Origin of the sequence: Anaerococcus sp. Marseille-P3915 (genome assembly GCF_900258475.1) — a bacterium.
GTDB classification, from domain to species: domain Bacteria; phylum Bacillota; class Clostridia; order Tissierellales; family Peptoniphilaceae; genus Anaerococcus; species Anaerococcus kampingae.
The window spans coordinates 327,844-382,088 of record NZ_LT984887.1; the positions used below are offsets into that span (position 1 = coordinate 327,844).

The 54,245-nt window shown below is 33.5% G+C and carries 77 protein-coding genes, 2 tRNA genes, 1 other RNA gene and 1 riboswitch (2 of these 81 only partly in view); of the genes, 73 read left to right on the forward strand and 7 right to left on the reverse strand.

The window, feature by feature from the left end:
* From C8269_RS01540 to C8269_RS01640, 21 genes are all read left to right on the forward strand, one after another.
* Positions 1-61 carry the final stretch of a catalase gene (locus tag C8269_RS01540; protein ID WP_106460097.1) on the forward strand. The gene continues 2,069 nt to the left of window position 1, outside the view, so 61 of the gene's 2,130 nt are visible here — the last part of the coding sequence; its start codon lies off the left edge, out of view; its stop codon occupies positions 59-61.
* Between the two features lie 90 nt (positions 62-151).
* Entirely contained in the window at positions 152-793 is a 642-nt protein-coding gene (locus C8269_RS01545; protein ID WP_106460098.1) for a hypothetical protein, read from the forward strand.
* 27 nt (positions 794-820) lie between these two features.
* On the forward strand, positions 821-1,669 hold the full coding sequence (locus tag C8269_RS01550; protein ID WP_106460099.1) for a hypothetical protein: 849 nt from the start codon (positions 821-823) through the stop codon (positions 1,667-1,669).
* 32 nt (positions 1,670-1,701) lie between these two features.
* A riboswitch (Fluoride riboswitch) is annotated at positions 1,702-1,781 on the forward strand.
* Between the two features lie 43 nt (positions 1,782-1,824).
* On the forward strand, positions 1,825-3,021 hold the full coding sequence (locus C8269_RS01555; RefSeq protein ID WP_106460100.1) for a cation:proton antiporter: 1,197 nt from the start codon (positions 1,825-1,827) through the stop codon (positions 3,019-3,021).
* 56 nt (positions 3,022-3,077) lie between these two features.
* Positions 3,078-3,851 (forward strand): FAD-dependent thymidylate synthase, encoded by a 774-nt coding sequence (gene thyX / locus C8269_RS01560; RefSeq protein WP_106460101.1) that lies wholly within the window; start codon positions 3,078-3,080, stop codon positions 3,849-3,851.
* A 74-nt stretch (positions 3,852-3,925) separates the two neighbouring features.
* A complete protein-coding gene (locus tag C8269_RS01565; protein ID WP_106460102.1) occupies positions 3,926-4,627 on the forward strand; it encodes an ABC transporter ATP-binding protein in 702 nt (233 codons plus the stop codon).
* 1 nt (position 4,628) lies between these two features.
* On the forward strand, positions 4,629-7,925 hold the full coding sequence (locus C8269_RS01570) for an FtsX-like permease family protein (protein ID WP_106460103.1): 3,297 nt from the start codon (positions 4,629-4,631) through the stop codon (positions 7,923-7,925).
* Positions 7,926-8,001: 76 nt separating this feature from the next.
* Positions 8,002-8,571: a histidine phosphatase family protein gene (locus C8269_RS01575; RefSeq protein WP_106460104.1), complete on the forward strand. Its 570-nt coding sequence runs from the start codon at positions 8,002-8,004 to the stop codon at positions 8,569-8,571.
* Positions 8,568-9,578, forward strand: a complete 1,011-nt coding sequence (locus C8269_RS01580) for a metallophosphoesterase family protein (RefSeq protein WP_106460105.1) — start codon at positions 8,568-8,570, stop codon at positions 9,576-9,578. Before C8269_RS01575 ends, C8269_RS01580 begins: the two co-directional genes overlap by 4 nt.
* Positions 9,571-11,427, forward strand: a complete 1,857-nt coding sequence (locus C8269_RS01585; RefSeq protein ID WP_106460106.1) for an ATP-binding protein — start codon at positions 9,571-9,573, stop codon at positions 11,425-11,427. Before C8269_RS01580 ends, C8269_RS01585 begins: the two co-directional genes overlap by 8 nt.
* A complete protein-coding gene (locus tag C8269_RS01590) occupies positions 11,424-12,104 on the forward strand; it encodes a metallophosphoesterase (protein ID WP_106460107.1) in 681 nt (226 codons plus the stop codon). The genes C8269_RS01585 and C8269_RS01590 overlap by 4 nt, the downstream gene beginning before the upstream one ends.
* A complete protein-coding gene (locus C8269_RS01595) occupies positions 12,104-12,631 on the forward strand; it encodes a class IV adenylate cyclase (RefSeq protein WP_106460108.1) in 528 nt (175 codons plus the stop codon). The genes C8269_RS01590 and C8269_RS01595 overlap by 1 nt, the downstream gene beginning before the upstream one ends.
* Before the next feature lie 54 nt (positions 12,632-12,685).
* The gene (pyrB, locus tag C8269_RS01600; protein WP_106460109.1) at positions 12,686-13,612 is read left to right on the forward strand and encodes an aspartate carbamoyltransferase; all 927 of its coding nucleotides are present in this window, start codon (positions 12,686-12,688) and stop codon (positions 13,610-13,612) included.
* Positions 13,605-14,033 (forward strand): aspartate carbamoyltransferase regulatory subunit, encoded by a 429-nt coding sequence (locus tag C8269_RS01605; protein ID WP_106460110.1) that lies wholly within the window; start codon positions 13,605-13,607, stop codon positions 14,031-14,033. The genes pyrB and C8269_RS01605 overlap by 8 nt, the downstream gene beginning before the upstream one ends.
* A gap of 1 nt (position 14,034) precedes the next feature.
* On the forward strand, positions 14,035-15,225 hold the full coding sequence (locus C8269_RS01610; RefSeq protein WP_106460111.1) for a dihydroorotase: 1,191 nt from the start codon (positions 14,035-14,037) through the stop codon (positions 15,223-15,225).
* A complete protein-coding gene (pyrF, locus tag C8269_RS01615) occupies positions 15,212-16,075 on the forward strand; it encodes an orotidine-5'-phosphate decarboxylase (RefSeq protein ID WP_106460112.1) in 864 nt (287 codons plus the stop codon). The genes C8269_RS01610 and pyrF overlap by 14 nt, the downstream gene beginning before the upstream one ends.
* Positions 16,062-16,781, forward strand: coding sequence for a dihydroorotate dehydrogenase electron transfer subunit (locus C8269_RS01620; protein WP_106460113.1), 720 nt, complete (start codon positions 16,062-16,064; stop codon positions 16,779-16,781). The genes pyrF and C8269_RS01620 overlap by 14 nt, the downstream gene beginning before the upstream one ends.
* The gene (locus C8269_RS01625; protein WP_106460114.1) at positions 16,778-17,677 is read left to right on the forward strand and encodes a dihydroorotate dehydrogenase; all 900 of its coding nucleotides are present in this window, start codon (positions 16,778-16,780) and stop codon (positions 17,675-17,677) included. Before C8269_RS01620 ends, C8269_RS01625 begins: the two co-directional genes overlap by 4 nt.
* Positions 17,678-17,686: 9 nt before the next feature.
* Positions 17,687-18,259: an orotate phosphoribosyltransferase gene (pyrE, locus tag C8269_RS01630; protein ID WP_106460115.1), complete on the forward strand. Its 573-nt coding sequence runs from the start codon at positions 17,687-17,689 to the stop codon at positions 18,257-18,259.
* Between the two features lie 60 nt (positions 18,260-18,319).
* The gene (locus C8269_RS01635; RefSeq protein WP_106460116.1) at positions 18,320-19,030 is read left to right on the forward strand and encodes a glucosaminidase domain-containing protein; all 711 of its coding nucleotides are present in this window, start codon (positions 18,320-18,322) and stop codon (positions 19,028-19,030) included.
* A 20-nt stretch (positions 19,031-19,050) separates the two neighbouring features.
* Positions 19,051-20,712, forward strand: coding sequence for a GlgB N-terminal domain-containing protein (locus C8269_RS01640; RefSeq protein WP_106460117.1), 1,662 nt, complete (start codon positions 19,051-19,053; stop codon positions 20,710-20,712).
* 51 nt (positions 20,713-20,763) lie between these two features.
* On the opposite strand, the gene cbpB is transcribed toward C8269_RS01640, so the two are convergent.
* From cbpB to C8269_RS01655, 3 genes are all read right to left on the reverse strand, one after another.
* Positions 20,764-21,234, reverse strand: coding sequence for a cyclic-di-AMP-binding protein CbpB (gene cbpB / locus C8269_RS01645; RefSeq protein ID WP_106460118.1), 471 nt, complete (start codon positions 21,232-21,234; stop codon positions 20,764-20,766).
* A 97-nt stretch (positions 21,235-21,331) separates the two neighbouring features.
* Positions 21,332-21,598: signal recognition particle sRNA large type (gene ffs / locus C8269_RS01650), an RNA gene on the reverse strand.
* Positions 21,598-21,688 (reverse strand) — tRNA-Ser (locus tag C8269_RS01655). The genes ffs and C8269_RS01655 overlap by 1 nt, the downstream gene beginning before the upstream one ends.
* Before the next feature lie 106 nt (positions 21,689-21,794).
* On the opposite strand from C8269_RS01655, the gene dnaX reads away from it, so the two are divergent.
* The 4 genes from dnaX to C8269_RS01675 are packed head-to-tail and all read left to right on the forward strand — an operon-like array spanning position 21,795 to position 25,362.
* Positions 21,795-23,432 carry a DNA polymerase III subunit gamma/tau gene (dnaX, locus tag C8269_RS01660; protein ID WP_106461111.1) on the forward strand — a complete coding sequence of 546 codons (1,638 nt, stop codon included), beginning with the start codon at positions 21,795-21,797 and terminating at the stop codon, positions 23,430-23,432.
* A 10-nt stretch (positions 23,433-23,442) separates the two neighbouring features.
* Positions 23,443-23,778, forward strand: a complete 336-nt coding sequence (locus C8269_RS01665; protein ID WP_106460119.1) for a YbaB/EbfC family nucleoid-associated protein — start codon at positions 23,443-23,445, stop codon at positions 23,776-23,778.
* Complete coding sequence (recR, locus tag C8269_RS01670) at positions 23,778-24,383, forward strand: recombination mediator RecR (RefSeq protein WP_106460120.1); 606 nt, start codon at positions 23,778-23,780, stop codon at positions 24,381-24,383. The genes C8269_RS01665 and recR overlap by 1 nt, the downstream gene beginning before the upstream one ends.
* Positions 24,376-25,362 carry a hypothetical protein gene (locus tag C8269_RS01675; RefSeq protein WP_106460121.1) on the forward strand — a complete coding sequence of 329 codons (987 nt, stop codon included), beginning with the start codon at positions 24,376-24,378 and terminating at the stop codon, positions 25,360-25,362. Before recR ends, C8269_RS01675 begins: the two co-directional genes overlap by 8 nt.
* Positions 25,363-25,564: 202 nt before the next feature.
* Here the strand turns inward: C8269_RS01675 and C8269_RS01680 are convergent, their stop codons facing one another.
* The 3 genes from C8269_RS01680 to C8269_RS01690 form a co-directional block, all read right to left on the reverse strand.
* On the reverse strand, positions 25,565-26,653 hold the full coding sequence (locus C8269_RS01680; protein WP_106460122.1) for a tyrosine-type recombinase/integrase: 1,089 nt from the start codon (positions 26,651-26,653) through the stop codon (positions 25,565-25,567).
* 95 nt (positions 26,654-26,748) lie between these two features.
* Positions 26,749-27,369, reverse strand: a complete 621-nt coding sequence (locus C8269_RS01685; protein WP_106460123.1) for a hypothetical protein — start codon at positions 27,367-27,369, stop codon at positions 26,749-26,751.
* A gap of 42 nt (positions 27,370-27,411) precedes the next feature.
* Entirely contained in the window at positions 27,412-28,014 is a 603-nt protein-coding gene (locus tag C8269_RS01690; RefSeq protein WP_234025817.1) for a LexA family protein, read from the reverse strand.
* A gap of 167 nt (positions 28,015-28,181) precedes the next feature.
* Between C8269_RS01690 and C8269_RS11055 the strand changes: the two genes are divergently transcribed.
* The gene (locus C8269_RS11055) at positions 28,182-28,307 is read left to right on the forward strand and encodes a hypothetical protein (protein WP_267895191.1); all 126 of its coding nucleotides are present in this window, start codon (positions 28,182-28,184) and stop codon (positions 28,305-28,307) included.
* 194 nt (positions 28,308-28,501) lie between these two features.
* Here the strand turns inward: C8269_RS11055 and C8269_RS01695 are convergent, their stop codons facing one another.
* Positions 28,502-28,987, reverse strand: coding sequence for a hypothetical protein (locus C8269_RS01695; protein WP_106460124.1), 486 nt, complete (start codon positions 28,985-28,987; stop codon positions 28,502-28,504).
* Between the two features lie 32 nt (positions 28,988-29,019).
* Between C8269_RS01695 and C8269_RS01700 the strand changes: the two genes are divergently transcribed.
* The 47 genes from C8269_RS01700 to C8269_RS01900 form a co-directional block, all read left to right on the forward strand.
* Entirely contained in the window at positions 29,020-29,280 is a 261-nt protein-coding gene (locus C8269_RS01700; RefSeq protein ID WP_106460125.1) for a helix-turn-helix transcriptional regulator, read from the forward strand.
* Positions 29,281-29,315: 35 nt separating this feature from the next.
* Entirely contained in the window at positions 29,316-30,188 is an 873-nt protein-coding gene (locus C8269_RS01705) for a DUF3102 domain-containing protein (RefSeq protein WP_106460126.1), read from the forward strand.
* A gap of 12 nt (positions 30,189-30,200) precedes the next feature.
* Positions 30,201-30,431: a hypothetical protein gene (locus C8269_RS01710; protein ID WP_106460127.1), complete on the forward strand. Its 231-nt coding sequence runs from the start codon at positions 30,201-30,203 to the stop codon at positions 30,429-30,431.
* Positions 30,424-30,939, forward strand: coding sequence for a hypothetical protein (locus tag C8269_RS01715; protein WP_106460128.1), 516 nt, complete (start codon positions 30,424-30,426; stop codon positions 30,937-30,939). The genes C8269_RS01710 and C8269_RS01715 overlap by 8 nt, the downstream gene beginning before the upstream one ends.
* The gene (locus C8269_RS10750; protein WP_158698366.1) at positions 30,939-31,100 is read left to right on the forward strand and encodes a hypothetical protein; all 162 of its coding nucleotides are present in this window, start codon (positions 30,939-30,941) and stop codon (positions 31,098-31,100) included. Before C8269_RS01715 ends, C8269_RS10750 begins: the two co-directional genes overlap by 1 nt.
* Before the next feature lie 9 nt (positions 31,101-31,109).
* A complete protein-coding gene (locus tag C8269_RS01720) occupies positions 31,110-31,307 on the forward strand; it encodes a helix-turn-helix domain-containing protein (RefSeq protein WP_106460129.1) in 198 nt (65 codons plus the stop codon).
* An 8-nt stretch (positions 31,308-31,315) separates the two neighbouring features.
* Entirely contained in the window at positions 31,316-31,573 is a 258-nt protein-coding gene (locus C8269_RS01725; RefSeq protein ID WP_106460130.1) for a hypothetical protein, read from the forward strand.
* Between the two features lie 88 nt (positions 31,574-31,661).
* A complete protein-coding gene (locus C8269_RS01730) occupies positions 31,662-31,847 on the forward strand; it encodes a hypothetical protein (protein WP_106460131.1) in 186 nt (61 codons plus the stop codon).
* Positions 31,844-32,083, forward strand: coding sequence for a hypothetical protein (locus tag C8269_RS01735; protein WP_106460132.1), 240 nt, complete (start codon positions 31,844-31,846; stop codon positions 32,081-32,083). The genes C8269_RS01730 and C8269_RS01735 overlap by 4 nt, the downstream gene beginning before the upstream one ends.
* Entirely contained in the window at positions 32,080-34,032 is a 1,953-nt protein-coding gene (locus C8269_RS01740) for an AAA family ATPase (protein WP_106460133.1), read from the forward strand. The genes C8269_RS01735 and C8269_RS01740 overlap by 4 nt, the downstream gene beginning before the upstream one ends.
* A gap of 9 nt (positions 34,033-34,041) precedes the next feature.
* Positions 34,042-34,995, forward strand: coding sequence for a RecT family recombinase (locus tag C8269_RS01745; RefSeq protein ID WP_106460134.1), 954 nt, complete (start codon positions 34,042-34,044; stop codon positions 34,993-34,995).
* 9 nt (positions 34,996-35,004) lie between these two features.
* Positions 35,005-35,730 (forward strand): MBL fold metallo-hydrolase, encoded by a 726-nt coding sequence (locus C8269_RS01750; protein WP_106460135.1) that lies wholly within the window; start codon positions 35,005-35,007, stop codon positions 35,728-35,730.
* A complete protein-coding gene (locus C8269_RS01755) occupies positions 35,731-36,549 on the forward strand; it encodes a phage replisome organizer N-terminal domain-containing protein (protein WP_106460136.1) in 819 nt (272 codons plus the stop codon).
* A complete protein-coding gene (locus tag C8269_RS01760; protein ID WP_106460137.1) occupies positions 36,539-36,760 on the forward strand; it encodes a hypothetical protein in 222 nt (73 codons plus the stop codon). The genes C8269_RS01755 and C8269_RS01760 overlap by 11 nt, the downstream gene beginning before the upstream one ends.
* Positions 36,753-37,211, forward strand: coding sequence for a single-stranded DNA-binding protein (locus C8269_RS01765; protein WP_106460138.1), 459 nt, complete (start codon positions 36,753-36,755; stop codon positions 37,209-37,211). Before C8269_RS01760 ends, C8269_RS01765 begins: the two co-directional genes overlap by 8 nt.
* A gap of 12 nt (positions 37,212-37,223) precedes the next feature.
* Positions 37,224-37,421, forward strand: coding sequence for a hypothetical protein (locus tag C8269_RS01770; RefSeq protein ID WP_106460139.1), 198 nt, complete (start codon positions 37,224-37,226; stop codon positions 37,419-37,421).
* Complete coding sequence (locus tag C8269_RS10755) at positions 37,418-37,579, forward strand: hypothetical protein (protein WP_158698367.1); 162 nt, start codon at positions 37,418-37,420, stop codon at positions 37,577-37,579. Before C8269_RS01770 ends, C8269_RS10755 begins: the two co-directional genes overlap by 4 nt.
* A complete protein-coding gene (locus C8269_RS01775) occupies positions 37,579-37,920 on the forward strand; it encodes a DUF1064 domain-containing protein (protein ID WP_199792142.1) in 342 nt (113 codons plus the stop codon). Before C8269_RS10755 ends, C8269_RS01775 begins: the two co-directional genes overlap by 1 nt.
* Positions 37,921-37,956: 36 nt before the next feature.
* Entirely contained in the window at positions 37,957-38,358 is a 402-nt protein-coding gene (locus C8269_RS01780) for a YopX family protein (RefSeq protein WP_106460141.1), read from the forward strand.
* A gap of 16 nt (positions 38,359-38,374) precedes the next feature.
* Positions 38,375-38,758, forward strand: coding sequence for a hypothetical protein (locus C8269_RS01785; RefSeq protein WP_106460142.1), 384 nt, complete (start codon positions 38,375-38,377; stop codon positions 38,756-38,758).
* A gap of 120 nt (positions 38,759-38,878) precedes the next feature.
* Positions 38,879-39,091, forward strand: a complete 213-nt coding sequence (locus C8269_RS01790) for a hypothetical protein (RefSeq protein ID WP_106460143.1) — start codon at positions 38,879-38,881, stop codon at positions 39,089-39,091.
* Positions 39,091-39,264 carry a hypothetical protein gene (locus tag C8269_RS10760; RefSeq protein WP_158698368.1) on the forward strand — a complete coding sequence of 58 codons (174 nt, stop codon included), beginning with the start codon at positions 39,091-39,093 and terminating at the stop codon, positions 39,262-39,264. Before C8269_RS01790 ends, C8269_RS10760 begins: the two co-directional genes overlap by 1 nt.
* The gene (locus C8269_RS10765; RefSeq protein WP_158698369.1) at positions 39,261-39,410 is read left to right on the forward strand and encodes a hypothetical protein; all 150 of its coding nucleotides are present in this window, start codon (positions 39,261-39,263) and stop codon (positions 39,408-39,410) included. Before C8269_RS10760 ends, C8269_RS10765 begins: the two co-directional genes overlap by 4 nt.
* Entirely contained in the window at positions 39,403-39,573 is a 171-nt protein-coding gene (locus tag C8269_RS10770; RefSeq protein WP_158698370.1) for a hypothetical protein, read from the forward strand. The genes C8269_RS10765 and C8269_RS10770 overlap by 8 nt, the downstream gene beginning before the upstream one ends.
* Positions 39,563-39,766 (forward strand): hypothetical protein, encoded by a 204-nt coding sequence (locus C8269_RS01795; protein WP_106460144.1) that lies wholly within the window; start codon positions 39,563-39,565, stop codon positions 39,764-39,766. Before C8269_RS10770 ends, C8269_RS01795 begins: the two co-directional genes overlap by 11 nt.
* A 3-nt stretch (positions 39,767-39,769) precedes the next feature.
* On the forward strand, positions 39,770-40,144 hold the full coding sequence (locus C8269_RS01800; RefSeq protein ID WP_106460145.1) for a MazG-like family protein: 375 nt from the start codon (positions 39,770-39,772) through the stop codon (positions 40,142-40,144).
* On the forward strand, positions 40,141-40,515 hold the full coding sequence (locus C8269_RS01805) for a hypothetical protein (RefSeq protein ID WP_106460146.1): 375 nt from the start codon (positions 40,141-40,143) through the stop codon (positions 40,513-40,515). Before C8269_RS01800 ends, C8269_RS01805 begins: the two co-directional genes overlap by 4 nt.
* Before the next feature lie 9 nt (positions 40,516-40,524).
* Positions 40,525-41,016, forward strand: a complete 492-nt coding sequence (locus C8269_RS01810) for a hypothetical protein (RefSeq protein ID WP_106460147.1) — start codon at positions 40,525-40,527, stop codon at positions 41,014-41,016.
* An 815-nt stretch (positions 41,017-41,831) separates the two neighbouring features.
* Positions 41,832-42,329, forward strand: coding sequence for a terminase small subunit (locus C8269_RS01815; protein WP_106460148.1), 498 nt, complete (start codon positions 41,832-41,834; stop codon positions 42,327-42,329).
* A complete protein-coding gene (locus tag C8269_RS01820; RefSeq protein WP_106460149.1) occupies positions 42,316-43,635 on the forward strand; it encodes a PBSX family phage terminase large subunit in 1,320 nt (439 codons plus the stop codon). The genes C8269_RS01815 and C8269_RS01820 overlap by 14 nt, the downstream gene beginning before the upstream one ends.
* A gap of 8 nt (positions 43,636-43,643) precedes the next feature.
* Complete coding sequence (locus tag C8269_RS01825) at positions 43,644-44,999, forward strand: phage portal protein (RefSeq protein WP_106460150.1); 1,356 nt, start codon at positions 43,644-43,646, stop codon at positions 44,997-44,999.
* Positions 44,999-46,522, forward strand: a complete 1,524-nt coding sequence (locus C8269_RS01830; RefSeq protein WP_106460151.1) for a phage minor capsid protein — start codon at positions 44,999-45,001, stop codon at positions 46,520-46,522. The genes C8269_RS01825 and C8269_RS01830 overlap by 1 nt, the downstream gene beginning before the upstream one ends.
* Positions 46,506-46,760: a CPCC family cysteine-rich protein gene (locus C8269_RS01835; RefSeq protein ID WP_106460152.1), complete on the forward strand. Its 255-nt coding sequence runs from the start codon at positions 46,506-46,508 to the stop codon at positions 46,758-46,760. The genes C8269_RS01830 and C8269_RS01835 overlap by 17 nt, the downstream gene beginning before the upstream one ends.
* Positions 46,753-47,079 carry a YjcQ family protein gene (locus C8269_RS01840; protein WP_106460153.1) on the forward strand — a complete coding sequence of 109 codons (327 nt, stop codon included), beginning with the start codon at positions 46,753-46,755 and terminating at the stop codon, positions 47,077-47,079. The genes C8269_RS01835 and C8269_RS01840 overlap by 8 nt, the downstream gene beginning before the upstream one ends.
* 126 nt (positions 47,080-47,205) lie before the next feature.
* Entirely contained in the window at positions 47,206-47,340 is a 135-nt protein-coding gene (locus tag C8269_RS10775) for a toxin-antitoxin system HicB family antitoxin (protein WP_154539297.1), read from the forward strand.
* 132 nt (positions 47,341-47,472) lie between these two features.
* The gene (locus tag C8269_RS01845; RefSeq protein ID WP_106460154.1) at positions 47,473-48,363 is read left to right on the forward strand and encodes a Rha family transcriptional regulator; all 891 of its coding nucleotides are present in this window, start codon (positions 47,473-47,475) and stop codon (positions 48,361-48,363) included.
* Positions 48,364-48,404: 41 nt separating this feature from the next.
* Positions 48,405-48,488, forward strand: a tRNA-Tyr gene (locus tag C8269_RS01850).
* Positions 48,489-48,572: 84 nt separating this feature from the next.
* Positions 48,573-49,139, forward strand: coding sequence for a phage scaffolding protein (locus C8269_RS01855; RefSeq protein WP_106460155.1), 567 nt, complete (start codon positions 48,573-48,575; stop codon positions 49,137-49,139).
* A 10-nt stretch (positions 49,140-49,149) separates the two neighbouring features.
* The gene (locus tag C8269_RS01860; RefSeq protein WP_106460156.1) at positions 49,150-50,199 is read left to right on the forward strand and encodes a phage coat protein; all 1,050 of its coding nucleotides are present in this window, start codon (positions 49,150-49,152) and stop codon (positions 50,197-50,199) included.
* A 19-nt stretch (positions 50,200-50,218) separates the two neighbouring features.
* Entirely contained in the window at positions 50,219-50,614 is a 396-nt protein-coding gene (locus C8269_RS01865; RefSeq protein WP_106460157.1) for a hypothetical protein, read from the forward strand.
* Entirely contained in the window at positions 50,611-50,967 is a 357-nt protein-coding gene (locus C8269_RS01870) for a DUF6751 family protein (protein ID WP_106460158.1), read from the forward strand. The genes C8269_RS01865 and C8269_RS01870 overlap by 4 nt, the downstream gene beginning before the upstream one ends.
* Complete coding sequence (locus C8269_RS01875; RefSeq protein WP_106460159.1) at positions 50,967-51,317, forward strand: minor capsid protein; 351 nt, start codon at positions 50,967-50,969, stop codon at positions 51,315-51,317. Before C8269_RS01870 ends, C8269_RS01875 begins: the two co-directional genes overlap by 1 nt.
* On the forward strand, positions 51,314-51,745 hold the full coding sequence (locus C8269_RS01880) for a hypothetical protein (RefSeq protein WP_106460160.1): 432 nt from the start codon (positions 51,314-51,316) through the stop codon (positions 51,743-51,745). Before C8269_RS01875 ends, C8269_RS01880 begins: the two co-directional genes overlap by 4 nt.
* Positions 51,738-52,298, forward strand: coding sequence for a hypothetical protein (locus C8269_RS01885; protein WP_106460161.1), 561 nt, complete (start codon positions 51,738-51,740; stop codon positions 52,296-52,298). Before C8269_RS01880 ends, C8269_RS01885 begins: the two co-directional genes overlap by 8 nt.
* Before the next feature lie 65 nt (positions 52,299-52,363).
* Positions 52,364-52,768 carry a hypothetical protein gene (locus C8269_RS01890; protein ID WP_106460162.1) on the forward strand — a complete coding sequence of 135 codons (405 nt, stop codon included), beginning with the start codon at positions 52,364-52,366 and terminating at the stop codon, positions 52,766-52,768.
* The gene (locus C8269_RS01895) at positions 52,765-53,382 is read left to right on the forward strand and encodes a Gp15 family bacteriophage protein (protein WP_106460163.1); all 618 of its coding nucleotides are present in this window, start codon (positions 52,765-52,767) and stop codon (positions 53,380-53,382) included. Before C8269_RS01890 ends, C8269_RS01895 begins: the two co-directional genes overlap by 4 nt.
* A gap of 17 nt (positions 53,383-53,399) precedes the next feature.
* Positions 53,400-54,245 carry the start of a phage tail tape measure protein gene (locus C8269_RS01900; protein ID WP_106460164.1) on the forward strand. It continues 3,804 nt past the right edge of the window, so the window shows 846 of its 4,650 coding nt (coding positions 1-846); it begins with the start codon at positions 53,400-53,402; the stop codon falls past the right edge of the window.

Here is a 54,245-nt window from a genome sequence, read left to right on the forward strand (position 1 = left end):
TGATAAGTTTATAGAAAACTTAACTAAGCAAAGATTCTGGGATAGGGATGGTTCAATATAGGTTATAGGGCTTGGGATTTCCCAAGCTCTTCTACATATTTTAAAAAGTATTAATTATATTAGGTTAATCTGTAGAATTCGAAAGGGTAATATGGTTTTTAAAAACACAGTTAGGAAATTTTTTATAGAAGATGGTAGTCATGACCTTTTTTGGTTTATATTTGGCTTGGTATTTTTATTTATTTTTACATTTTTAATGATGCCTAAATGGATATTCTGTCTGGGAATTGGAGTTCTCACAAGTTCAATTTTTAGATATATTACAACAGATGGTCTTTTTTATAAAGAATTTAAAAATTTAGACAATAGAAATAAAAGATTTGATTACATACTTAGTAAAAATATTTTTACCCTTTTATTTCTTGCGGTTTTTATTTTGATATTATATTTTTTAGTGGTTGTAGGAGATAAATTTGCCTTGACAAGTTATAGTGATTTTAACTTTAAATTAGTTTTTAAATTTATCATATATATACTAGCTAGCGAAAATATAATTTTAATTTTTAGTCATAACATGATTCCCAATTATAAATCAGGAAATATAAGAAATATTAATAAAGATATAGAAGTTGGAATGAAAAATTTAAAAACTATGATACCTTCTTTGCTTGTAAATATAATCTTACTTATTTTGATTTTTATATACAGAATGAACTTAAATATTGTTGCAGGAATCTTATATTTATTTGTTTCTACAGTTTTATTCAGCATCAATAAAAGATTGAGTTTTTAGTAAATTGATAGTAGGGATATGATAATTATGAATAAAATAATAAATAAAAAAATATTACTGCAAATAGTTTTCTATGCATTATCATTTCCTCTTATATATTGTATCTTTGTATTATGTGCTAAGCTTGATTTTATTCCTATAGTTAATAATCTAATTTTGATTTTATCATGGCTTGGATTTTTTGCTTATCAGATTTTTTCTATATATAAATTCACTAATCTTAAAATAAATTTTTATTTAAAGCTATTTATAAGTTTAGTTTTGATTGGCATAATGCTTTTGTCGGTATACTTTATACTAATAATGAGTATTTTTGCTTTTAAGGACAATGAGCCTTTTTCTTATCAAGGAGAAAAATATTATATCCTGAATGAAGGCTGGCTTGATGATGATTATGAAATTTATAGGAAAAAAATAATCACAATGGATAAGCTTAATTTTGAAGAATCAAAGAAAATTTTTAAGGATATCAGTAATATTTCAAATGATCAAGTAAAAGATAAGTTTGAAATCTATTTTGATAAGGACAAGCAAATTATCAAAGGCCAAAAATCATTAGCATATGACAGGTCCGGGTCTGAACTAAGTGAAAAAGAAATTTTAAAAGATTTTAGCCTAAGAGATGCAAAATTAATAGCAAATTCAGCTTATGGCCTTATTGAAGTAGATAGGGCAGGAGCGAGGTCAAGGTGGTTTTTCATTGAAGTTATAGATAATAAATTAAATTTTATTTCGGAAATTCCAGATACTAATCCTGAAATTAGCGGGGAAATTTCTGAGGATGGTCTTATTTTACTTAGGTGTGAAGATGTTAATGGAAATATAAATTTTTATAAGTCAGATGACTTAGGCAAAACTTTTAAACTTACTGATTAAAAATATTTGATTTTAAGTTAAATTTGCATATAATTATTTTAGGGAATGAAGTTCTCCCGTGATTATAATCTAAAGAATCTAAAACGCGAAAGCTGATGACTTCTACTTGATTGTAGGGGTGTCAGCTTTTTTTGTTAGGAAATTAAGGAGGTATTATGATTTTATCTTTAGGACTTATCCTACTAGTGGGAATGAGTCTTGCTAGTATTTTTAAGAAAATAGGCTTGCCTGCCATTATTGGTATGCTTTTAACTGGAATTATCCTTGGGCCAGAGCTTTTAAACTTGATTGACCCTAATACATTAGCAATTTCATCAGATTTAAGGACAATTGCCCTTATTGTTATCTTGCTTAAGGCGGGCCTTTCACTAGATATTTCTGACCTTAAGAGGGTTGGTACATCTGCAGTTCTTTTGTCATTTTTGCCAGCATCATTTGAAATATTGGCCTACGCAATATTTGCACCTATGGTTTTAGGCTTGAATCTTATTGATGGACTCCTTATGGGGGCTGTGATGGGAGCTGTTTCTCCTGCCATAGTCGTACCTAGGATGGTTAAGTTGATTGATGAGGGCTATGGTAAAGATAAATCTATCCCTCAGATGATCCTTGCTGGAGCATCTTGTGATGATGTCTTTGTCCTTGTTCTTTTTTCATCATTTTTATCTATGGCTAAGGGTGGAAGTTTTTCAGCTGGATCTCTTATAAAGGTACCTATTTCAATAATACTTGGCATAGGAGTCGGAATTTTAATGGGTTTTTTGCTTTATTATTTCTTTGAAATGAAATTTAAAAAAGGAGCCTACATCAGAAATTCTACTAAGGTCATTATTATTTTGGGTATCTCATTTTTGCTCGTAAGTATGGAAGGCTTATTAAAAAATCTTGTTCCAATTTCTGGACTACTTGCAGTTATTGCTATGGCTAGCTCCTATAAAATAAAGGCCAAGGATGCCCTAGTTAGTAGACTTTCAGATAAATTTGCTAAGTTGTGGATATTTGCAGAAGTGCTATTATTTGTCCTAGTTGGCGCTGAGGTTGATATAAAATATATGACTGAAGTTGGATTTTATGGGATAATTTTAATATTTTTAGGCCTAATAATTAGGGCTATTGGAGTCTTTATTGCTGTAGGATTTTCTGATCTTAATAAGAAAGAAAAGTTATTTACTATTTTTTCTTATATGCCAAAGGCTACTGTCCAAGCTGCTATCGGTTCAGTTGCCCTTGCTAATGGCTTATCATCTGGTCTTGCAATTTTATCTGTAGCAGTGCTTGGGATTTTAATTACAGCACCACTTGGAGCAATCTTGATAGATAAATCCTACAAAAAACTTTTAGTTAGAGGATAAAATACTGAGTTTTTAAAATGGTATAATAGAATTAGATTAGAAAAGAAAGGTATTTTATGACAGAAGCTAAGTTAAAAGTTAAATTATTAAATTATACACCAAATGGAGAAGAGACAATAGCTCAGGCTGGTAAGCTTTGCTATTCTCCAGTTGGGGTGGATGAAATTTCTAAAAAGCAAGATGAAGAAGCTATCGCCAAATATGTAAAGATGCTTGCAAGCATGGGTCATATGTCTCCAATTGAGCATATTTCCTTTACCTTTGCAGTTGAGGGAGTATCTAGGACTTTAACCCACCAACTCGTCCGCCATAGGCTTGCTTCCTATTCTCAGCAATCTCAAAGATATGTCAAATTAGATGGTTTTGAATACATAATCCCACCCCACATAAAGGAAAACCCTGAAGCAACTGAAATTTATATAAAGGCTATGGAAGAAGATCAAAAAGCCTATGATAAGCTTACAGATATCTTATTTGATAAGCATTTTAAAGATTTTATATCAGAAGGACTGGATGAAAAGACAGCAAAAAGACAAGCTAGCAAGAAGGCTATAGAAGATGCAAGGTATGTATTTCCAAATGCTTGCGAGACTAAAATTGTCTTTACAATGAATGCTAGAACCCTTCTTCATTTTTTCTCCTTAAGGTCATGTAACAGGGCACAGTGGGAGATACGAGAGCTTTCTGATCAGATGATTAAGCTTGTCAAAGGGATTTATCCAAATATCTTTGCCAATGCAGGTCCATCATGCATTGGAGGACCTTGTCCAGAAGGTAAGATGACTTGCGGGAAAATCAATGAAGTTAGAGAAAAATATAAAAATATTTAAGGGCCACATGGCTCTTTTATATTTGCTAAAAATGGGTATAAATACATATATGATATAGACAGGAAGGAATAATTATGTCTTATATAAGTTTAAAAAATGTGAGCAAAAAATACAAGTCTGGTACCAGCGAGATAGTTGCTAACGACAATATAAGTTTTGACCTTGATGAAGGGAAACTTCTTATAATTGTTGGGGCATCAGGTGCTGGTAAGACTACTCTACTAAATATAATAGGCGGAATGGAGCAAGCAAGTTCCGGAGATATATTAATTGATGGTAAAAACCTATCAAAATTAAATGATAAAGACCTTACCACCTATAGGCGTGATGACGTTGGTTTTGTATTCCAACATTATAATCTTATACCAAATCTCACAGCCCTTGAAAATGTTGAATTAGCTAGCGAATTATCAAAAGATTCCCTAGTGGCAGAAGAGGTCTTAGATGAGGTAGGTCTTAATTCAAGGTATGAAAATTTCCCGTCACAATTATCTGGAGGTGAGCAGCAAAGAGTTGCAATTGCAAGGGCTTTAGCCAAAAATCCTAAGCTTTTATTATGCGATGAGCCTACAGGTGCTCTTGATTATAAAACGGGAAAAAACATTCTAAAACTCTTACAAGATGCTTCAAGAAGGCTTGGAGCAACAGTTATAATAATAACCCACAATTCCCTTATTAAGCCAATGGCTGATGAGGTAATAGAACTAAAAGATGGGAAAATCCTGAAAGCATATAGCAATGAAAACCCAAGACCAGTTGGAGAACTGGAGTGGTAAGATGAATACTTTTTATAAAAATATAATAAGGGATATGAAAACAACCCTAGGAAAGGTATTTTCAATTGGAGTCATGGTTGGTCTTGCAACGATGATAATTGTAGGACTAAACCTAACAGGCCCATCTATGAGAAAAAGCCTTGACGAGTCACTTAATATCTATAAACACCCTGATATAATAGTAAGGTCAACCTATCCAATGGATTATGAAGATCAGATTCTTTTAGAAAATGATGATGATATCAAAGATATTTCCTTTATAAAAATTATAGACTTAGAAAATCAGGATAATATTATAAGAATAAAATCTTTTGATAAGAATTTTGAAAAAATAGATATGGTCGATGGTCAAAAGTTAAAGGCAAAGAACGAAATAATTCTAGATAAGGCCTTAAAATCTACTTATAAGATTGGCGACTATGTAGATTTTTCCTATATAAATGACAAGCAGAAGGATACTAATAAGCTTAAAAATACAAAATATAAAGTTGTTGGATTTTTTAATACCAGTCAGAGATTTCTTGAAGATATGAAAGAAATATCTCCAGTAGGCAAAAAAGAGATAGCTGGCCTTGCCTTTATTTCAGAAGAAAATTTTGAAAAAGAAGAATTTGATGAAGTAAATATTTCTTATAAAACTACTGAAGAATTAAATAAAACAAGTAATGAATACAAGAAAATTGTAAAAGATAAGAAGGATACGATAGATAAGGCCATCCTCTCTAGACCAAAGGAAGTATTAGAGAAGATAAAAACTGAAGCTAATGATAAGATAAATAAGGCCGAGGGCGACTTATCTGATGCTAGAGAAAAAATATCTGATACAGAAAAAGATTTAAAAGATGCTAAGATAAAAATTGATGATGGATTTAGTAAATACGAGACAGAAAAAGCAAAGTATCATAGAGAAATTGAAAATGCTAAGTCTAAGCTAACTAAGGCAAGAAATGACTTAATTACAGGTCAAGCAGAGCTTGATAAGGCCAAGCTTGAATTAGAAAATTCAAGAAATAAATATGATGAAGAGATTAAAATAAATGAAGAAAAGTTAAATGAATCTTATCAACAGATTAAGGCAGGCCAAGATGAAATTTCAAGCAAAAGGCAAGAAATAGAAAATGGTCTAAGTCAGATAGATGCTTCTTTTAAGGAATCTTTACAAGTTAATGGTCAATTACCAGATTCTAATGAAAATCAGACTGAATTAGGACTTGATACATTAGGCCTGGCTAATTCTGATGATTTTGAAGAAGAAATAGCTAAGCAAAAGGCACCCCTACTAGCTGGCCTTGAAGAAATCAAGAAAAAGGAAGCTGAATTGAATAGGTCCCTTGCTACTTACAACCAAGGAAAAGCTAAGTTTGAAGAAGAGAAAAAATCAGGAGCAGCAAAACTTGACCAGGCTCAAAAAACAGTAAATAGTAAGCAAACAGAAATCAACAGAGGATGGACATCATATTATCAGGGCCTAGATGAGCTTGAAAAAAATAGGGTAAAGGGCGCAAATGAATTAGAAAAAGCCTATAAGGACCTTATAAAATCAAAAGCTGATTATGAAAAGGGTCTTAAGGAATTTGAAGATAAAAAAGCAGAGTCCTTAGATGATATAGAAGAAGGCGAAGAAAAGATAAAAGATCAAAAGGAAACCCTTCTAAAGCTTACAGATCCTGAATATAAGGTGAGTACAATCTTTGATAACGAGGGTATAGATACTTATTATCAAAACTCCCTAAATATGGACAAATTATCCCTAGTATTTCCTGTATTTTTCTACATGGTAGCCATGCTTGTTACCCTTACAACCATGAAAAGATATATAGAGGAGCAAAGGCTAATAAATGGTAGTCTAAAATCCTTGGGCTATTCAAATAAATTAATAGCCAGGAGATTCTATATTTATGGTTTGATACCTACTTTGATAGGGTCAATAATAGGTGGGATTTTGGCAAGGTATCTGATAGCGGGGATAATATTTAAGGCATATTCAACAGGTTTTTCTATAATAAATATGAGCTTCACATCATCGCTTCTTTTGATTATAGGGTCTGTAATTCTTTCAGCAAGTTTAGTAGCCTTAACAGTATTTTTCACCTCTAAGGAAACTGTAAATGAGTCCCCAGCAAGACTACTTCAGGCAAAGGCACCGGAAAAAGGATCTAAAATCCTTTTAGAAAAGATAAGGCCAATTTGGAAAAGCCTATCCTTTATGCAAAAAATCACAGCTAGAAACCTATTTAGGTATAAGTCAAGGATGTTTATGACCCTCTTTGGAGTAGCAGGCTGCACAGCCCTAATATTTTTCGGCTTTGCAATGATTGATTCCTTAAAGGATACATCAGCTATTCAACAAAATGAACTCTTTCACTACCAGTCAATAGCAATCCTAGATCAAAAGTCAGATAGGAAAGCTTTCGATGATTTGATAGAAAAAGATAAGAGGCTTGAGATTAGAAATGAAAGTGCAAGTCTAAATAGAACTGGTACAGACCTTGACCTATCAATTATAATACCTAAGGATATAGCTAGGTTTAATGATTTCGTATCTTTAAGAAAAAATAAAAGTAATCCTATAAATTTAAAAGAAGCTAAGGCTGTAATTACAAAAAATGCTAGCAAAAAGCTTAAATTGAAGGAAAATGACAAGATAAAGGTAGAAGTTGATAAGAAATTAATAGAAATTGAGATAGGAGCAATTACAGAAAATTATGTAGGAGATTATCTATATATTTCCAAGGACTATTATGAAGATTTGACCTCTAATAAACTAAGCGTAAATGCAGATTATATAAAGGGTGATCCCGATAAAATTACCCAGAAATTAGAAGATATTGACGATATTCTTGCAGTAATAAATACAAGCAGAGCCTATGAATCAATGGATGCCTTGCTTGCTAATTTAAACTTAGTAATAGTTGTAATAACCCTAGTTTCATCAGTGCTTGCAAGTGTCGTTTTATATAATATAACCGATATAAATGTAAGCGAGAGGAAAAGAGAGCTTGCAACCATAAAAGTTCTAGGCTTTTATCCAAAAGAAGTTACAGCCTATATTTATAGGGAAATATTTATCCTAAGCCTTATAGGCATAGGAGGTGGATATTTGTTAGGTTATCTAATGTTTAGGTATATAATTGACCTGGTTGCTCCAAGAGATATTATGCTTTCCTATAAGCTTCACCCTATAAGCTTCATAGTAAGTGCGGCCATAACCCTTATCCTATCAATGATTATGCTTATATATGTACACAATAAACTTAAAAATATCGACATGGCTGAGGCCATGAGCAGTGGAGAATAAGGCGGATTTTCCGTCTTTTTTCTTTTTATTCCTAGATAAAATTTGAATCTTTGCTATAATTATAGGGAGGTGAATTATGAAAATTATTTTAGTAAGACACGGATTAACAGAAGCTAATATGAAGATGGTCTACTCTATTGATGAGACAAAATTAGAACAAAGTGGCCTATACATATTAGATAGGACAAAAGAATTACTTAAAAATTATCAAATAGATGAAGTTTACACATCAAACCTTTATAGGGCAAAAGAAACTGCGGACTACCTGGGCTATAAAGATTATAAGAGCGATGGCCGCCTAAATGAGATGAACTTTGGCGACTTTAAGGGCAGAAGCCTTGTTGATGTAAGAGAAAATGAAAAGGAATTTTTTATAAAGGAAAAGTCAGACTATTTTGGCCTAAAATATCCAAATGGAGAATCAAGGCTTGATGTAATAAAAAGAGTAGGAGATTTTCTTGAAGAAAAATCCAAGGAAGATAAGACAATCTTAATAATAAGCCACGGGATTGCCATAAGATCATCACTATTTTGGATATTAAAAGATCTTGATAATTGGCCATCATTTTGGATAGATAATGGATCACTTACAGTTTATAAGATTGAAGATGGCAAAAGACTTATAGAAAGTGTCAACCTAATATGAAATTTATCCATCTAGCAGATGTTCATCTGGCAGATAATTTAAATTTTAAATCAGACCTATCTTCTCTCATCAGAAAGAAAAATAAAGAATCTTTTTATAAAATCTTAGAAGAGAACCAAGATGCTGATTTTATTTTAATTGCCGGAGACCTTTACGAGAGGGATTATTTTACCCTAAATGATTACAAAGACCTATTTGAAAAAATTGGTGCTTTTAAAAAAGATGTCTTTTATGTTGCAGGAAATCACGATTATATAGGAAGGGATAATTATCTTTATCTAAAAAATAAACCAGATAATTTACACATTTTTTGGGACGATGATCTTTCTTATTTTGAGATCGATAATATAAGAGTTTATGGACTTTCATACGTGGATAGGATTTATAATAAGGATTTTCCTTATGATATAGATTTAGAAGATTCATATTTTAATATTTTACTTGTCCACGGGGATGCCTATAATAAAAACTCATCATACTTAAATTTAGATATAGGAAAGCTTAAAAATCTTGGCTTTGACTATGTAGCCTTAGGTCACATTCACAAGAGAGATAAGCTTTATGATAATATTTATTACTCAGGAGCAATCGAGCCTATGGATTATAGCGACCTTTATGACTTTGGTTATATTAAATATGATGAGGGAAAGGTTTCTTATGTAGATTCATCGCTAATGAAATTTTATGATTTAAATATAGACCCAAGTGATTTTAATAATCAAGATGACTTGGTTGATTATATTAATTCTAAGTTAGAAGATAAGATAAATTTTTTAAGACTAAGGACAGACAAGAACATCTCTCTAAATTCTTTTAGAAAAAATGTTAATGCTTACGATATAGATTTAAAAATAAATGAGCAAATTGATTATAAAAAACTTGCAAGTCTTTATCCTAATTCAATTCTTTCAAAATTTTTAGAGAAATTTGAGGGCAAAGATGATGAAATATCTAATAGAGCCTTAGACCTAGGCTTAGAAGCCTTATTTAGGAGCCAAAATGACTGACTTATATATAAAGGAATTAAATATAAAGGCCTTTGGTAAATTTATAAATAAGAAAATTACATTAGATAAGGAATTTAATCTTATTTATGGCCTAAATGAGTCGGGTAAGTCTACTATTAAAAATTTCATTGAGGGGATGTTTTATGGTTTCGATGAGGGCAAGCAGAGAATTAGTTTTTCATCAAAAAGAGAAATATATAGGCCCAAAGAAGCCTATATCTATGCTGGTAGCTTAATTATTTATAAGGATGGGGAGAATTTCAGACTTGATAGGGATTTTGATAGTGGTGCCTACAAGATTTATAACCTTAGCAAAGGATTAGAGCTTGATACTAAAGCCAGTGACCTAGCTTATCCTGGCAAATATTTCTTAAATTTGGATTATGATCTCTATAAAAATTTTATATCTTCCTACCAGATGCAAGTTACATCTGCTGATAGCAAGAAAAAAGTAATAGAAAAGCTAGCAAGCAAGGATATTGACTATAATTTTTCTATTAAAAGCGCTATAGAAATCCTAGATAAAAAGCAAGCAGACCTTGGCACAGAAAGGGCCTACACCAAGCCCTATTACAAAATCAAAGAAAAAATCGCAGAGATTAAAGGGTCCTTAAATGAAATAGGAAGTCTTAAGGCAAAATTTAGAAAAGAATTTCAAAGTTTAGACATAAATAGGGAAAAACTTCAAAAGCTTGAAGTAAAATATAAAAATTTAAAAGATGAGAATGAAATATTCAATTCACTAAGGTCTGACCAAAACTACAAGGACTATAAAAAATGGGCAGATAAGTTATATGAACTTGATCAAGACCTAAAAAAATATGAAGATCTAAAATCCTACAGGAGCGAGGATTTTGAAGACATAGAAATTTATCAAAAAGACCAAGTCTCTATTAGGTATATCTATGTATTTTATATTCTCCTATTATTAATAATCGGTCTTAGTATTTTTACAAAAAACCTCTATTTGCTTTTGCTTATAATTCCTACTTTATTTTTCTTATTTAAGGATAGAAAAGAGAAGGTCGAGCCTGATTTTATACGACTTGGAGTAAATAACTTAGCTGAGTATAATAGGCTAAGGATGAGATTTTTAAAATACAAGTCCTTATTAGAAGAAAAAGAAAAAATAGAAGAAGTTGTATCAATTATAAAAAAACAAGACCTAACAGCTCTAGATAATGACTTAGAATACGATTTTGATTTTGAATCTTACGACAATATAAAAGCTCAGGAAGAGATTGATAGCTTAGATAAAGAAATTAAAAACTTAAAAATATTTCTTAACGCTAGGGAGAAAGAACTTTTATTAATAGATGATAAGCTAAGAAAAGAAGTTGATTATAAGGATGAGCTAAAATATTTAGAGGAAAAATTTCAAGAAATTGTAAGAGAAAAAGAAGCAATCGACCTTGCCAAAACTACTATTTTAGCTATAGCTGATGAAAATAAAAATGATATGGCAAAATTAAATAGAAAAATTAATTCTTTAATTACAAGCATTAGCAGGAATAATTTTAAGGTTTCCTATGATTCTGACCTAAATATTGATATTAGAGATAAAAATTTTAATTCTTTTGATCTAAATCAATTATCTCAGGGCTTTTTTGACCAATTAAATCTTGCCCTAAAGCTTAACCTAGTCAACGAGAGCTTTGGACAAGTTTTTATGATATTTGATGATGCCTTTATTAATTATGACATTGAAAGATTGATCAGATTTTTATTCGTTCTTCTTGACATGGCAAGGGATAAGCAAATAGTCTATTTTACCTGCCATAGGAGAGAGGAAGAATTTTTCTTAAATGAAAATATTGAAGTAAAACTAATAAATTTGGAGGATAGATGATATATGCTATCGCAGACTTGCATCTAGACTACACAGAAGAAAAATCTATGGAAGTCTTTGGCGATGCTTGGAAAAATTATCAAGAGAAAATTTTTAATAATTGGAATAAGCTAATAAAAGATGGAGATACAGTCTTAATTCCTGGCGATATTTCTTGGGCAATGGATATTGATCATGCAAAAATTGACCTTGAAAAATTAGAAAAGCTTCCTGGAAGGAAAATTTTAATGAAGGGCAACCACGATTATTGGTGGTCTTCCTTAAATAAGCTCAACCAGCTTGGTTTTTCAACTATCGAATTTTTGCAAAACAATTCCTTTGAAATAGAAGACTATATAATATGTGGTACTAGGGGCTGGATATCAAGAGATTCTAGAGATTTTGATGACCATGATGAGAAGATATTTGCTAGAGAATTATTAAGGCTTCAAAATTCCATAGAATCTTCCAGACAAGATAAAAAGTTAATCATTAACTTTCATTACCCACCAATAAATGGCGATGGAAGTCTTAATGAATTTTTTGATTTGGCAAAAAATTACAATACTGATACAATTATCTATGGACACCTCCATGGAAGTGGTCATAGACTTATAAGAGAAGGGAATATAGATGGCATTAATCTTGTGTGTGCTTCGGGCGATTACATAGATTTTAAGCCAGTGAGGATTAAATAATGCAAAGAGAAATAGAAATAAAGGTATTAGATATAATACCAGAAAAACTTGAACAAGAACTAATTGAATTAGGGGCGGAAAAGATTGTTGAAGAAAAACAAGTAAATTACACTTTTGCTCCAAAAAATTCTGAAGACTTTGACACAGGCTATCTTAGGATAAGGGAAACTTATATTGAAGGAAAGAGAGAATCAATTGAGCTTACCTTCAAAGAGATGAAAGATTCCGAAGATGTAAGGATTAACAACGAATTTACAACAAGAATTGATTCTGTAACTATGATGACCCAAATCCTAGATAGGATTGGCGTGAAGATAAAATATAAGGGCCAAAAGCAAAGAATATCCTATAGATATAAGGGTCAAAGATTTGATATTGACACTTGGGATAAGGCAACCTATCCTCATCCATATCTAGAGATTGAATTTACTAACCAATCAAAAATCGATGAAATACTCGATGATTTAGGCATTGATAGGGATAAGGTCACTACAAAATCAATTTCTGATCTAATAAGCGAGTTATAATTTTGACAGATAAAAATTTCCTGGTATAATTTTAAAAAATCCAAGGAGATGAATATGATTTCTATAAAAAATTTATTAAATTCGCACGATTTGTCAAAAGAAGATTTGCTTGAAATTATAGAACTAGGAAATGATATTTATAAGAGTCCTACCGATTTTTCTCATTATGCAGATGGGAAGATATTGGGGACTCTTTTTTTTGAGCCTTCAACAAGGACAAGACTATCATTTGAATCAGCTATGCTAAGATTAGGTGGTTCTGTAATAGGTTTTTCAGACTCTAGCAATTCTTCAACAACTAAGGGAGAAAGTTTACAAGATACAGTTAGAACTGTAAGCCAATATGCAGATATAATAGCCATACGCCACCCTCAAGAAGGTGCAGCATATCTTGCTAGTCTTGCTGCTGATTGTCCAATAATAAATGCAGGTGATGGGGGCCACCAACATCCAACTCAAACCCTTACAGACATTCTAACAATTTCAAATTACAAGGAAAGTCTTGATAACCATGTAATAGGTATATGCGGTGACCTTAAATATGGCAGGACTGTTCACTCACTTATCAAGGTCTTAAACCTATTTTCAAATAATAAATTCATCCTTATATCACCTGATGAATTAAAACTTCCTCAATATGTAAAAGAAGAAGTTTTTGATGAAAACAATGAATATGAAGAAGTCAGATCGCTTGATGCTGTAATCGATAAGATTGACATCTTATACATGACAAGGATTCAGAAGGAAAGATTCTATTCAGATGCCCAATATACAAGGCTTAAGGACTCATATCTTTTAAATAAGGAAAAAATGAGCCAAGCAAGAGAAGATATGATAGTCCTTCACCCACTACCAAGGGTTAATGAAATTGCAAAAGAAGTAGATAGGGACCCAAGAGCAGTATATTTTAAACAAGTTAAATTTGGTATGTATGTAAGAATGGCACTAATTATAAAACTTTTGGAGGCAAACAATGCTTGAGATTACTAGTATAAAAGACGGAATCGTAATAGACCATATAAGAGCAGGTCTAGGTATGAAAATTTACGAACTATTAGATTTAGAAGACCTAGATAGCGAAATAGCAATAATATTAAATGCAAGCTCAACCAGATTTGGCAAAAAAGATATTTTAAAGATTGCAAATAATATCAAAATAAACTTAGATGCTGTTTCAATAATTGATCCTACAGCTACAGTTAATATCATTAAGGATGAAAAAGTAGTTGAAAAACTAGAGCTCAAACTTCCTGAAAAGGCTGTTGATATCTTAACATGCCAGAATCCAAAATGTGTATCAACTAGCGAAAGAGAAGTGTCTAGTGAGTTTATTTTGATAAATAGAGAAGAAAAAACATATAAATGTGCCTTCTGTGGACACATTTACGATGTGGAAGAATAAAATGAAGCAAATTTTTATAAATTTTTATGGATTTGATGATGTAAAGATTACACGTAAAGAAATTTTTGTGGAAGATGGGGTAATCGTAGAAGAATTTTCCAGGGATGAGGCTGATGAGATAATTGACTGCCAAAACCTAGCCCTTATACCATCATTTACAGACCTTCACGTACACTTTAGAGACCCAGGTTTTACCTACAAAGAAGACCTAAAAACAGGCTCTCTTGCTGCCCTAAAAGGAGGAGTGACAAATGTCCTCCTTATGGGTAACACCAAGCCTACTGTATCATCAAGAGAAGTCTATGAAGATATAATAAAAAGAGCAGAAGAACTTGATTTAATCGGTGTTGACCAAGTTTATACTATCACCAAAAATTTTGATGGGATAAGTCTAGATCATCTCGATACCATGCCTGAATCAGTTAAATTTATCTCTGATGATGGCCATGGGGTTGATGATGGGGAAGTTATGTATAAGGCCATGCTTAAGGCAAGAGAGCTTGGAGTAAACATGACCCTTCATGAAGAAGTGGCAGGCGTATCAGCTATAGATTATGAAGTTGCTGAAGATGCTATGACTCTTAGGGATTGCTATTATTCCTATAAGCTAGATATGCCAGTTCATTTCTCTCATGTATCAACAAAGGGTGCAATGACTGCTATAAAATATTTCAAGGACCTAGGAGCTAAAATCACCTGCGAAGTAACACCCCACCACTTATACTTTAGTGAAAAAGCTAGGGATGAAATGAAGGTTAATCCTCCAATCAGAAGGGAAGAGGATAGGTTGTTTTTATTAGAAATGATTAAAGAAGGTTATGTAGATGCAATCGCGACAGACCATGCTCCTCATTCTAAAGAAGAAAAGGAAAATGGAGCCCCAGGCTTTATAGGAATAGAAACATCCTTTTCAACTTGCTATGAAGTTTTGGTAAAATCTGGTCTTATTTCCCTAAACCAACTGATAAAAATTATGTCCACAAGGCCATCAGAAATTTTGGGTATTAAAAAAGGAAAATTAGACCCAGGCTATCTTGCTGATTTTAATCTAATTGATCTTGATAAATCCTATATTTATAAAGAAGAGGATATTAGGTCAAAATCTAAAAATTCACTTATGATTGATAAAAAACTATATGGACAAATTCAAAAAGTCTACAGAAAGGGTATTTTAAAATATGAACATAATTGATAAACTATATGAAAGAATCGACAAATTAGGCTTTGTTTGCGTAGGACTTGACACATCTCTTGATTATATACCTGATGTGATTAAGGAAGGAAAATCAACATCTGATGCCTTGTTTGCCTATAATAAGGAAATTATAGATTCTACAAAGGATGTGTGTGCTATCTATAAGCTTCAAATTGCTTATTATGAATCATATGGCTTAGAAGGCATGCTAGCTTATAAAAATACCCTTGATTACCTAAGGGATAATGATTTGCTTAGCATAGGGGATGTTAAAAGATCAGACATAGCAGCCTCTGCAACAATGTATGCTAAAGCTCACTTTGAAGGAGACTTTGAGGTTGACTTTATAACCTTAAATCCATATATGGGTATGGATTCAATTGAGCCTTACGAAAAATATTTAGCATCCGGCAAAAAGGGAGTTTTTGTTTTACTTAGAACTTCAAATCCAGGAGCCAATGACTTTGAAGTCCTAGATGTAAATGGTGAGGAACTATTTTATACAATTGGCGATAGGCTAAAAGAAATTAATGACAAATATATAGGAGAAAATGGCTACGGACCTGTAGGCCTTGTAGTAGGTGCTACCCATAGCCAAGAGGTAGAAAAAATCAGAGAAAGATATAAAAATATGTTCTTTTTGATCCCTGGTTTTGGAGCCCAAGCAGCTGATTCTATGAATGTATATAAACTTCTAAATGATTTAAATGCAGGAGTTGTAAATTCATCACGTGCCATCCTTAAAAACTGGATGAATTATGATGATGGCAAAACAAATGTAGGCAAATACGCCAGAGAAAAAACAATAGAAACTTATAAGGAAATATCTAAAAATGCAAACATATAGACCATGCAAAGTTATTGAAAATATTGAGATTGCACCAGGTATTTTACAAATTAGCCTAGATGTAAATCTTAAGGGTAAGCCTGGCCAATTTTTTATGTTAAGGGCAGATTCTTTTAGAGATGACCCTATTCTTGCCAGACCCTTTGGCATATGCGACCAAAGGGAAGATAGGTTGGTTTTCCTATGCCAAGTCGTAGGTAAGGCAACTAAGCTTATAGGCCGACTAAAAAAGGGTGATGATGTATCAGTTCTAGGCCCACTGGGAAATGGATTTTCTTTAAGTAGTGAAAAGAAAATCGCCATAGTAGCTGGTGGAATTGGTATTGCGCCACTATTGGAACTTGCTAAAAATCTTGATACTAAAGCAGATTTTTATGCAGGTTTTGCCGATGACCCATATTTTGTAGAAAATTTTAAACCTTTTGTAAATAAAATAGTAACAAGTTCTGAAAGGGATGAAAAAAAGTTTATCTTAGAAAAGATAGATTTAGATGAATATGACATGATTTATGCTTGTGGTCCAAATCCAATGCTCAAGGCCCTTTGGGATCAAAATACCAAGGCTAAAGTCGAAATATCAATGGAAGCTCATATGGCCTGTGGGATTGGGGCCTGCTTAGGCTGTACAGTAGAAAACAGTGAGGGAGCATTTGTAAGAGTTTGTAAAGATGGGCCAGTATTTGATGCAGAAAGGATATATGGATGAGTTTAAAAGTAAATATAGCTGGAGTAGACTTTAAAAATCCTGTAATAGCAGCAAGTGGTACCTTTGGTTTTGGAGAAGAATTTTCTAATTACATAGATATAAATAAGCTTGGCGGCATATCTTCTAAAGGCCTAACTCTTAAGAAAAATCCAGGCAATCCTGGCATAAGAATATATGAAACACCTGCCGGAATTATGAATTCCATAGGCCTTCAAAATCCAGGTGTAGATCATTTTATAGAAAATGAACTTATTTTTATGAGAAAATACCAACCTGTTGTAATTGCTAATCTTGGAGGCCATTCTTATGATGATTATAGAATTGGGGCAAGCAAATTAGAAGATAGCGATGTCGATATGATTGAGCTTAATATCTCATGCCCCAACCTAAAAGAAGGTGGCATGGCCTTTGGAACAGATCCTCACAAAGCAAAAGAAGTCATAAAACAGGTAAGAAAGGCTACAAAAAAGCCTCTAATTGTAAAATTATCACCAAATGTAACAAGCATAGGTGAATTTGCAAAAATTGCTGAAGGTGAGGGAGCTGACAGCATATCCTTAGTAAATACCTTTAATGCAATGGCTGTTGACATAAAAAGGAAAAAATTTGTTTTTAATAACAAAACAGCAGGCCTATCAGGTCCTGCAATTAAACCAATAGCCCTAAGGATGACTTATGAAGTAGTAAATGCTGTAAAACTTCCTGTTATCGCCATGGGTGGAATAATGAATGTAGAAGATGCTCTTGAATTTTTGATGGTCGGAGCCAAGGCCATCCAAGTGGGAACAGCTAATTTTAAAAGACTTGAAACAATGATTGATATAGTAGATGGTTTAGAAAAATATCTTGAAGATAATAAAATATCTGATATAAATGAGATTATAGGAATATTATAGGAGTAAATTATGGATAGAACAGTAGAATTATTAAAAAAATCTGATGCACTTTTAGAAGGACATTTTATTTTATCAAGCGGTAAGCACTCTGATAAATATGTTCAATGTGCAAAACTTATACAAAATCCTGTTTATTGTCAAGAAGTGGCTGAAATAATTGCAGGAAAAATAAAAGAAGCTGGAATTAATGTAGACTTATGTGTAGGTCCAGCTATGGGCGGAATAATTATAGCCTATGAACTAGCTAGAGCACTAGGGGTAGATGCTATATTTACAGAAAGAGAAAACAACGTGATGACTCTTAGACGTGGTTTTGACATCAAAAAAGGCCAAAAAGTAATCATCGTGGAGGATGTAATAACTACAGGTAAGTCTTCTTTTGAAACCGTAGATGTAATAAACAAGTGTGGGGGAGAAGTAGTAGCTCTAACATCCATTGTAAATAGGTCAAATAAGGATGAAATAAATGGACTTGCCTTAATATCAGCTACAAAAATTGAAGTAAATGCATGGGATCCTGATAATATTCCAGAAAATTTAAAGGATATACCAGCTGTAAAACCAGGCTCAAGAAAGTTCTAATCTTGATAATTAGGTCATTAAGGATATAATTTTATTATAATGATATATTAAAGGAGACTTATGATATATAAAAAGAGTATATTTAATAGTTTTATATTTTTAATGGCAATAGTCATATCCTTTATAAATTTTGCAAAAATTTCTTATGCTGATAAGGCTAAAAAGCCTACAAAAGATTCTCTGCTTGATGGTCTTAGGCAAATTTCAGCAGAAACTTACAATCTAAAAGATATGAGAGATATAAGATTTAATAAATTAAAAAAAGACCTTGAAGAATTTAGAGACAAGGGATCAGCAAAAATATCAGAAAAAAATTATTTCTATCTCTTAAATCCTACTAATTTTACAGCCGAAGAATTAGAGTGGGGCCTTGCAGGTACAAACCTAAAATCCTTAGGCAAGGATTTTAAAGAAGTAAGTGAAGATGTAGAAATAAATCCAATACTACTTATGGCCATGGCTAAGCATGAAACTGGAAATGGTACAAGTGAGCTTTACAAGAATAAGAAAAATCTTTTTGGATTCAATGCCTATGATTATGATCCATACAATCAAGCTACAGACTTTGAAAATGAGAGAGCATCTATTGATACAGTAGCAAAACATTTAAAAAACGAATACCTCAATAAAGAAGGTAAGTTTTATAATGGTGTTTCTACCTCTGGAATTGGTACACTTTATGCAACTGACAAAGATTGGTCTAAAAAGGTAGATTGGATGATGATAGAAGTAGCCCAGGCTATGATTAAAGCTTATGAAGCTTATGACTGATTATTAAGAAAGGAATAATAATGAATACTAGAGATTATTTAAATGGAATATCTACGGATGGATATGAATTTTTTGGAGCTCATAAGAGAAAATCAAATGATTATATTTTTAGACTTCTAGCACCGAATGCAAAAGAAGCTTATATTGCTGGAGACTTCAATAAGTGGGAGAAGACTCCTATGCGTAAATATAGCACGGGAGTCTTTTCTGTAACAATTGAAAATGCTAAAAATCTTGATGAATATGAATATGAAATTATTGATAAGGATGGTAATTCTTACAAAAAACTAGATCCTTATTCCAAAAAAATCAATCTAGATGAGGGTACATCCTTTATTCTTGATGAAGGCTATAAATTTAAATATAAGAAATCTAAAAATGAAGCTAAAAATATATACCAAATTCATCTAGGAGCTATGTTCAGATCTAACAAGGACAAATCCAAAATCTATGATCAAATAGTTAAACATGCCAAAGAAAATAATTTTTCTCATGTTCAGCTTATGCCAATAAGTGAATATAAAAATTATAAGCAAATGGGATATTCTTCTATAGGGCATTTTGCATTTTCTTCCAGATATGGAGATTTAAAAGACTTTAAAGAATTTGTAGATAAATTACACAAAGAAAAAATCGGAATAATTGTTGAGCTTGATATAGCTGAGTTTGATCCAGACTTTCTTTATCTAGATAGATTTGATGGAACAAACTCATACAACTATGATTATGATAATATCAAATATAATTATTTTGGAGCTATAAATTTTGACCCTACAAAAGAATTGGTAAGATCTTATATTTTATCTTTAGTTGAATATTATACTAAGGTACTAAATATTGACGGAATTTTCTTCCCATCAGCTGAAAATATGATTTTTTGGCAAGGGGACAGGAATAGGGGAATAAATCAAGAGTGGTTAGACCTTATTAACCAAATAAATGATTTAATTAAAGCAAATAAGTCCTTTTCAATAGGTGGAATTAATGGAAGTTATGATGGTTTAGATTTAAGTTTTGATTATATTTTTGATAGTAGATTTAAAAATATGATTGAATTATTTAAAACAGAGCCTATAAATCGAGCAAATTTTCAAGCTTATGTTAGAGCTTTGATAGCAAATGATACTTATAAGATTATCCATGGTTTTTCATATGTAGATAGCATTGTAAATGAAGCTAGTCTTGCAATGAAGATGTATTCTCATGATAGAAAATTTGAACAGCTAAATACTCTTTTAACCTTCTTATACAGCTTAAAATCCACCAAGACTATCTTTATGGGGGATGAATTAGCAGATTTTGATACTTTTTCAATATATGATGAATTTACTTATGAAAAATTTGACCAATACCAAATCAAATTCAATGATTTTTATAAGGATTTAACACAATTATTTATAAATAATAAATCTTTAAGTAATACAGATTCAGATGTTAATATATTAGATATAGAAGGTTACAGCTTATATGCCTTTGAGAGAACTTATAAGAATGAAATATTACTAGTCATAACAAACTTTACAGATATTGAATATAAGATTAATGCTCCATATGATTTAGAAGAATTGATAAATACTGATGATTTAAAATATATGGGAGATGGCAATACAAATGGGCTTATAAAAAGAGGAGAGGATATCAGGTTAGCTCCTTATAACTCTGCAATTTTCAAAATTAAATAAATTCAAAAACTCCAAATCTCTTTTATTTATATAGAGATTTGGAGTTTATTTTTATAACTTTCTTTCAACTAATTCATATTCTCTTTCTATATTATGAGCAACTTGAGTAAATCTCTCGAGTACAGTTTTTCTAGATATAATTCCTAAAAAATATCCATTTTTAAGGGTCACACATACAAAGTTATTATCTATTAAAAGCGAGATTACATCTTCAAGCTTATAATTATCAAAAACAATTGGTACCTTTTGATTCATAACTTGACTTACCCTAAGTTTATTAAGTTTATCTTCATCAAAAAGAGATAAGTTATCAAAACTAGTTACTATATTTGATATTGAAATAAGACCCCTTACGCAGTTATCATCATCTACAACCGGTATTATTTGGTAACCTGAGTTAGATAAAACAAGAACAGCATGAAGCAAAGTATCTTCTTGATTAACTACTGCTACAAGGGATGAATCTATCATTAAGTTAGGCGTAGGTCTATTAAATAGCTTTTCAAAATTTTTTCCTATCAATTTTCCCTCCTTAGTTTCTTATATAATTATTATATCACTTTTTATGCAAATAAAAAAACTTCAGACCAATCAAAAAGTTTTAGTCTGAAGTATATGTAAGCACACCTAGCATCGAACAATTAACATAATATAGTGTCAAATATATCCGACTCATGATAGGTTGCCTTACGGCACACAGAAGTGGCTGCTTAATGCTGCTAGGTTCCCCTCCTGACATGGTTCGCAGTCTCCTGTTGCGTAAGATCTATCAATCAACACCGCATATATTAGTCTTTTAATCTGCTAAAAGCCCTCCACTAGGAATTAAACCCTGCTGTAGCGGATTGCAGGTTACAAGGCACCGCTAGTTCCCCGTCTAGTGCATGGCGGAGAGCATGGGATTTGAACCCATGATACAAATAAACTGTATACACGATTTCCAATCGTGCTCCTTCAACCACTCGGACAGCTCTCCATACTACAATAACTTACTATACCCCAAAGATCCTACATTGCAAAGTGAAAATATTACCATAAATATAAGAATCTATGGTATAATAAATAAGATAGAAAGGAAAGGTATGGCAAAAGCTTTATATAGACAATATAGACCAAAGACCTTCGATGAAGTTCTTGGTCAAGATAAAGTCGTAAATGTTTTAAAAAATCAGCTAATAAACAATAACTTTTCTCACGCTTATCTTTTTGCTGGAGAAAGGGGTTGCGGAAAAACTTCAGCAGCCAAAATCTTTGCAAAGGCCATAAATTGCCTTCATCCCAAAGATGGTTCTCCCTGCCTAGAATGCGAAAATTGTAAGGCTATAGAAGATGAATCAACACTCGATGTAGTAGAAATGGATGCTGCTAGTAATAGAAGAATAGATGATATTAGAAATCTAAAAGATAATGTGATTTATCCACCTTCTAAACTAAAGTATAAAGTCTACATAATAGATGAGGCCCATATGATTACCAGAGAGGCTTTTAATGCCCTTCTTAAAATTATGGAAGAGCCACCAAAACATTTAGTTTTTATTCTTGCTACTACAGAAATTGATAAGATTCCAAAAACAATTTTGTCGAGGGTACAAAAGTTTGAATTTAACAAGATTGATTCTGTAAAAATAAAAGAACAGATAAATATTATTTTAAAAGATAAAGATATAGAAATGGAAAATGAGGCCATCGACTTAATTATAAGAAAGGCGAAAGGAGCTATGAGGGATGCTTTAAGCATCTTAGACCAGGTCTTATCTTTTAATAATAAAATATTTAAACTAAAAGATGTTGAATTCATTCTAGGGTCTGTAGATTTTAAAAAAATTGATAAGCTGATAAATGAAATTATCATAAAAGATCAAAAATCAAGTTTAAAAACTCTGACACTTATAAGAGAAGATGGAAAATCTAATCTTGATATTCTAGAAGCTCTAATAAACTTCTATAGGGATATGATGATTCTAAAGACTACAGAAGATGAATCTATATTTGAAAATGAAGAAAGGCTTAAATTAATACAGGAAAAGATTGATAAGATTGATCTATCAAGAATTTTAACAAGTTTAGATATCTTAAACGAATATGCTAATAAACTTAGACTTTCATCTAATACTGATATTCTCTTAGATGTGCTTATTTTAAGGCTAATAGATACAGTAGACACTAATAATATAGAAAGCAGAGTGTCAAAACTAGAAAGAAATAGAGAATCAAATATAATAGATTTGGTAAATAATATAATAGAAAATAAATTAAAGAATTATAAACCTGTTATAAAACCTATTGAATCTAGCATAGAAAAACCTACTCTAGATTCTAAAGATGAAGAAAATATTCCAATAACTAATGAAAAAACAGAAGAAAAATCTAATTCTAAATCATATATTAGGCTTTCTAAAGATCAGGAAAATGCTCTGATTGATATCATAGTTGCAAGTTCAGGGACTATGCTAAATACTTTATTTAATCAAGAAGGTCTTAATTATTTGTATATAGGTGAAAAGTTAAGTCTTAATATTAAAGACGAGTTTTATTTTTTCTTTTTAGATAGCAAAAGAGAAGAGATTGAGGAAAAATTAAGAGATTTATTAGAAAAAGATATAAGTTTTAATATTGAAGTAGTTAGTGAACATATTAGCGAAAAAACACAATCTAAAAATCAAGATAAAACTATAGAGAAATTGCAAAATATATTTAATAATGAATTAATAATAAAATAGGAGGAAAATAATGGCAAGAAATTTTAGAGGCGGCATGCCAAATATGAATAACATGATGAAACAAGTTAAGAAGATGCAAGAGGAAATGGAAAAAGCCCAACAAGAATTAGAAGAAAAAGAATTTACTGCAAGCGCAGGGGGCGGGGTAGTAGAAGCTACAGTGACTGGCAAGAAAGTAGTTACATCAATAAAAATTAATCCTGATGTTGTAGATCCAGAAGATGTGGATATGCTTCAAGATTTAATCATGGTTGCTATCAATGATGCAAACAACCAAGCGGATAAATTCAATGAAGAAAATATGGGCAGATTAACAGGTGGCATAAATATACCTGGTTTAATGTAATGGCCATCCTACCCGAATCATTAAACAACTTAATAGAGCAATTTCAAAAATTACCCACAATTGGTAGAAAAAGTGCGGAAAGACTTGCCATGAGTATAGTCGATGAAGATATAAAAAGTGTAAAAGACTTCTCAGACAGCCTTATGGAAGTTAAAAATAGGATTCACCATTGCAAGATTTGCGGAAATTTAACAGAAGATGATGTGTGCTCAATTTGCAAGGATTTTACAAGAGATGAAGAATACTTATGCATAGTAGAAGATGTAAGAAACCTAATAGCAATTGAAAAATCCGGAGCCTATAGGGGAAAATACCATGTTTTAGGAGGACTTATATCGCCATCAGATGATATAGGCCCAGATAAGTTAAACATAGATAAGCTCCTAGAAAGGCTTGATAATGAAGATATTAGAGAGATAATCCTTGCAATTTCTTCAACAATAGAAGGTGAGACAACTATCCTTTTTATCACTAATTTACTTAAAGGTAGAGATATTAAGATAAGTAAGATAGCACAAGGAATTCCAGTCGGTTCACAATTAGAATATTTTGACCAACTGACCCTTGAAAGAGCTCTAGAAGATAGGAGAAATATAAGTGAATAGCTTTAAAAAAATAATAGCACTAATAATTCCTCTTCTAATATTAACATCATGTTTAAAAAAAGATAAGATAGACGAGCAAACACAAAAAGAGATTATAAATGTAGAAAAAAAACCTGTATCAAGCAAGATTGACGTAAAAACCACTAGTTTTGCAGCATCAATAATTTTAGATGACTTGTCAAAGAAAGATAATAATGACTATGCCATTGATCTAGTCAAAGATTATTCATCAATAGAAACACTTGACTTTGATGTAGCTGTCATACCAGCTTATGAACTTGTAAACTTATACAAAAAAACAGATCATTCAATAAAGCTTGCAGCAATTACTTTACTAAATGATATATATATTATAGGTGATAGGCAGGTAAATGGCCCTGCTGATCTTAAAAATTCTACAATAATGATGCCAAATATGAACGAGTCAATGAATAAGATGGTTGAGTCAAAACTTAGTCTAGCGAAGACTTTTTTGAAGGTAAGTGTTGAAACTTACCTAAGTCAGAAAGAGGTACTCAGCAATCTAAAACAAATGGACAAGGTCTTTGCATTCTTATCTGAGCCCTATTATTCAAAGGCTATAGAAGAAAAGAATTATTATCTTTACGATCTAAGACAGATTTTATCTTTCTTACCTAATTCAGATATTGAATCAAGTGGAGATTATTTATCTGAGGTCATTGTTGTAAATAATAATTTCCTAAAAGATAATAAAGAAAGCTTTGATAATTTTCTAAAACAATTTAAGGAAAGTCAAGAAAATATTAGCCAGTCAACAGTTATATCAAAAAATATAATAGACAATTATGATATTACAAATGCTGATGCCATTGATATTTATAATAAAATGGAAAATGTATTTATCACTTCTGATACAATGAAAGGTGTATTCCAGTTATATATGGATAGGCTAGAGGGCCTTGATAAAAATATATTTTCTGGAAATAGACCATCAGATGATATTTATTACTTAAATTAAGACTGCTAGGGATGTAGCTCATCCTTAGCAGTTTTTTAGTTTGAAAATTCCTAAAATAGTGCTTGGAAAGATTTTCCCATAAAAATAAACCTTGAAATTCAAGGTTTAAAATCTTTGGTGGAGATGACGAGAATCGACTCTTTTGGTTTGTAATGATTAATTTTTCAATGTTTTTTTATTTCGTGTTACGGTTATTGTTACGTTAGCCCTCTAAAAAGCTTGCGAAGTCTTCTGGAGTTTCTTTTTCTTCTTCTTCCATTATGTGAGAGTAGATCTTTAAAGTTATGCTTGGTTCGGCGTGGCCTAGTCTTTCTTGGATGTACTTTATGGATTTGCCCATGCTTAAAAGTATGGTGGCGTGGGTGTGTCTAAAGCCGTGTAATGTGATTTTTGGTAAATTGTTTTTTTCTACTATTTTATTTAATACTTTTAGGGGGTAGGATCTTGTTACAATTTTACCGCTTCTTTCGAAGATGTGTTTTTTATTTGTTTCTTTTAGCTTGATTAAGGTTTCTGCTGTTTCTTTATCTAGTGATATGATTCTTATATTGCCTGTTTTTGTGGTCGAGATTATTTGTTTGCCATTTTTGTCCCTTGATATGGATTTGCTTATGGTTAGGGTGTTGGTTTTAGGGTTTAGATCTGACCGCTCTAGGGCTAAGGCTTCTCCAAATCTCATTCCTGTGTGAGATAGGAGTCTAAAGAAAGCATAGGCTTGAGGGGTTTCGGTTTCTTTAGTGATTTCTAAAAAGTTTTTTAATTCTTCTGGTGTATAGTAGTTTTTTTTATTTATTTTTTGCATGTCTGGTTTCTCCTTTGGTACTTTGATTTTATCGAATGGGTTTGTTTCTATGGCTTTTAGGTCTTTGGCGTAATTTAGGACTGCTTTTGCGTAGATTTTTATATTGGTTACATTTTTATATCTTTTGGAGGCGTCGATGATGAAGGCTTGGGCTTGGAGCTGGGTGAATTCTTTTAGTAGGATGTCGCCGATGTAGGGAGTTATCTGATTTTTAAATAGTGATTTTATTTTGTATACGCTTTGTTCTTTGACTGTGGTTTGCCAGGTTTCTAGCCAAATTACGTAGGCGTCATTAAATGTTTTTAGTTTGGCTTCTGGTTTGGTGGGGGTTTGTGTTCTTAATTTTAGGTAGGCGTTTTCTGCTTGTTTTTTGGATTTGAAGCCTTGGCGGTTGGTTCTGATTTCTTTGCCTGTGAGGGGGTCTTTGCCTAGGTACACGTTAAATTTATAGTAAGTTTTTCCACCTTTTTGGTATTTTTTAATTTTCATTGTCCCTCCTTTCTTTTTACAGGTCGTTAAGTGTCTATATTTAGGTGTTTTTGTAGCCCCAAACGATAAATTTAGGGCTTACTTATTTTAATGCATTATCTTACAAATTCAGCTAGTAAATTTCCTTGACTTTTTTCATAAATAGACAATCCAAGATTTGAGTCTTTCAATTGATACATCAAATAAAAGTCAGTTTCACCATCTTTATTAACAGATACGCTTAAATCTTCTTTGTATTCATCGTTACTATAAGTAGTCATGTGGCAATCATAATTAACATCTTTACCCATTTGAATTGCTTTAGTTGATAAGCTAAATTGTTGGTAAGGTTTTAATGGTTGATCTACTGATTTGTTTTTAAATTTCATAGGGATAACTAAATTTAATGAGTCTTTATTTAACTCAGATTCTACCAAGAAGGCATCTCCAGTTTGTATATATGATAAATTTTCATTTTCCATAACTATATATTTTTCAGATTGTGTTTGTCCAGGTTCATCTTGAATTTGTTGAGGCTCCACATCTTTTTTTGATGTAGATTCTTCTTCAGCACTTATTTCTTCCTTTTTAGGTTCTTCTACTACCTCAGATTGTTCTGTGGGTTGTTCTGTTTGAGCTTCAACAATTTTCTCTTCCTTTGTTTCAGCTGCGTCTTCATTCCCGCTACATGCTGTAAGGGTTAGTGCAATTGCCATTAATGTGATTATTTTTTTCATATTTTCCTCCTTGAATTTATATAAAGCCTTGCGGCTAGATACCTATATTTTTCTCCTGATTTCTTTTACTACTCCTAGGATCCTGACGGGTTCGTCTCCTGGGCCGTAGGTTTGTGGGGAGTAGTTGGGATTGATAGGGCGTAGGGTTACTGTGCCATTTGGATTTTTTATAACAGTCTTTAAAGTGGCTTCGTAGCCATTTACATAGACTGCTGCGTCTGTGCCGCTTTCGCAATCTGGGGTTTTTTCAATAATAACTGTGTCGCCGTCCAAGTATTTTGGGTACATAGAATCTCCATCGACTTTAAGGCCTAGATAGGTCTTGTTTTTATCGTATTCTTTTAAGGATAGGTCTTCTGTGTCGGAGATATCTTCGATGGCTTCTATTGGGATTCCTGCTGGTATGCTTCCATAAACATTGATTGTTATGTAGTCTTGGCCTTCTACTGGATTTTTGTTTCCTAAAATTGTGTCTACGGATACATTGAATAGCTTAGCCATTTTGTTTAACATATCAATATCTGGTTCAGAATACCCTGTTTCATAATTAGATACTGTAGTTTTACCTACATGTAGTTTTTCAGAAAGTTGTTTTTGTGTCCAACCTTGTTCTTTTCTTAGTTGTCTAATCTTTTTACTAATCATAATTGCCTCCGTGTTCAAAAAATATGAACTTCTTGTTATAATATTACCCCAAAATTCAAAAATATTGAACATAGTACAAGAAATTTGTATTAATTTTAAAAAAATTACTTGACAGTCCAAGAAAATTGGACTATAATATAATTAACAAAACAAGAAAGGAGGAGATGATGAGTAAAAAAGACAATAAAAAAGATGACCAACTCATAAAGTTAGCTCTAGCAACTGCGGTAATCAGCTTGGTAGAAAAACTAATCGAGTTAGTCATCAAAATCATAGATATAGTTAGGGCTTAGCCCTACTATATCATAACTATACTCATCATAAGGAATTATGAAAGACGAAAGAAAGAAAATCGAGCTTGCTCTTAAAACTATAATAGGACTTTCTATTGTAGGAATATTGGTTAGTTTGGTTGGGGTGTTTAGGTAAGGAGAGATTGTGCACATTGGTTTGATAACAATATTCGCTAATTTACGGTCTTTGTTGATTATATACGTGATTGATAATTTTGAATTTCGTTACAAAAAACTTGTGATATGTCTGCTAGCTTTAGTTCTTGTGATAGTTGTGATGCTTCCAGTAATATCGCCTGAGTCATTTTATGGAATATAGCATTGATTTTATCTTTTGCGTCTGGGAATTCTTTGTTTCCGTTGTAATACTCAAAAAAGTCCAGCATTTCTAGATAAAAATCTATGGCATATGAAGAAGATTCTTTACCTAAATATTCTATATTTTCTAAGGTGATTGAGTTGATAGCAATAGCAATATCTGGATTGTTTATAGGATAAGGAAGGATCGGAATAGCTTTAGATAACATTTGCATGTATGGAATATATACATTGTCATATCTTTTTTGTAAAGCTTCTAGTTCCAACCTTTTGTCAGTCTTTTTCATACCTAAATAATGAGATATAAAAATGGATATTATTGATACTAATGGGGTTATCACGTTTATAAATTTTAAAATCATAGTTTCACCTCCCTTCTAACTATGATTATACTTTGAGAAAAGAGGGAGACTTTAAGGGGGTGGTTGTTATTGAAAAGGTAAATACAAAATTAAGAGAAGAAAGATTAAAGAAAAATTACACTTACGAAGATATGGCAAAACTTTTAGGATATAGCAGTAAAAGTACCTATATGTATATTGAAAGAGGTGTAACTATTCCTAAACTAGATACAATGAATGCTTTAGCTGATATATTTAAAAAGCCTGTGCAATATTTTTTTGACTTAAAAGTCCAAGAATATGGAACTAAATAACGAAACAGGCCAAATAACTTGTACAAGGAGGATTAATGAATGAATTAGTAAGTCTTAATCAGATTGTTTCTGAGATTAAGTTTTTTGAAAATCAGGCGGTGGTTTCTTATTGGGAGATTGGTAAAAGACTCAATCAAGCAAAAAACCAAGTAGGGCATGGAGAATGGATGGAATGGGTCGAAAGAAATTTGGGATATTCTCAAGAGACAACAAATAAGTTGATGAGGATTAATAATGAATTTCCAAATTCGTCTACGTTGACTAATTTGACTTTTAGCAAAGCCCTAGCCCTTACCTCAATCAAGGACGAAGAAGAACGCCAAGATTTCATAGAAAATCACGAAGTTGAGGATATGACTACAAGAGAGTTGCAGGCGGAGATTAAGGAATATAAGGAGAGTCTAAAGGCTAAGGAAGAAGAGTTTGAAATTGTAAATTCTAGCTTTAATAGCTTGAAAATTGCAGCAAGACAGAGCGAAGAAGAAAACGCGAGATTAAGGGAGGATTTAAGACAAGAAAGAGAAAAGCCAGCAGAGGTTATTGAAAAAGAAGTTATAAAAAAGGTTGTGCCAGATGATTATGAACTTACAAAGGTACAGCTTGAGAATGCTAATAAGAAACTTGAAAAGCTTATGGATATTAATCAGAGCCTCAAGGAAAAAGAAAAGCTAGCTATGAGCAAGCTTGAAAGTGAACAGGCTAATAAGAAAATCGTTGAAGATGTATCGGGTTTTCATTATAAGATAGCAGGTTTTATCCAAGAAGTTGGCGGTCTCTTATATCTAACAGAATATTTAGATAATATACCAAAGGATAATAAAAAACTATTTTTAGATTCAGCAAAGTATTTAAGAGAGTTTAGCGAACAATTATACAAAAATATAGAAGGTTATATAAACCAAAAATAGAAAGGATGATGGATGGAAACAAAAGAGATAGAAAAAATTATGTATGATTTGGAAAATGAAGCATATCACCTCATGAAATCAATAGATGCACTAAGAATTAAGGTGATACCAGAAGATGCAGATTTAAAAAATGACTACACGGGAGCATTACTTGCTATACTGGGAAATCAATCAAAATTAATCCATAAAATGGCTCAGGAAATAAATGAATATATAACTAAAGGAGATTTAGAAAATGACTGAATTAAAAAGAACAAATAATCTAGTAAATAACCCTATGATGGACAAAGACATTAACGAAATGAAGACTGAAGATTTGGTAAGGGTAATGGCAATAACTGTAAATAGTACCGCTCAAACTGTAAATCAAATTGCTTTGGAGTCACAAAGGCAAGCAATAACCTTGTCTAAGCATGACAGGAATATAGCTTATCTTTTAAAAAGAGATGAAGAAGTTAAGCTTAACGAAAGGATAGAGTCTTGGCAAGATAACATTATTAAACAGAAGGTCGCTAAGATGATTAAGAAGGAATTAGGCGATGATTATAAGAATAAGAGCAAGATGCACATTGCTTATGGTTGGACTTATAGAAATCTTGCAAACTTTGGATATGGATCAGGTTGCTCTACAAAGTTAAGACAATATGAACCTATCCTAGAAGCTTTAGATAGTGGAGTTATCAGTATTTCAAAGGCGGAAGTTGATGCAAGATATAGGAAAATTCAAAAAGATAAAAAGGAGAACAGATAATGCAAATTAAAGACTTAATAAGACTATTAGAAAAATATGATGAAGACTCAGAAATTGAATGCTTGATAAGTATTGATGGAGCTGATTATGATTTAGATATCGAAGGGGTAGGGACTATTGAAGATGATGAAGTGATTTATATCTACGCTAAGGATGAATAAGGAGGCAACATGAAAGTTTCGATAGCTGAGAGAGAATTTCTTAATAAAAAAGAAATGGCTGCTTGGCTTAGTATGAGTGAGAATACTCTTGATAACTTAGTCAAGGAGGGACTACCGATTTACAGGTGGTCAAGGAAAGTTTATTTTTTAAAAGACGATGTAAAAGAATTTTTCAGGAAAAATTACATGCTTGTAAATGAAGACTAGGAGGAAAAATGCAAGTTATTAAAATATCTAGAAAAGAAAGAATTGAACTAATGAACAAAAGAAAAAAAGACCTTGATTTCATAGATAGGGTTAAGCGTAGAGAATTAGAGGGAGCTATTAAATATAGATTGACTGAAAAAGTATTGATTACAATTGTTAGCTTATTGTGGCTAGTATTAGGACTTTCAGGGCCTACACCAATGTGCGAAATATTTTGTATACCTTTTGCCATTCTTACACTTTTTGGTGGTCTTTGGATTGTGTAAAAGCAAAAAGGCCTAGCCGAAGCTAAGCCGATTATAAAAAAACTATATAAAGATTATACCAATTTTGAAGGAAAAGAAAAGGTGGAAGATGAAGGCTAAGGATCAAGTCGATTTTTATGACTCTCTTAGGGTTATGGAAGTTGAGAGTTTAGAAAAGATACGAGAGATTCTTCTTAAAAAGAAGATGACTGATGGCAATATCAGCAAGCTTAATTTGGTTGATGTTGCGATTGCTGAAAAGCATAGAAGAAAGGGATATTTGGAGAAGTTATGAAAATAAAATTTGTGCAAGAAAAAGAATTTGAAGTTGATATTGACTTGGAAGATATTTACAAGAAGTTTGATGGAGATGTGCAGAAGGCTCTTGAAAGTGGTGAGTACGAACCTATATATGTTGGAAATAAAGATTTGGTGGTTTTTGATAGTGATCTATCACATAAAGATGTGCTTTTCAGAGATTCCCTTATAGAGGAAAAGCGTAGACAAAAGGAGTGTCACAGCAAATTATGAAAATACAATTAAAAAAATTAATATTAAAAGATTTTAAAGGAATTAAGAACTTAGAGATAGACTTCTCTGAAAAGACAAATATCAGCGGTGATAATGCTACAGGTAAAACAACAATTTTTGACGCCTACTCTTGGTTACTATGGGGCAAGGATAGTCTCAATAGAAAGGACTATGAGATAAAGCCATATGACGTAAATAACGAGGTTGTTCATAATCTAGAATCAAGTGTAGTAGGGATTTTTGATATAGACGGTAAGGAAATAAAATTCGAAAGAATTTATAAGGAGGTTTGGAGCAAAAAACGAGGATCTAACATAGAAACATTTACAGGAAATACAACGGACTTCTTGATAAACGACGTGCCTAAGAAAAAGAAGGAGTACGAAGACGAGATAGGAAAAATCGTAAGTGAAGATGAATCTAATCTTTTATCAAACCCTTTATATTTTAATACAATCCTAGATAAAAAAGAACGTCGCAGCATACTCCTTAGTCTTGTAAAAGATGTAAATATCGACGACGTAAAAGAGGCTAACAAAGAGTTAGAAAAGCTTGACTTATCGAACTATACAATAGAAGAAATCCAGGCTATGGCCAAGGCTTCTTGTAAAAAAATTAATGATAAATTAAAAGAGATACCAGCAAGGATTGACGAGCTAGAAAAGACCAAAACCACAGAAGATTTTGCTGAGCTTGAAAAGGAAAAAGAGAGTCTTAAAAAAGAGATTGAAGACCTAGACAAAAAGCTTGTGGGATCAAGAAATATTAGTGAAGAAGTAGACAAAAGATATAAGCAAATATTGGAACTAAAGAGTCAGATTGTAAAAATAAATTCTGAATTTGAAGATGGCAAAAAAGAAAAAATAAAAGACCTGGAAGAAGCTGCCCTGGATATAGGTAGAAAAATCACTATGGGCCAGTTTGAAATAAATAATATTAGAAAAAGTAATGAACTTCTTGAAAGCGACTTAAAGGCCAAAACAGAAAGTTTGAATAGAAATAAAAAGAACCTTTCAGATATGCGAATTAAGTGGGGAGAGATCCAAAAGAAAAAATTTGATGGAAGCTTATCTTGTCCTACTTGCGGAAAAGAATTTGACGAAGACAAGAAGGAAGAAGTTCTAAAGCACTTCAACCTTGAAAAAAGCCGCCAACTAGAAATGATAAGTGAATCAGGAAAAGAAATTAATAAATCAGTTTCATTTTTTAATGAACAAATAGAAGCCTTGGATAAAACTATAAAAGAAGAAGAAGCTAAGGTTGAAAAACTTTCAAAAGCCCTTGAAAAGCATATGCAGGATAGGGAAAAAATCCAAGGGCAGATAGAGAAAGTAAAAAGCTTGATTTTATGTGATAAAAAGAAAGAAGAAATAAAAAGCCTAGAGGAAAGCATAAAGACTATTGAAAAAGAAATAGCTAGTATAGGCAAGGAAGACAATACACAAATTTTAAGCCAAAAGCAGGCCTACAACGAACGATTAGAAGAAGTTAATAGCAAACTATCTAATCAGGGTTTAAATGCAGAATTAGACAAGAAAATCAAGAAATATATGGAGGAAGAAAAAGAGCTGGGAAAAGAATTCGAGATCCAGCAAGAAAAACTTTATCTATGTGATGAGTATATAAAAACTTACACACATTTAGTGAGTGACAAAATTAATGCCCTTTTCACTAAGGTAGAATTTAAACTCTTTGATACTCAAATAAACGGCGGAGTCGTAGAGACAGCAGAAGCGACTTATAAGGGTGTACCTTATGGCTCATTAAACTCTGCGGCACAGATCAACGCAGGTTTGGACGTAATAAATAGCCTATCTAAACATTATGAAAAAGAGATACCAATTTTTGTAGATAATGCTGAGTCGGTAAACGAATTAGTGAAAACTGAAAGCCAATTGATAACTTTAACAGTAAATAAATTAAAAATTTTACAAATAGAAAATTTATAGGAGGAAAAAATGACAGAATTAGCAAAAAGAAACGAAAACCAAGTGGCAAGGACAGGGGCAAGCCAGATTATAAACCAGGCCATTGATCAATATACTAACATGGTCCAACAAAATGTATTTGATGTGCCAGATAATTATAGCTACAAAAACGCCATTCAGCAGGCTAGGTATCTACTTACCAAGCCTGCGGAGAGTGGGAAAAATGCGGGCAAGACAATAATCGATGTTTGCACACCTCAATCAATACTACAATCAGTAATGGAGATGGCACAAAAGGGGCTTAATCCTGATAAAAAGCAATGTTACTTTATACCTTATGGAAATACCTGCACCTTGTCGGTTTCTTACCAAGGTAATGTAGCTTTAGCAAAGAGGAATGGGCAGGATATAGGCGAAATATACGGATATGCGGTGTATAAGGCTGATAAGTTCGAATTGGAATTTGATATATCTAAGGGGACTTACAAAATTAAGACTTACCAGCCAAACGTCAATGAATGGAAAAAAGACGATATAATCGGGGCTTTTGCAGTAATAACTGATAAGTCGGGAGAAGTCAAATACACCGAATATATGACAATGCAGCAAATTAGGGCCGCCTGGTCCATGGGTGCGGCAAAAGGAAATTCACCTGCCCATAAAAACTTCCCAGACCAACAGGCAATAAAAACTGTAAAGTCTAGGGCAGTTAAGTCCTTTGTAAATACCGCTGATGATTCTGATATAGTCGGGAATGATGACAAGTTAATAGCTTATACAGACCAGTCCTTTAAAGAGGAGCTAGAGGAAAAAGCAAACGTCCTTGAATTAGATGTGTCTGATCATGAAGAAGTAAAAGAAGTACCAGCTAATGTAAATACAGATACAGGGGAAATTATCGAAGATGAAGCCGCAGAAAATATAGAAGGTCAATCAGATTTCTTTACAGATGATTTTGAAGAAATCGAAAATCCGACATTCTAGGAGACTGATATGGAAATTGATGTATTAGGGACTGGATCAAGCGGAAATTGTTACAAGGTTAAAATCGGGAGGGCTACACTCTTAATTGAGTGTGGCTTGCCCTATAAGGTGATACAGAAAAAGCTTAATTTCAAGGTATCAGAAATCGACGCCTGCTTAATAACTCACGAACACCAAGACCACGCCAAGGCGGTTAAAGACCTAATGAAGGCTGGTGTTGATTGTTATATGACTAAGGGGACAGCAGAAGCCCTAGGGGTTAGTGGACACAGATTGAAAACTTTTAGACCGTTTGAAAAAGCTAGATATTATTCAGAAGAAATAGAAAGTTTGATAGTTTTACCCTTTGAGGCAGTCCATGACGTGGCAGAGCCAGTCAGTTATTATATCAGGACCTATAGCAAATATGACAAGAAAGAGTCCTTAGTTTTTGTGACGGATACTGCATATATGAAATATAAAATACCTGCCTGCGATGTCCTGATGATTGAATGTAATTATGTAAAATCGATTCTAGATGAGAAAGTAGAGCAGGGGAAAATTAATGTTAGCTTAAGGAACAGGATTGTAAAAAATCACCTATCTTTAGAAAGTCTTGTCGAGGCCTTAAAGGCGGCCGACTTATCCAGGTGTAAGAAGATATACGTGCTGCATTTATCGGATGGAAATAGTAATGAAGAAGTAATTAAAAGAACTATACAGGAGCTTACAGGAGTAGAGGTGGTGATATGTTAAATGGGCGATAGTAAGAGATACTACTGGTTAAAATTGCCGGAGGATTTTTATGATGATGACACGATTCAATGGATAGAAGACCAAGAAAACGGGGCGGCTTATGTAAATTTCTATCTTAAGCTGCTCCTTAAGAGCCTGTCTGATGACGGTAGGCTTATAAGATATGTGGGACAAAGGCTTATGCCCTATGACGTAAAATCACTAGCCAGGCTTACTAATACGGAGCAAGACACAGTTAGGGTTGCCCTTGAATTATTTGTCAATATTGGCCTTGTAGAAAGGCTTGAGACAGGGGAGCTTTATATGAGTCAGATCGATGAGATGATAGGGAAAGAAACTGAGGCGGCCAGGAGAAAGCGTAAGCATAGGGCTAGAAAAGAATTAACAGGAGGGAAAAAAGAACTTCCCAGCGGGACAATGTCCCAGAAAAATGGGACAATGTCACAAAATAATAGGACAATGTCCCAGCAATGTCCCACAGAGCAAGAGCAAGAGCAAGAGCAAGAGTTAGAGCAAGAGATTAGAGATAAGAGTAAGAGCAGCAGAGAAGAAGAGTTAACATATAAATGCTACTGCCAGTTTATTAAAAACCATTCAGGTATTGATGATAGGAATCTATTTGATAAGGCAATGGAACAATACGGATGGAGGAATATCTTATATACTCTTGTAGTGATTAGAGATGAAAGGAAAGTTAAGGTTTCTAGTTTTAAGTATGTACTAGAAATGCTAAGAGATGTTGAAAATTACGATGATTTTACAGTAAGTTTTGTAACTAATAGAGAAATTAAAGAATTGAGGAAATTATATGAAGATTGATTTTACACCTGAAGAAATTGGAGTTCTAGGGGCTTTAGTTTTTGATGGTCTTAATAATAAAGAGGCTGAACGATGGTTTGAGGGCATGGATGAAGAAAATAAGAAAAAAGCTAAATCGTCATTTTTCAACCTAAAGTCTAAGGTGCTTGCTGCTAGCTTTATAGCTATGGCAGACAACGTTAGCGGAGAAAAGGAGGCCTCTTTTGAATAAGGTGATTCTAATCGGGAGGCTTACAAGAGATCCTGAACTAAAATACACACAATCAAACCAAGCGGTTTGTAAATTCACCTTGGCGGTTGATAAAAACCTAAGCAAAGATAAAAGGGAAGATGCGGAGGCAGCGGGGAGACCTACTGCCGACTTCCCCAGAGTTATAGTTTGGGGTAAGGCTGGAGAAAATGCTTCTAGGTACTTATTTAAGGGCAGTCAATGTGCCGTTGACGGAAGAATTCAAACGGGTTCTTACCAGGATAAGGACGGGAAGACAATTTACACGACAGATGTCATAGCAGATAGGGTGGAATTTCTCACTAGGGTAAGCGAGGAGAAGAGAAACGATGATGGGGGTAGGAATACCTATCAAAATAATTCTGGAAGCTCTGAGGAGTTTTTTGGGGACGATTTCAGGGGGATAGAAGACGATGGAAGAATCCCTTTTTAGATAGGAGTCCTTATGACTGATTTATTAATGGGTAGTAGGTATAGAATTAATTTAAATTATATTGGTAAAGATAAGTACAGGATCTGGGATAATTACGAGGGAGAAATAATCTATATGGATGAAAAAATTGTAGTTTTTGATACTGGCTTATATAAAACTTGCCAGATGATTAAGGATTACAAGAAATTATGGAGGGCTAAGAAAAAATGAGATTGGTTATAGGTTATGTTAGTGGGAAAGAAAGAAAAATCGCTATTGATAGTTTTGAAGTGAGTGAAGAATTAGGATGCTTAAAAGCATATAAAGACGACTTACAGATTGGGATGTTTTCTTTCAATCAAGTTTGTTATTGGTTTGTGGAGGATTGATGGCTTATAACAAGTATAAAAACAGGAAAGTCACGGTTGATGGTATTAAGTTTGATTCCATGAAGGAGGCTAGGAGATATAAGGAGCTTAGGCTTTTGGAGAGGGGCGGGGCTATAACAGGTCTTGTCCTCCAGCCTAAGTTTGAACTGATCCCCACGATTAGAAGAAAGGGACACAAGACAGAGAGGGTAACCTATTACATCGCTGATTTTGCCTATACTGATAAGAAGACTGGAAAAGAGATTGTAGAAGATGTTAAGGGCTTTAAAACGGATGTGTACAAGCTTAAGAAAAAGATGTTTTTGTATAAATATCCTGAGTTTGATTTTAGGGAGATATGATTAAATTTACCAAGAAAAAGAATGTTGGAGAACTAGATGAGAAAGTGCAGAATTTATGATAAACAATTAAAAATCATTAGAGATGTAAAATTTATAGACTTTGTAGATGAAGAAGTGATATTCTATGCAGATGAATTTGAAAGCAGCGAAGGACAAATGAGTATTCATATATTTAGAAATTTTGATGAAGTCAATATTATGTGGTCTACAGGTTTAAAAGATAAAAACGGTGTAGAGATATACGAAGGTGATATATTAGTCGACTATAACGGCTTTGAGGCTGAATATAACGAAGTCAAGTGGAGCGACAAATATTGTACCTGGATGATAGAAGGTGATTTTGCTATTGACTTTTTAAGGGATTTTGCGAGAAATTGTTCATTTGAAGTAATAGGAAATATTTACGAGGATCAAGCTAGAGAGCTTATAAGTCAATAGATTGAAAGGATTAATGATGATACAAAAAATTGTAAAAAAAGAAGATTATAGGGGATATACAATTGTTGTAAAGAAAATTTTTGAAGATGGCATTTATACAATTTTTACAGATGAAAGTAAATATAGTAATTGGTATTGCGGATATGCGGTGATACCTGAAGACCACCCTTTCTATGGTGAAGATTATGACGAAGTAGAAGGCTATGTTGATGTCCATGGTGGGTTGACTTTTTCAGGTGAACTTGACGGTATTGACGGATTTTTATTAGGTTTTGATTGTAACCATTATGAAGATAGTCCAGAGGTGCAAGATGAAGAATACACCTTAAATGAGTGTAAAAGATTAGTTGACCAGCTGATTGAGATTGACAAAAGGGATTGGAAAGAAAATATAGGATGAAAGAGTTGAGCAAAACGGAGAAAAGTTGAGAAAAGTTGAGTAGAATTATAAGACTCTTACTAAAGTGTTGAAATATAGGGCTTTTGCAAGAGTTGAGAAGAACGGAGAAGAGGTTACTAGATGAAAGTAAAAGTTGAATTCTGTTTCATAGAAGACATAGAAAAACAAATAAAAGATTTTAATGTTCCTGAGGAAAAAGTCAAAGAGTATGAAAGAAACAAGGATAAATACCACAAAAAGATGATTGATTCAATAGAAAAAAACATAAAGACCATTTTGGAGTGGGAAGATTACGCTTATATTGAAGATTTTAAAATTACGGAGGTAGAATAATGAAATTTAATTTTACAGAATCAGGTAGATATACAATTAGAAAAACTATAGAGGCAGGAAGCAGAGAAGAGGCAGAACAAGTATACGAAGATTGGAAATACGGAGGTGAATTCCCCGAAGATTTACAATTTGAAGAGTATCTAGATAGAGATATAGATGAGGTGGAAGAATGAAATATAAAATTACAGCAAATTTAGACTTTACAGAAGACGTTTTAGAATTAGATGATGATTTGACCGAAGAAGAAATTGAAAAAGAGTTATACGAGTATGTGAGTAGTTTCTTTGATTGGGGATATAGGAAGGTGGAAGATGACTAGAAAAAGAGATATCAACGATTGGCTATTGTGGCTGATGGTTTTTAGGCTTTATATGGATAAGCATAGCTGGACGAGCCTTGGGTTCTGTTTACTGGGGGCAGGTTTCCTTTATGCAGTTACTGAGATTATCGATGAGAAGATGGAGGAGAAAAATGTTGATTAAATTATTTTATGATGAGGAGTTTGTCGAGGGTAAGTGTGATTATTCTTACCGAAAATTTACTGTTGATAGTTGGGAGAACTTTTGGAATATATGGAATAATGCGAGTGATTTTTTTAGGTGTGATGATACGATTGATGGAAAAAGAACTTATATTAAAAAAGACCGTGTCATTGAAATTATGGAGGAGAGGTAAATTATGAGTTTTAGGATGTTACAGGCGGATGTTTTAAGATGGGCTAAGGATAAGGATTTGCTCCACTCAGAAAATGCGGATAGGCAGTTTATGAAGTTTATCGAGGAGGTTTTTGAGTTTAGAGAAAGTCTAATAATAATAAAAAATGTGGGACAAATGATTAATCAATTTAAAGAACAAGGTATAAATGTTTACTTTAGAGAGAATTTAGTAAAAGACATGATGCTTGAAATGGGGGACATTTTTGTAACTCTTATTATCCTTTGTGAACAGATTGGGATTGACCCTGAGGAGTGCTTGCAGATGGCTTATGAGAAGATTAAAGATAGGTCTGGGAAGACTATCAACGGGACATTTATAAAAGAGGAGGATCTATGAGTTTCAAATTTAAAGGCCTAAGCCCGGCGGAAAAAATGAGAGCTAGGAAATTGTATGATGCTGAGGTCCAAAAGGTGGCGGCATCTAGTACTAGTACATCTTTAATTGAGTCTTTTCTAGCCTTGGTTTGTGAGACTTTATCAGATGAGTTCGGATGGGGGAATGTTAGACTTAATCGATTTAGAGAAAGACTGATTAATAAGTTGGATTGTATCAATACAGACCTGGTGGATTTTGAGGACATCAGGGCAAATATGAGTATTCAAAAAATAGTTATTGTTGATAGTAAAGTTCATAAAATCGACGATGACGTGAAGATAATTAAAAGAAAGGAAATCGAGGAGATGAAGGCTAGGAGAAAGCGTGCTTAAGGAGTTTTGATGGATTTTGACAAGATTAGAAAGCAGGAGAGAGACCGAGCTAGGATTGATACTATAAAGGCTAGGCTCAGAAATTACGGCAGTGACATGCGAAGATATGAGGATGAGAAGGTGAAGATTGAGATAGCAAGGGATAGGCTTAGTCTTGGGGCGTCTTGGTCTGCATCTGATGTAGCTAAGGGCGGTGGGTCTAGTCAAGAAGATTTGCAGGTGAAGATAATTGATAAGATTGATGAGTCTAGTCGAAGAATGAAACTTATTGAGATTGAAAACAGGGCTATGAAGTTAGCTATTGCTGACCTTGAAGAAGATAAGAAGTTTATTGTTGACCATATGTGGATTGCTCCAGATGGTAAAAGGCTGAGTTTTAGAAAAGCGGCTGAAATGATGAATTTATCTAAGTCTACTGTGCAAAGATTGAGCGATGATGCCTTGCTTTATATCTTTAATAGGCTTTATTTGATTGAAGGGGGTGAGGTCGATGTGAGGTAATTTTCATTTTGGGACAAAAACGGGACAATTATGGGACACATTAGCCTAAATAATGTGCTATAATGGTAATAGGTAAATTTTTAATACTGTTTAACTCTAGGGATAGGCAATAGGGCCTGTCCTTTTCTTTTGTTATTTTTAAGCTTATGAGTCAGGCTGCCAACGCCTCCTTATTTATAAATTTTTTGGTACCTGGGTATGGTGCTGCTGTTACGTTAACTACTAATCTATGATTTTTCTGCTGTTTGCCGTTGGTGGTCTGGCTGATAGGCTTAAAGAATTATAATTTTTATAAACGAGCTTTTAAAGGCTTGTCTTTTTTTGTACTTATTTAGTCTGAATTTGAAATTTTATAATAAAAAAGAGAGGGCAATCACTCCCTCTCTTTTTCTTGCTTGTCAGATAAGTTCCGACTTGCACGAAAGATTAAATCTTTCTTCTGACAAACTAGCACAAATTACGCTCTAATGTGCTTTTATTATAGTACCTGATGACTATTTACACTATTATTATATGATATGATGACGGTTTCAGCAAGTACAACTCATATAATTCTATTTGAAATTGTGATTGTCTAGCATCTAGCGAAGATGTATATTTGAAAAAATGCTGACCTATCATCTACATTTCATTTTTTATAAGTGTTTATCTTTTATTTGATGATAAAGTGAAACTAATGCTATTGTAAGCATAATGATTTCATAAATTGTCATCGGGGTACTCCTTTCTAGAATCTAGAAAGTTGTAAGAATATTATACATAAATTTATTAAATTGACAATTAGTAGGTAACGATAAAGAAAGGGGTGATGTACTTTGAAGAAATTGACAATAAAACAGAAGAAGTTTGCTGATGAGTACATCAAGACAGGGAATGCGACTCAAGCTGCTATTAATGCTGGTTACAGTAAGAAAACAGCTGCAACAATAGGAGCTCAAAACTTAATAAAACTTAATATAAAAACTTATATTGATAAAAAATTATCAGAGTTAGAAGCTAAGACAATTGCAGAATCAAAAGAGGTCCTGCAGTATTTGACATCGGTTTTAAGAGGTGAAACCCACGATGAAGTTTATTACAAGACTGAGTATGGAGGGGAGGCCTTGGGCCAGGTTCAGGTGCAAAATAAAGATAGGCTTAAGGCTGCAGAACTCTTAATGAGAAGATTTGGTCTAAATGCTTCTGACCTAGAGAAAGAAAAGCAAACAATACAAATCGAAAAGACTAAAACAGAAATTGACATCATGAAAGGTATATCAGAAGAAATTGAGGACCTTGAAGATATAGATAGGATGATTTATGGAGATGATTAAGAAGAGAAGAACAATTCCCTTCAGGTTTTCCAAAAAGCATGTCGACTATATCAGGAATTGTAAAAATAATACTTATAACATCGCAGAAGGAGCGGTAAGAGCTGGTAAAACTGTTGATAATGTTTATGCCTTCGCCCATGAATTAAGGACGACTAAGGACAGATTACATCTAGCTACAGGGTCTACTGTTGCAAACGCCAAGCTAAATATTGGTGACGCCAACGGTTTTGGGCTTGAATATATCTTTCGTGGTCAGTGTAAGTGGGGAAAATATAAAGATAATGAAGCATTGATTATAAAAGGACCCTACACAAAGCAAAGAGAAAGAATAGTAATATTTGCGGGTGCTGCCAAGGCTGATTCTTACAAGAAAATACGTGGTAACTCCTATGGAATGTGGATTGCTACAGAAATTAACCTCCATCATAAAGACACAATCAAAGAAGCTTTTAACCGTACTGCTGCGGCTAATATGCGTAAGTTTTTTTGGGATTTGAACCCTTCAAGTCCTAACCATTTTATTTATTCAGACCACATAGATAAATATCAGTCAATGGTAGATGATGGAATAAAATTTGGTGGATATAATTATAAGCACTTCACTATCGATGATAATATCAATATTTCCGACCAAAGAAAAAAGGAGATAAAACTCCAGTACGATCCTAATTCTGTTTGGTATAAAAGGGACATACTTGGTTTAAGGGTAGTAGCCGAAGGACTTATTTATAAGCAGTTCTCAGACTGTCCGGAAAATTATTTGATTGACGGCAAGCCTCACGAACTACAGATTATACAAATAGGAGTGGACTTCGGTGGAAATAATTCAAAACATGCTTTTGTTTGCTGTGGTCTTAGTCGAGGCTTTAAAAAGGTCTATGCTTTAAGGTCTGAGAGATTAGAACCTGATAAGCCTACAGATTTATATAATCAACTAATAGACTTCGTAAGAGTTATTCAATCTACTTATGGAAACGTCGACCTTATATATGCAGATAGTGCGGAGCAAGTATTAATCAAGGGCATGCAAAAAGCCTTGTTAGATGCAAATTTAAATATAAAGATTAAGAACTCTATCAAGAACCCAATCAATGACAGGATAAGGCTTGTTAATACTTTGGTCGCTTCTGATAGGTTTTTTTATACAAAGAATTGTGAAAGTTTAGTGGATGCTTTATCTACTGCGGTTTGGAAGGAAGAAGAAATGGAAGACATAAGGCTTGATGATGGAACAAGTGATATTGATACCCTAGACGGCTTTGAATACTCCATTGAAAAATTTATAAAGGTACTGATGAATGTATAGGAGTTTTTATGCTAGATAGAGAAATTAGAGAGAGGCTGGGAAGCCTTGCCCTCAATATTGAAAATAATTATAAGATATGGCTTGATTGCTACCATGGGGAACCCTTTTGGCTTAGCAATCCAAATGACGCTGATAATTCTCAATCCTTGAATTTGTGTGCGGCTATATCATCTGAGCTTGCAAGGCTTACGACCATGGAGCTTGAAACTAGGGTTGATGATGAAGACCTTGATAAGATATATCAGAAATTTATAAGACATGTTAGAAAGTTTACTGAGTATGGTCTGGCCTTGGGTGGTATCATAGTTAAACCTTATGTTGAGGACTTAGAAAAACAGCTTATTGATATAGATATCGTACCTGCTAATAAATTTATAGTCCTTGGCTTTACAAGTTTTGGAGAAATAAACCACATTGTTTTTATAGATAGGATCAAGAAAAAAGATAAGAAAGATAAGGATATTTTCTTTACCAGGCTTGAAGAACACAAGATAGGTGATGAATATCTAATCACTAATACCGCTTATCTATCAAATAACCAAGAGGTTTTAGGGGATAAGATAAGCCTAGAAGTAGTGGAAGAGTGGGCGGATATGACTGAAAAAATGACGGTAGAATCAGATAGGCCATTATTTGCTTACTTTAAAAACCCACAAGCTAACAACCTAGACCTAGATTCCAACGAGGGTATATCTTGTTTTGCTAGAGCCTTATCTTTGATACAAGACGCAGACGAGCAGTATCAAAGGATTATGTGGGAATATAAGGGTTCTGAGCTTGCTATTGACGCCGATATAACAGCCCTTAAAAATACTAATGAACTTCCGGCCGGTAAGGAAAGATTATTCAGGAACCTTGGACTTGATATGGGAGATGGGGGCCGTGATTTCTATAAAGTGTTTAGCCCTCAGATAAGAGATTCTTCACTTTTCAACGGCTTAAATGGAATAATAAAAAAGATTGAATTTCTTTGCGGCCTAGCTTATGGAACCTTATCAGACATGGAGTTCACCGCTAAGACAGCTACTGAAATCAACACCAGTCAACAAAGGTCTTATTCAACCGTTAAAGATATACAAAATGAGCTAGCAAAATGCTTAGAAGATTTTGTCGAAGTATTAAAATATTGGTGTAAGGAGTTAGGTACTCCTTTTAAAGACGATTGCCAAGTGTCCTTTGACTTTGATGACAGCCTTGTAGTGGATTCTGAAACTGAACAAAAGATAAGGCTCCAGGAAGTGGCAGCGGGTATTTTAAAACCAGAAGCCTACCTAAAATGGAGATACGGCGTAACTGATGAGGAGCTAAAAGAAATACAAGCGGGAGTGTCAGAAGACAGAAGCGACGTAGCTGAGGAAGAATAATGCTAAGCCCAGAATACATGGAAAGGGTAACCGACCACCTAATAGTATTATATCAAGGATTAGAAGATGATATCCTAAAGGATATAGCGGATAGGATAAAAAAGAATGGTTACTTAACGGCCACAGCAGAAAGGCAAGCCGAAGTATTAATTGAAAGCGGCTATACAACTGATGAAATAGAAAGTCTTTTGAAACCTCATTTTGAAGACATAGACGAAGAAATAACCCAAATAATAAATAAATCAGGCCTTAAACATTATGAAGATGAGGCCAAGGCTTATAGGGTTGTAAATAAGAATTTGATTGATCTAACCCAAAACAAACACGCGGAGAACACAATAAACAATGCGGTTGATAGGTTAATTAAAGGAAATGCAAACATAACCCAATCATTAGGGGTTGTCTGCAATGGAGAGAACGTAAAATTAAATAAATTCTATAAAGATAAGCTAAACCAAGCGGCCTTTAAGGTTGCTAGTGGTGCTTTTTCTGGTCAGCAGGTAGTTAGAGGCCTAGTCAACGATTTATCTGAATCAGGAATAAGAGTTATTAACTATCAGAATTCAGGAAGAAATTATACAGTAGAATCGGCGGCAAAAATGCTTGTAAGAACTACTATAAACCAAATGACTGGAGAAATATCTTTGTCTAACGCAGAGGATATGGGCCAAGACCTTATGGAAATATCGGCCCACGCTGGAGCAAGGCCATCGCACGCAGAGTGGCAAGGACAAATTGTTTCCTTGTCTGGTGATAATGATAAGTATTTAAGCTTAGATGATATTGGATATGGAGATGTGGCTGGATTTATGGGTGCTAATTGCAGACACAACTGGTATCCATTCTTTGAGGGAATATCAGAAAGGGCCTGGAGTCAAGAAATGTTAGACAATATAGATCCGGAGCCTTTCGAGTTCGAAGATAAGGAATACACCTATTATGAGGCAACCCAAAAGCAAAGACAAATAGAAAGAACTATTAGAAAATATAAGCATAGGGTTATGATGTATGACAAGGTAGGAGATGATGAAAGTAAGCTTATAGCCCAGGTAAGATTACAAAGACAAAGACAGCTTTATAAAGACTTTAATAAAGCTGGTAAACTGCGTCCTACTACTGTAAATACTAACGTTTACGGGTATAGTAAGAATAAGTATTTTGAAGAATTAAAACAAAGCAATAGGTATAAAATATATAAAGAAAGAATATCAGGAACTTACTGGAATAATGCAACCTTTGCAAGTGAAAAACTGCGGAATAAACACATAGACAAGCACTTAAAAGAATTTGATAATTTGAGTGAAGAAGAATATTTACAAAAAGCAAGAGACTTATTAAATGCTGAGCTATCGGATAATATTAAGGGATTCATGACTCAACAAAAATTTATATTTAAGTATAATATAAAAAACAATGAATTTGCAATAGGTAGTAGCAAAGGATTTATATCTACTTATTTCAAACCTAAACCAGGTATAAAATATTGGGAAGGAGAGACTAAAAAATATGAAATATTCAAATGATGAGGAAATGATTTATCCTATTGACTGTCCAGTTTGTGGGAATAAAGTTGACTTTTTTGATATTTGTACAGTTTGCGGATACCAGAATAGTGGGGATAAAGAAAAAATCGGAGATCCTATTGGACCTAATAAGGTCACACTTAAAGAAGCAATTGAAAACTATAAAGAACTTGGTATTTCTGACCCAAATGATGATTATTGTAAAATTATTTTAAAAGAAAGAAATAAAAATGATTGAAAATTTTAAAATCATATTAAAAATTCTAACATCTTTAAACAAATCACTTGACGAAGAATATTTTGATTCAGACTTAATATCTGCTAGTACACTAGGAATTACAGAAATGAGAAGAAATAATCTTCTTGAAATGTTATATGACGCTGGTTATATTAAAGGATTGACAATCAAGTATTATGTAGACGGAGACTTTGTAGTTACTAATTTAGATAAAACTAAAATAACTTTAAAGGGTTTAGAATATTTAGAAACTAATACAATATTTAAAAGGATTCAAAAAGCGGCAAAAGGAATTAACGAAATGATTCCTGGAGCATAGAAATATTAGACTAAGCACGCTAGCGATTGTTAGATGTGCTTTTTAAGTACGAATTTATCTATTATTTAATTATTTTCTTGACTCGCTACTAAAACAGTAGTACTATTGTAGTGCGAGGAGGGATTAATGGCAGATAAAGTATTAAACTTCAAAATACCTGAAGAATTGCACAAAAAAATAAAAGAAGAAGCTGATAAAAAAAGCTTATCGATGGCTGCATTAGTCAGGTTGATATTAATTGAATATTTTAAAAACAAGTAAAGAAAAAGACGGCATACCCGCAAAAGTACTAGCCGTCTTAGCAAGAAACTCTATTTATAAATATAAATACAGTGTTTCTTTATCAACATTGTACTATAAATAGCGGTTTCTTTCAATATGAAAGGACTTAAAATGAACGGATTAGTGCAAGTAAAAAATGACAAAGATTATGGACTAATTACAACCAGCAGAATAGTTGCTGAAGGATTAGATAAAAGACATGACCATGTTTTAAGGGATTTGGAAAGAATTTTAGAAACCCCAAATGTGGGTTCTCTGATTATTCCAACAACTTACAAGGTAAAAGGTCAAAAAAGAGAATACAAAGAATATCTACTCACAAAAGATGGTTTCACTTTATATATGTTTAATATCCAAGGATATAATGATTTCAAAATGGCATATATAAATGAGTTTAATCGTATGGAGAGACTTCTTAATGGTGAGCAACTAGAGTTAGAAGCCTACAAGTTAGAAAAGAAAACCTACAAGGGTAAACCTGTTATGACTGTAAGAGATATAGTTTATTTAACTGGACAAACTAGAGATTCTTTAAATTGGGCAATTAAAAGGGATGGCTTAGGTTTGTTGCTACAAGGTAGGTCTCTTGAAGATTTTAGAGAAGAAAATAGTTTTGTTTTAGGAGCAACAAGAAGATTAAATATTCTTTTCAATGAAGATGTATATGAGCTGACAAAAAATCAAAATATACCTGGAGAAAAGAGAAATAGAATTAATGAATATTTCAATAATCCATCTCTTCCTAGAGAGGAAAAGAGTATAAAAGTAAAAGATGTTGAAATATTACAAAAAGTAGAAAAGTTGAATACCTTGTATTTTTTAATACAAAGATTTGGTATTGATGAAAAAATGAAAGGTGATATAACTGAAATAATTTCAGAAAGATATGTAGAACTTGGATTTTTAGACCATAAATGCAGAGATTTGAGTGTGCATACTCTTGAAGGTTGGAATTTAGGTTGTAAATTTCAAAATTTTAAAATGATGATTATAAACAATTAAATAGTATTAAATTAGGAAGCTTTCGAGCTTCCTTTTTCTATGGGAAGATACCTAAGTGGAAAACGGGGCGGTCTGTAAAACCGTTAGCTATGCTTTCGTGGGTTCGAATCCCACTCTTCCCACCATGGTCAAGGCGGACCTAAAATGCTGGAATGTTACTAGTCTAAAGTCACAGCGACGACTTAAAAAGCTTAGGAATAGGAGATTTTATGAAGACAGAAGAACTCAAAGAAATAGGACTAAATGATGAACAGATAGCGGCGGTTTTTAAGCTAAGAGGTCAGGAAGTAGAAAATTATAATAATTTAAAAAATGAATATGAGACCTTAAAAACTGAAAACGAAAACTATAAGTCCCAAGTAGCAAGTGCAAACGAGCAAATAGAAGCCTTTAAAGATATGGATATAGACTCAATAAAGGCAAGCGCCGAAGAGTACAAAACCAAGTATGAAGAAGCACAAATCAAAGCTAAGGAAGACATCGAAAGAATTAATCTAAATAATGCTATTGATCTAGGATTAGTAAATGCTGGGAGTAGGAATCTTAAGGCGGCAAAAGCTTTGCTTGATATCGATAGTTTAAAGGATTCTAAAAACTTAACTGATGATTTAAAGGCACAAATTGAAGGACTTAAAGAATCTGATTCTTACCTATTTAAAGGACAAGAAGAACCAAAGCAAAGGGGCATAGGTAAGTCAAGTTCTATAGGTGATAAAGAGCTTAAGGATATGACTTATGAAGAAATGCTTCAAGCTAATAAGAAAGGTGTTTTATAGGAGGAATTAAATGCCAAAATTATTTGATAAAACTTATTTTAACCCAGAAGTATTTGAAAAATACGTCGACACAATCGAAAGAGAAAGAACAAACGAACTACTTACATCATCTGCCATTGTAGAAAGGGCAGACCTAAAAACTAGAATGGACGAACAAGTAGGCGGTAATATTATAGTTACACCAATTGCCGGAATTCTATCAGGGGACGCTGACAATTACGACGGACAAACAGATATTAAGTCAGACTCAACAAATACTTTCTACCAAAAGAGAGTTGTTATTGGTAGGGCGCACGCTTGGACTGAAAAAGACTTTGTTTTTGATATTACAGGCGGACACGATCCAATGAGAACTGTTGCTAATCAACTTTTAGATTGGTGGGCAGACCTTAAACAAGATTCACTTCTTGCAATCCTTGAAGGTATTTTCTCTATGTCAAAGGCAGAGGACAAGAAGTTTGTAGACGGCCACACATATAAAGATGATGTATTCGGTCAGGTAACCTTAAATAACGCACTACAACAAGCCTTTGGAGCTAGAAAGAAAAACTTTGCGGCTGCTATTATGAACTCTGCCGTTGCAACTCAATTAGAAAACTTAAATCTAATTCAATATGCAAAATACACCGACGCTAGAGGAATAGAAAGACCACTTGCCTTGGCAAACCTTAACGGTAGACCAATCATTATTGATGACTCATTGCCAATAAGCAAAGAAGGGGAATATACAACTTATATCTTTGGCCAAGGAGCTTTTGAATATACTAAGGCTGGTGCTAAAGTTCCTTATGAAACCGACAGAAACCCAATGAAGAACGGTGGCGAAGATACACTATACACCAGAGATAGGTTCTGCTTTGCTCCAAGAGGTATCTCATTTACTGAGGCTTCTATGGCGTCACTATCACCAACAGAAGAAGAACTTAAGAAGGGTGCTAACTGGGAAGTAGTTAAGAATGAAGATGGTACATTCCCACTTAACCAAATACCAATAGCAAGAGTCCTAACTAAACTTGAAGCTAAAAAGCCAGCAGGGGAATCAGGCAACCCAGCAGCTTAATTCAGAAAGGGGTTAATTTATGTTAACCTATGAAGATTTTATTAAAAAAAATCCTAGAGTAGACCTGCCAGAGGGCCTTTTTACGTCCTTACAAAGGAGAATTAGAAGGCGTATAGACTTCTTAACCTTTGAAAGAATAAGGAAAAATGACAAAGACCTACAAAAAAGAATAGATGACGTTACTCAAGATATAATTAACCAGCTTTATTTTAATAATAGGGAGCTTTTAATTGATTCGGAGGGTAATTCATCTAGTAATATAAAATCGGAGTCTGTGGGCGAATATAAAGTGGAATACGCACAATCAAATTCCTTGTCAGTAGATAAAAAAGATGGATTAGTGGCAGGTCTTATTGATCAAATGATTAAAGAGGCCTTTGTCCATACTGGCCTAATGTATAGGGGCGTTTATTGATAACTAACGCCAAGGTTACAATCATAAAAAGAATGGTTGTAGATAGACAAAACGTGTATAAACCCCTAAGAACTTACCCTTGCCACTGGGAAGAGACTAGAGGGATTAACACTAACCGCACTGGTAGGAGCAAGGATGATATTGACGAAATAACCTGCTATATACCAAACGAGCTTTTAAGAACTGTTGACGTTGAAGACCTAGTAATCAGAAATGATGAAGAGATAGATATTGAAGAACTAAAGACAGCTAAAGAATATCAGAAGAAATACAAGGCTAAAATAGTAACAGTATCTGATGTCTTCGACTTCGGTTCTGCTAGTATGCAGCATACAAGGATAGGGGCCAAGTAATGATAAATTTTTCAAAATTTGACTTCGACCAGGTTAAGGCCTTAAAGAAAAGAGACCTTGAAACAGGCGGAGAAGTACAAAAATTTATAGATAGTGAGTGTATAAGGAGAATGGATCCTTACACTCCAAAAGACCACGGTGACTTGATAGGAGCTGCAACAAGCCAAACTAGCATAGGTTCTGGGAGAATAGTCCAACAGATGCCATACGCTAAAAGGTGGTATTATGAGCCAGCTAAGTTTCAGGAATCACCAAGAAGAGGAAATAGGTGGTTTGAAAGAATGAAATCAAACCACAAAGACTCGATACTCAGAGGTGCTGCAAGTATAGCGGGGGCAAAAGCAAAATGAAATCAATTATAGAAAGTATAAGGGAATATTTTTTAAAATGTCCTTATCTAGAAGACGATGTAAGGCTTAGTGTTGATTTTCTAGGAGACCAACCCTTAGAGTATGGAATTTACACTGAGCCTATAAGTCCAACAATTAAAAAATATGTAGACGGAGATGAGCTTAAACAATTTGGATTTATCTTCACTACTAGAAGTCACATGAGCGGAGATTTAGTTACACAGCTAGAAAACTCTGCTCTTTTTGACAATTTGATTGAATGGATCCAGGAGATGAATTATAAGAAAGAGTTTCCGGAGCTTGAAGGTGATAAGTATCCAACCAAGCTTGAAATTATAACAAATGGTTACTTGTCTAGTGCCGATGTCGGTTCTAGTCAATACCAAATACAGATGAGATTAGTTTATATGGAGGTAAACAATGGCTGAAGCTAAAACATTACAAAATTTAAAAGAATTTAAGGGCCTAGTATTAAGGGCTGATGTAGTTTCCTTTATGGAAGTAGAAGATAAATATTATAGAATGAAAGGTTTTACCGACCTTCCAACATCTAAAGAAACAGAAGAATATTCAAGAAAATATGTCGATGAGAAATCAGAAAGAACTGCCGTTACTGGTATGACTTCAACAACCGACTTCACTCTAGATAGGTATAAAGATAATCCGGTACACGACAGAATTCAAGAAGTATTTGATAAAGAGCAATTAGCAGATGACGCTACAGTTAATATTGTAGTCGTTGACTTTTCTAAACCAATTGAAGGACAAGAAGGCAAATTTTATGCAATTAAGAGAAACCACACTATAGTTCCAGACTCTGCAGGTGATGGTACTGACGCTTACCAATATTCAGGCAGCTTTAAGGCTAATGGTCCATCTATTGAGGGTTATGCGGAACTAGGAGATAAGGATTCAGACTGGCTAACAATCAAATTCACTGAGGGTGAGCCTACTGCGTCTACATCTTCAAGGACAGCTTAAGTTAATTATTTAGGGGCTAGATGCCCCTTTTTCTTTTCAAAAAATTAAAAATAAAGGAGTAAATTATGGCATTTAAAAGACAAAAAAGACAAGTAATTAAATTTGAATTTGAATATCAAGATATTAACGGAGATACTCAATTACTAAAATATGAAATTGAGCATGACACAGATCTAGCTAAAAAGCTGACAGCTATAGGTGAATTAGACTTTGAAAAGATGTCTTCAAACGAATCTAAAGAAGCCCTAAGAAAAGCCTTTGATACAATTCTTGGCCTTGGGGCAATGGATGATATCCAAGAAAAAGTATTCGACGGAGATGAATTACTCCTTACTGACTATTTAGGAATAGGAAATTATCTTGTAGAAGAAGTTGACAAGGCAAATAAGGAATTAGAAAAGCTTACAAATACTTTTAGCATTGGCAAAAAAGAAAATGTAATCGATGGAATTATAGTTGATGAAAAGTGAGCATTCTAACTAAAGGCCTACCAAATACAATAGACGTAAGCGGCAGAAAGGTAGCTATAAATACAGATTTTAGGGCTTGGATTAAATATGAAGAAGTAATGCTAAAGGAAGATGAAAAAGCCCAAAGCCAGGTATTAGAAGTTATTAATACTTGTTTGGCGGAGGGGTTTAAGATTTCAAGCCTTGATGAATTAGAAAGCTTATTTGACGGGTTCTTATGGTTTTATAGCCTAGGTAAAAAGACAGACGGTATCAACAAAATAAAGGAAGAAGATGAAAAGGAGTCAGAATTTACTAACTCTAGCCTTGTTTACTCTTTCGAGCATGACTGGGCCTATATATATTCTGCCTTTATGGAGTGTTACAATATTAATCTTCTTACTGCCAATCTTCATTGGTGGGAATTTAAAGCCCTTTTTGAGGGACTAAACCAAAAATGTCTATTTTCAAGAATTATGTCTTTTAGATCCATGAACATCACTTCGAAGATGAGTAAGGATGAAAAGAAATATTATAGGACGATGAAAAAGATTTATGCTTTGCCAGATGAAAGGACAGTAGAAGAAAAAGAAAATTCTTTTGCTAGGTCAATGATGGCAAGCATGCAAATTTAAAGAAAGTGAGGTGACATATGGCAAGTGATGGTAAACTGCTATTTGATACCAAGTTAGACACCTCAGGATTTAAAAGCGGCCTTGCTTCCCTATCTTCTATGGCCACCGCAGCTGGTAAGGGTTTTAAAAGTATAACAAATAAGGCTGTAGATGGTATAAAAACTAGTTTTAAGGCGGCGGGGTTAGCTGCCGCAGGATTCGGAGCCTACTCAGTAAAGGCTGGTGCTGAATTTGACGCAGCTATGAGCGAAGTCGAGGCAATATCCGGAGCCTCTGGCAATGAGCTTGACGCTTTAAGAAACAAAGCTAAGGAAATGGGTGCAACAACCAAGTTTTCTGCGACTCAATCAGCCGAAGCCTTAAAATACATGGGTATGGCAGGCTGGAAGAGTCAAGAAATGCTTGACGGTCTTCCTGGGATTATCAATTTGGCCGCTGCAAGTGGTGAGGACTTAGGTCTAGTCTCAGATATTGTCACCGACTCATTAACCGCCTTTGGTCTACAAGCAAAAGACACAGGAAGATTTGTCGATGTTTTGGCGGCAACCTCAACCGCTTCAAATACTAATGTATCAATGCTTGGCGAATCCTTTAAGTATGTTGCACCTGTTGCAGGGGCATTAGGATATAAGGTGGAAGATGTATCGGTCGCCTTGGGATTGATGGCCAATGCTGGAATTAAAAGCAGTCAAGCAGGAACTTCCTTAAAGACTGCTTTATCTAGATTATCAGCACCAACCAAGCAAGTAGCGGCTGAAATGGAAAACCTTGGTATCTCAATAACTGACTCTAACGGACAAATTAAGCCTTTTAATAAACTTATGGGTGAAATGAGGCAGTCCTTTAAGGGTTTAAGCGAAGAC

What these genes read in the sequence shown, in the direction of transcription:
- C8269_RS01545 (WP_106460098.1), top strand. Translation starts at nt 152, where the DNA reads ATGGTTTTTAAAAACACAGTTAGGAAATTTTTTATAGAAGATGGTAGT.
- C8269_RS01550 (WP_106460099.1), top strand. Translation starts at nt 821, where the DNA reads ATGAATAAAATAATAAATAAAAAAATATTACTGCAAATAGTTTTCTAT.
- C8269_RS01555 (WP_106460100.1), top strand. Translation starts at nt 1,825, where the DNA reads ATGATTTTATCTTTAGGACTTATCCTACTAGTGGGAATGAGTCTTGCT.
- thyX (WP_106460101.1), top strand. Translation starts at nt 3,078, where the DNA reads ATGACAGAAGCTAAGTTAAAAGTTAAATTATTAAATTATACACCAAAT.
- C8269_RS01565 (WP_106460102.1), top strand. Translation starts at nt 3,926, where the DNA reads ATGTCTTATATAAGTTTAAAAAATGTGAGCAAAAAATACAAGTCTGGT.
- C8269_RS01570 (WP_106460103.1), top strand. Translation starts at nt 4,629, where the DNA reads ATGAATACTTTTTATAAAAATATAATAAGGGATATGAAAACAACCCTA.
- C8269_RS01575 (WP_106460104.1), top strand. Translation starts at nt 8,002, where the DNA reads ATGAAAATTATTTTAGTAAGACACGGATTAACAGAAGCTAATATGAAG.
- C8269_RS01580 (WP_106460105.1), top strand. Translation starts at nt 8,568, where the DNA reads ATGAAATTTATCCATCTAGCAGATGTTCATCTGGCAGATAATTTAAAT.
- C8269_RS01585 (WP_106460106.1), top strand. Translation starts at nt 9,571, where the DNA reads ATGACTGACTTATATATAAAGGAATTAAATATAAAGGCCTTTGGTAAA.
- C8269_RS01590 (WP_106460107.1), top strand. Translation starts at nt 11,424, where the DNA reads ATGATATATGCTATCGCAGACTTGCATCTAGACTACACAGAAGAAAAA.
- C8269_RS01595 (WP_106460108.1), top strand. Translation starts at nt 12,104, where the DNA reads ATGCAAAGAGAAATAGAAATAAAGGTATTAGATATAATACCAGAAAAA.
- pyrB (WP_106460109.1), top strand. Translation starts at nt 12,686, where the DNA reads ATGATTTCTATAAAAAATTTATTAAATTCGCACGATTTGTCAAAAGAA.
- C8269_RS01605 (WP_106460110.1), top strand. Translation starts at nt 13,605, where the DNA reads ATGCTTGAGATTACTAGTATAAAAGACGGAATCGTAATAGACCATATA.
- C8269_RS01610 (WP_106460111.1), top strand. Translation starts at nt 14,035, where the DNA reads ATGAAGCAAATTTTTATAAATTTTTATGGATTTGATGATGTAAAGATT.
- pyrF (WP_106460112.1), top strand. Translation starts at nt 15,212, where the DNA reads ATGAACATAATTGATAAACTATATGAAAGAATCGACAAATTAGGCTTT.
- C8269_RS01620 (WP_106460113.1), top strand. Translation starts at nt 16,062, where the DNA reads ATGCAAACATATAGACCATGCAAAGTTATTGAAAATATTGAGATTGCA.
- C8269_RS01625 (WP_106460114.1), top strand. Translation starts at nt 16,778, where the DNA reads ATGAGTTTAAAAGTAAATATAGCTGGAGTAGACTTTAAAAATCCTGTA.
- pyrE (WP_106460115.1), top strand. Translation starts at nt 17,687, where the DNA reads ATGGATAGAACAGTAGAATTATTAAAAAAATCTGATGCACTTTTAGAA.
- C8269_RS01635 (WP_106460116.1), top strand. Translation starts at nt 18,320, where the DNA reads ATGATATATAAAAAGAGTATATTTAATAGTTTTATATTTTTAATGGCA.
- C8269_RS01640 (WP_106460117.1), top strand. Translation starts at nt 19,051, where the DNA reads ATGAATACTAGAGATTATTTAAATGGAATATCTACGGATGGATATGAA.
- dnaX (WP_106461111.1), top strand. Translation starts at nt 21,795, where the DNA reads ATGGCAAAAGCTTTATATAGACAATATAGACCAAAGACCTTCGATGAA.
- C8269_RS01665 (WP_106460119.1), top strand. Translation starts at nt 23,443, where the DNA reads ATGGCAAGAAATTTTAGAGGCGGCATGCCAAATATGAATAACATGATG.
- recR (WP_106460120.1), top strand. Translation starts at nt 23,778, where the DNA reads ATGGCCATCCTACCCGAATCATTAAACAACTTAATAGAGCAATTTCAA.
- C8269_RS01680 (WP_106460122.1), bottom strand. Translation starts at nt 26,653, where the DNA reads ATGAAAATTAAAAAATACCAAAAAGGTGGAAAAACTTACTATAAATTT.
- C8269_RS01685 (WP_106460123.1), bottom strand. Translation starts at nt 27,369, where the DNA reads ATGAAAAAAATAATCACATTAATGGCAATTGCACTAACCCTTACAGCA.
- C8269_RS01690 (WP_234025817.1), bottom strand. Translation starts at nt 28,014, where the DNA reads ATGATTAGTAAAAAGATTAGACAACTAAGAAAAGAACAAGGTTGGACA.
- C8269_RS11055 (WP_267895191.1), top strand. Translation starts at nt 28,182, where the DNA reads ATGAGTAAAAAAGACAATAAAAAAGATGACCAACTCATAAAGTTAGCT.
- C8269_RS01695 (WP_106460124.1), bottom strand. Translation starts at nt 28,987, where the DNA reads ATGATTTTAAAATTTATAAACGTGATAACCCCATTAGTATCAATAATA.
- C8269_RS01705 (WP_106460126.1), top strand. Translation starts at nt 29,316, where the DNA reads ATGAATGAATTAGTAAGTCTTAATCAGATTGTTTCTGAGATTAAGTTT.
- C8269_RS01710 (WP_106460127.1), top strand. Translation starts at nt 30,201, where the DNA reads ATGGAAACAAAAGAGATAGAAAAAATTATGTATGATTTGGAAAATGAA.
- C8269_RS01715 (WP_106460128.1), top strand. Translation starts at nt 30,424, where the DNA reads ATGACTGAATTAAAAAGAACAAATAATCTAGTAAATAACCCTATGATG.
- C8269_RS10750 (WP_158698366.1), top strand. Translation starts at nt 30,939, where the DNA reads ATGCAAATTAAAGACTTAATAAGACTATTAGAAAAATATGATGAAGAC.
- C8269_RS01720 (WP_106460129.1), top strand. Translation starts at nt 31,110, where the DNA reads ATGAAAGTTTCGATAGCTGAGAGAGAATTTCTTAATAAAAAAGAAATG.
- C8269_RS01725 (WP_106460130.1), top strand. Translation starts at nt 31,316, where the DNA reads ATGCAAGTTATTAAAATATCTAGAAAAGAAAGAATTGAACTAATGAAC.
- C8269_RS01730 (WP_106460131.1), top strand. Translation starts at nt 31,662, where the DNA reads ATGAAGGCTAAGGATCAAGTCGATTTTTATGACTCTCTTAGGGTTATG.
- C8269_RS01735 (WP_106460132.1), top strand. Translation starts at nt 31,844, where the DNA reads ATGAAAATAAAATTTGTGCAAGAAAAAGAATTTGAAGTTGATATTGAC.
- C8269_RS01740 (WP_106460133.1), top strand. Translation starts at nt 32,080, where the DNA reads ATGAAAATACAATTAAAAAAATTAATATTAAAAGATTTTAAAGGAATT.
- C8269_RS01745 (WP_106460134.1), top strand. Translation starts at nt 34,042, where the DNA reads ATGACAGAATTAGCAAAAAGAAACGAAAACCAAGTGGCAAGGACAGGG.
- C8269_RS01750 (WP_106460135.1), top strand. Translation starts at nt 35,005, where the DNA reads ATGGAAATTGATGTATTAGGGACTGGATCAAGCGGAAATTGTTACAAG.
- C8269_RS01755 (WP_106460136.1), top strand. Translation starts at nt 35,731, where the DNA reads ATGGGCGATAGTAAGAGATACTACTGGTTAAAATTGCCGGAGGATTTT.
- C8269_RS01760 (WP_106460137.1), top strand. Translation starts at nt 36,539, where the DNA reads ATGAAGATTGATTTTACACCTGAAGAAATTGGAGTTCTAGGGGCTTTA.
- C8269_RS01770 (WP_106460139.1), top strand. Translation starts at nt 37,224, where the DNA reads ATGACTGATTTATTAATGGGTAGTAGGTATAGAATTAATTTAAATTAT.
- C8269_RS10755 (WP_158698367.1), top strand. Translation starts at nt 37,418, where the DNA reads ATGAGATTGGTTATAGGTTATGTTAGTGGGAAAGAAAGAAAAATCGCT.
- C8269_RS01775 (WP_199792142.1), top strand. Translation starts at nt 37,579, where the DNA reads ATGGCTTATAACAAGTATAAAAACAGGAAAGTCACGGTTGATGGTATT.
- C8269_RS01780 (WP_106460141.1), top strand. Translation starts at nt 37,957, where the DNA reads ATGAGAAAGTGCAGAATTTATGATAAACAATTAAAAATCATTAGAGAT.
- C8269_RS01785 (WP_106460142.1), top strand. Translation starts at nt 38,375, where the DNA reads ATGATACAAAAAATTGTAAAAAAAGAAGATTATAGGGGATATACAATT.
- C8269_RS01790 (WP_106460143.1), top strand. Translation starts at nt 38,879, where the DNA reads ATGAAAGTAAAAGTTGAATTCTGTTTCATAGAAGACATAGAAAAACAA.
- C8269_RS10760 (WP_158698368.1), top strand. Translation starts at nt 39,091, where the DNA reads ATGAAATTTAATTTTACAGAATCAGGTAGATATACAATTAGAAAAACT.
- C8269_RS10765 (WP_158698369.1), top strand. Translation starts at nt 39,261, where the DNA reads ATGAAATATAAAATTACAGCAAATTTAGACTTTACAGAAGACGTTTTA.
- C8269_RS10770 (WP_158698370.1), top strand. Translation starts at nt 39,403, where the DNA reads ATGACTAGAAAAAGAGATATCAACGATTGGCTATTGTGGCTGATGGTT.
- C8269_RS01795 (WP_106460144.1), top strand. Translation starts at nt 39,563, where the DNA reads ATGTTGATTAAATTATTTTATGATGAGGAGTTTGTCGAGGGTAAGTGT.
- C8269_RS01800 (WP_106460145.1), top strand. Translation starts at nt 39,770, where the DNA reads ATGAGTTTTAGGATGTTACAGGCGGATGTTTTAAGATGGGCTAAGGAT.
- C8269_RS01805 (WP_106460146.1), top strand. Translation starts at nt 40,141, where the DNA reads ATGAGTTTCAAATTTAAAGGCCTAAGCCCGGCGGAAAAAATGAGAGCT.
- C8269_RS01810 (WP_106460147.1), top strand. Translation starts at nt 40,525, where the DNA reads ATGGATTTTGACAAGATTAGAAAGCAGGAGAGAGACCGAGCTAGGATT.
- C8269_RS01820 (WP_106460149.1), top strand. Translation starts at nt 42,316, where the DNA reads ATGGAGATGATTAAGAAGAGAAGAACAATTCCCTTCAGGTTTTCCAAA.
- C8269_RS01825 (WP_106460150.1), top strand. Translation starts at nt 43,644, where the DNA reads ATGCTAGATAGAGAAATTAGAGAGAGGCTGGGAAGCCTTGCCCTCAAT.
- C8269_RS01830 (WP_106460151.1), top strand. Translation starts at nt 44,999, where the DNA reads ATGCTAAGCCCAGAATACATGGAAAGGGTAACCGACCACCTAATAGTA.
- C8269_RS01835 (WP_106460152.1), top strand. Translation starts at nt 46,506, where the DNA reads ATGAAATATTCAAATGATGAGGAAATGATTTATCCTATTGACTGTCCA.
- C8269_RS01840 (WP_106460153.1), top strand. Translation starts at nt 46,753, where the DNA reads ATGATTGAAAATTTTAAAATCATATTAAAAATTCTAACATCTTTAAAC.
- C8269_RS10775 (WP_154539297.1), top strand. Translation starts at nt 47,206, where the DNA reads ATGGCAGATAAAGTATTAAACTTCAAAATACCTGAAGAATTGCACAAA.
- C8269_RS01845 (WP_106460154.1), top strand. Translation starts at nt 47,473, where the DNA reads ATGAACGGATTAGTGCAAGTAAAAAATGACAAAGATTATGGACTAATT.
- C8269_RS01855 (WP_106460155.1), top strand. Translation starts at nt 48,573, where the DNA reads ATGAAGACAGAAGAACTCAAAGAAATAGGACTAAATGATGAACAGATA.
- C8269_RS01860 (WP_106460156.1), top strand. Translation starts at nt 49,150, where the DNA reads ATGCCAAAATTATTTGATAAAACTTATTTTAACCCAGAAGTATTTGAA.
- C8269_RS01865 (WP_106460157.1), top strand. Translation starts at nt 50,219, where the DNA reads ATGTTAACCTATGAAGATTTTATTAAAAAAAATCCTAGAGTAGACCTG.
- C8269_RS01875 (WP_106460159.1), top strand. Translation starts at nt 50,967, where the DNA reads ATGATAAATTTTTCAAAATTTGACTTCGACCAGGTTAAGGCCTTAAAG.
- C8269_RS01880 (WP_106460160.1), top strand. Translation starts at nt 51,314, where the DNA reads ATGAAATCAATTATAGAAAGTATAAGGGAATATTTTTTAAAATGTCCT.
- C8269_RS01885 (WP_106460161.1), top strand. Translation starts at nt 51,738, where the DNA reads ATGGCTGAAGCTAAAACATTACAAAATTTAAAAGAATTTAAGGGCCTA.
- C8269_RS01890 (WP_106460162.1), top strand. Translation starts at nt 52,364, where the DNA reads ATGGCATTTAAAAGACAAAAAAGACAAGTAATTAAATTTGAATTTGAA.